Source organism: Mycobacterium gastri (assembly GCF_002102175.1).
Classification (GTDB): Bacteria; Actinomycetota; Actinomycetes; order Mycobacteriales; family Mycobacteriaceae; genus Mycobacterium; species Mycobacterium gastri.
The window spans coordinates 1-53864 of sequence record NZ_LQOX01000108.1 but is presented as its reverse complement, the minus strand read 5'-3'; the positions used below and the strand labels follow the sequence as shown (position 1 = coordinate 53864).

General features: G+C 66.5%; 54 protein-coding genes and 3 pseudogenes. 34 read left to right on the top strand and 23 right to left on the bottom strand.

The window, feature by feature from the left end; all coding sequences use genetic code 11:
- On the top strand, positions 1–648 hold a 648-nt coding region (locus AWC07_RS13240; protein ID WP_085105101.1), incomplete at its 5' end, for an RDD family protein.
- Positions 649–730: 82 nt separating this feature from the next.
- Positions 731–1897 (top strand): cystathionine gamma-synthase, encoded by a 1167-nt coding sequence (locus tag AWC07_RS13235; protein ID WP_036416281.1) that lies wholly within the window; start codon positions 731–733, stop codon positions 1895–1897.
- 34 nt (positions 1898–1931) lie between these two features.
- Here the strand turns inward: AWC07_RS13235 and greA are convergent, their stop codons facing one another.
- On the bottom strand, positions 1932–2426 hold the full coding sequence (gene greA, locus AWC07_RS13230) for a transcription elongation factor GreA (RefSeq protein WP_036416285.1): 495 nt from the start codon (positions 2424–2426) through the stop codon (positions 1932–1934).
- A gap of 227 nt (positions 2427–2653) precedes the next feature.
- Positions 2654–3088: a DUF4307 domain-containing protein gene (locus tag AWC07_RS13225; protein ID WP_036416280.1), complete on the bottom strand. Its 435-nt coding sequence runs from the start codon at positions 3086–3088 to the stop codon at positions 2654–2656.
- Positions 3089–3212: 124 nt separating this feature from the next.
- Here AWC07_RS13225 and mca point away from each other — a divergent pair, with 124 nt between their 5' ends.
- From mca to AWC07_RS13210, 3 genes are read left to right on the top strand one after another with little or no spacing between them, the layout of a single operon-like run.
- Positions 3213–4085 carry a mycothiol conjugate amidase Mca gene (gene mca, locus AWC07_RS13220; protein WP_036416279.1) on the top strand — a complete coding sequence of 291 codons (873 nt, stop codon included), beginning with the start codon at positions 3213–3215 and terminating at the stop codon, positions 4083–4085.
- Positions 4082–4381, top strand: a complete 300-nt coding sequence (locus AWC07_RS13215) for a hypothetical protein (protein ID WP_036416278.1) — start codon at positions 4082–4084, stop codon at positions 4379–4381. Before mca ends, AWC07_RS13215 begins: the two co-directional genes overlap by 4 nt.
- Positions 4368–6380 carry a thioredoxin domain-containing protein gene (locus AWC07_RS13210; RefSeq protein WP_085105099.1) on the top strand — a complete coding sequence of 671 codons (2013 nt, stop codon included), beginning with the start codon at positions 4368–4370 and terminating at the stop codon, positions 6378–6380. The genes AWC07_RS13215 and AWC07_RS13210 overlap by 14 nt, the downstream gene beginning before the upstream one ends.
- Before the next feature lie 394 nt (positions 6381–6774).
- Here AWC07_RS13210 and trhA read toward each other — a convergent pair whose 3' ends face one another.
- On the bottom strand, positions 6775–7515 hold the full coding sequence (gene trhA / locus AWC07_RS13205) for a PAQR family membrane homeostasis protein TrhA (protein WP_085105098.1): 741 nt from the start codon (positions 7513–7515) through the stop codon (positions 6775–6777).
- Between the two features lie 155 nt (positions 7516–7670).
- Here trhA and AWC07_RS13200 point away from each other — a divergent pair, with 155 nt between their 5' ends.
- From AWC07_RS13200 to AWC07_RS13185, 4 genes and pseudogenes are all read left to right on the top strand, one after another.
- Positions 7671–8459, top strand: coding sequence for a (2Z,6E)-farnesyl diphosphate synthase (locus AWC07_RS13200; protein WP_036410688.1), 789 nt, complete (start codon positions 7671–7673; stop codon positions 8457–8459).
- A 101-nt stretch (positions 8460–8560) separates the two neighbouring features.
- Positions 8561–9931, top strand: a complete 1371-nt coding sequence (locus AWC07_RS13195) for a hypothetical protein (protein WP_036410690.1) — start codon at positions 8561–8563, stop codon at positions 9929–9931.
- Positions 9932–10245: 314 nt separating this feature from the next.
- On the top strand, positions 10246–10659 hold the full coding sequence (locus AWC07_RS13190) for a hypothetical protein (RefSeq protein ID WP_036410692.1): 414 nt from the start codon (positions 10246–10248) through the stop codon (positions 10657–10659).
- Between the two features lie 117 nt (positions 10660–10776).
- Positions 10777–11353 (top strand): annotated as a pseudogene (locus AWC07_RS13185) (PE family protein); the annotation flags it as partial.
- A gap of 39 nt (positions 11354–11392) precedes the next feature.
- Here the strand turns inward: AWC07_RS13185 and coaA are convergent.
- Complete coding sequence (coaA, locus tag AWC07_RS13180; RefSeq protein ID WP_036410694.1) at positions 11393–12331, bottom strand: type I pantothenate kinase; 939 nt, start codon at positions 12329–12331, stop codon at positions 11393–11395.
- 686 nt (positions 12332–13017) lie between these two features.
- On the opposite strand from coaA, the gene glyA reads away from it, so the two are divergent.
- The 5 genes from glyA to AWC07_RS13155 all read left to right on the top strand — a co-directional run bounded on the left by glyA (position 13018) and on the right by AWC07_RS13155 (position 19273).
- On the top strand, positions 13018–14298 hold the full coding sequence (gene glyA / locus AWC07_RS13175; RefSeq protein ID WP_036410696.1) for a serine hydroxymethyltransferase: 1281 nt from the start codon (positions 13018–13020) through the stop codon (positions 14296–14298).
- Positions 14299–14398: 100 nt separating this feature from the next.
- Positions 14399–15226, top strand: coding sequence for an acyl-ACP desaturase (locus AWC07_RS13170; RefSeq protein WP_036410697.1), 828 nt, complete (start codon positions 14399–14401; stop codon positions 15224–15226).
- Between the two features lie 212 nt (positions 15227–15438).
- Positions 15439–16740 carry an RNA 5'-3' helicase PhoH2 gene (gene phoH2, locus AWC07_RS13165; RefSeq protein WP_036418909.1) on the top strand — a complete coding sequence of 434 codons (1302 nt, stop codon included), beginning with the start codon at positions 15439–15441 and terminating at the stop codon, positions 16738–16740.
- Between the two features lie 156 nt (positions 16741–16896).
- Positions 16897–17772, top strand: a complete 876-nt coding sequence (locus AWC07_RS13160) for a polysaccharide deacetylase family protein (RefSeq protein ID WP_036418906.1) — start codon at positions 16897–16899, stop codon at positions 17770–17772.
- A 49-nt stretch (positions 17773–17821) separates the two neighbouring features.
- A complete protein-coding gene (locus AWC07_RS13155) occupies positions 17822–19273 on the top strand; it encodes an adenylate/guanylate cyclase domain-containing protein (RefSeq protein WP_085105100.1) in 1452 nt (483 codons plus the stop codon).
- Positions 19274–19401: 128 nt separating this feature from the next.
- Here the strand turns inward: AWC07_RS13155 and AWC07_RS27595 are convergent, their stop codons facing one another.
- The 4 genes from AWC07_RS27595 to glpX all read right to left on the bottom strand — a co-directional run bounded on the left by AWC07_RS27595 (position 19402) and on the right by glpX (position 23130).
- Positions 19402–19548: a hypothetical protein gene (locus AWC07_RS27595; RefSeq protein ID WP_167380067.1), complete on the bottom strand. Its 147-nt coding sequence runs from the start codon at positions 19546–19548 to the stop codon at positions 19402–19404.
- Positions 19545–20519 (bottom strand): hypothetical protein, encoded by a 975-nt coding sequence (locus tag AWC07_RS13150; RefSeq protein ID WP_036410623.1) that lies wholly within the window; start codon positions 20517–20519, stop codon positions 19545–19547. The genes AWC07_RS27595 and AWC07_RS13150 overlap by 4 nt, the downstream gene beginning before the upstream one ends.
- A gap of 71 nt (positions 20520–20590) precedes the next feature.
- A complete protein-coding gene (locus AWC07_RS13145; protein WP_085105097.1) occupies positions 20591–22012 on the bottom strand; it encodes a class II fumarate hydratase in 1422 nt (473 codons plus the stop codon).
- Between the two features lie 29 nt (positions 22013–22041).
- Positions 22042–23130, bottom strand: coding sequence for a class II fructose-bisphosphatase (gene glpX, locus AWC07_RS13140; protein WP_139829680.1), 1089 nt, complete (start codon positions 23128–23130; stop codon positions 22042–22044).
- A gap of 55 nt (positions 23131–23185) precedes the next feature.
- Between glpX and AWC07_RS13135 the strand changes: the two genes are divergently transcribed.
- Both AWC07_RS13135 and AWC07_RS13130 read left to right on the top strand, forming a co-directional pair.
- On the top strand, positions 23186–23833 hold the full coding sequence (locus AWC07_RS13135; protein WP_036418963.1) for a DUF4245 domain-containing protein: 648 nt from the start codon (positions 23186–23188) through the stop codon (positions 23831–23833).
- Positions 23834–23845: 12 nt separating this feature from the next.
- Positions 23846–24646 carry a dienelactone hydrolase family protein gene (locus AWC07_RS13130; RefSeq protein WP_036418955.1) on the top strand — a complete coding sequence of 267 codons (801 nt, stop codon included), beginning with the start codon at positions 23846–23848 and terminating at the stop codon, positions 24644–24646.
- Here AWC07_RS13130 and AWC07_RS13125 read toward each other — a convergent pair.
- Both AWC07_RS13125 and AWC07_RS29345 read right to left on the bottom strand, forming a co-directional pair.
- A complete protein-coding gene (locus tag AWC07_RS13125; RefSeq protein ID WP_036418960.1) occupies positions 24624–25781 on the bottom strand; it encodes an AI-2E family transporter in 1158 nt (385 codons plus the stop codon). The two genes, AWC07_RS13130 and AWC07_RS13125, sit on opposite strands and share 23 nt — an antisense overlap.
- 131 nt (positions 25782–25912) lie before the next feature.
- On the bottom strand, positions 25913–26035 hold the full coding sequence (locus tag AWC07_RS29345) for a hypothetical protein (RefSeq protein WP_279628880.1): 123 nt from the start codon (positions 26033–26035) through the stop codon (positions 25913–25915).
- 168 nt (positions 26036–26203) lie between these two features.
- On the opposite strand from AWC07_RS29345, the gene AWC07_RS13120 reads away from it, so the two are divergent.
- From AWC07_RS13120 to AWC07_RS13110, 3 genes are read left to right on the top strand one after another with little or no spacing between them, the layout of a single operon-like run.
- Positions 26204–27745: a carboxylesterase/lipase family protein gene (locus AWC07_RS13120; RefSeq protein ID WP_036419935.1), complete on the top strand. Its 1542-nt coding sequence runs from the start codon at positions 26204–26206 to the stop codon at positions 27743–27745.
- Positions 27746–27772: 27 nt separating this feature from the next.
- Positions 27773–28879: a zinc-dependent alcohol dehydrogenase gene (locus tag AWC07_RS13115; RefSeq protein WP_425271245.1), complete on the top strand. Its 1107-nt coding sequence runs from the start codon at positions 27773–27775 to the stop codon at positions 28877–28879.
- The gene (locus tag AWC07_RS13110; RefSeq protein WP_036419937.1) at positions 28876–30336 is read left to right on the top strand and encodes a flavin-containing monooxygenase; all 1461 of its coding nucleotides are present in this window, start codon (positions 28876–28878) and stop codon (positions 30334–30336) included. Before AWC07_RS13115 ends, AWC07_RS13110 begins: the two co-directional genes overlap by 4 nt.
- Positions 30337–30620: 284 nt before the next feature.
- Here the strand turns inward: AWC07_RS13110 and AWC07_RS13105 are convergent, their stop codons facing one another.
- The 4 genes from AWC07_RS13105 to AWC07_RS13090 all read right to left on the bottom strand — a co-directional run bounded on the left by AWC07_RS13105 (position 30621) and on the right by AWC07_RS13090 (position 33922).
- Positions 30621–31742 carry a 3-beta-hydroxysteroid dehydrogenase gene (locus AWC07_RS13105; RefSeq protein WP_051508288.1) on the bottom strand — a complete coding sequence of 374 codons (1122 nt, stop codon included), beginning with the start codon at positions 31740–31742 and terminating at the stop codon, positions 30621–30623.
- 65 nt (positions 31743–31807) lie between these two features.
- Positions 31808–32065, bottom strand: a complete 258-nt coding sequence (locus tag AWC07_RS13100) for an exodeoxyribonuclease VII small subunit (RefSeq protein ID WP_036419938.1) — start codon at positions 32063–32065, stop codon at positions 31808–31810.
- A complete protein-coding gene (xseA, locus tag AWC07_RS13095) occupies positions 32055–33302 on the bottom strand; it encodes an exodeoxyribonuclease VII large subunit (RefSeq protein WP_036419940.1) in 1248 nt (415 codons plus the stop codon). The genes AWC07_RS13100 and xseA overlap by 11 nt, the downstream gene beginning before the upstream one ends.
- Positions 33299–33922 carry a lipid droplet-associated protein gene (locus tag AWC07_RS13090; RefSeq protein WP_036419942.1) on the bottom strand — a complete coding sequence of 208 codons (624 nt, stop codon included), beginning with the start codon at positions 33920–33922 and terminating at the stop codon, positions 33299–33301. The genes xseA and AWC07_RS13090 overlap by 4 nt, the downstream gene beginning before the upstream one ends.
- A 107-nt stretch (positions 33923–34029) precedes the next feature.
- Between AWC07_RS13090 and AWC07_RS13085 the strand changes: the two genes are divergently transcribed.
- A complete protein-coding gene (locus tag AWC07_RS13085; protein WP_036419944.1) occupies positions 34030–35037 on the top strand; it encodes a 4-hydroxy-3-methylbut-2-enyl diphosphate reductase in 1008 nt (335 codons plus the stop codon).
- 22 nt (positions 35038–35059) lie between these two features.
- Here the strand turns inward: AWC07_RS13085 and AWC07_RS13080 are convergent, their stop codons facing one another.
- Positions 35060–36247 (bottom strand): DUF6542 domain-containing protein, encoded by a 1188-nt coding sequence (locus AWC07_RS13080; protein ID WP_208622415.1) that lies wholly within the window; start codon positions 36245–36247, stop codon positions 35060–35062.
- A gap of 290 nt (positions 36248–36537) precedes the next feature.
- Between AWC07_RS13080 and ychF the strand changes: the two genes are divergently transcribed.
- The 3 genes from ychF to AWC07_RS13065 all read left to right on the top strand — a co-directional run bounded on the left by ychF (position 36538) and on the right by AWC07_RS13065 (position 38281).
- Positions 36538–37635, top strand: coding sequence for a redox-regulated ATPase YchF (gene ychF, locus AWC07_RS13075; RefSeq protein ID WP_085105096.1), 1098 nt, complete (start codon positions 36538–36540; stop codon positions 37633–37635).
- Between the two features lie 101 nt (positions 37636–37736).
- On the top strand, positions 37737–38021 hold the full coding sequence (locus AWC07_RS13070; RefSeq protein ID WP_036418251.1) for a type II toxin-antitoxin system Phd/YefM family antitoxin: 285 nt from the start codon (positions 37737–37739) through the stop codon (positions 38019–38021).
- Positions 38018–38281, top strand: coding sequence for a type II toxin-antitoxin system RelE family toxin (locus tag AWC07_RS13065; RefSeq protein ID WP_036418249.1), 264 nt, complete (start codon positions 38018–38020; stop codon positions 38279–38281). The genes AWC07_RS13070 and AWC07_RS13065 overlap by 4 nt, the downstream gene beginning before the upstream one ends.
- Before the next feature lie 101 nt (positions 38282–38382).
- On the opposite strand, the gene AWC07_RS27590 is transcribed toward AWC07_RS13065, so the two are convergent.
- A complete protein-coding gene (locus AWC07_RS27590; protein ID WP_167380066.1) occupies positions 38383–38733 on the bottom strand; it encodes a hypothetical protein in 351 nt (116 codons plus the stop codon).
- A 241-nt stretch (positions 38734–38974) separates the two neighbouring features.
- Here AWC07_RS27590 and gntH point away from each other — a divergent pair, with 241 nt between their 5' ends.
- The 4 genes and pseudogenes from gntH to AWC07_RS13040 all read left to right on the top strand — a co-directional run bounded on the left by gntH (position 38975) and on the right by AWC07_RS13040 (position 42404).
- On the top strand, positions 38975–40288 hold the full coding sequence (gene gntH / locus AWC07_RS13055; RefSeq protein WP_139829679.1) for a guanitoxin biosynthesis MBL fold metallo-hydrolase GntH: 1314 nt from the start codon (positions 38975–38977) through the stop codon (positions 40286–40288).
- 353 nt (positions 40289–40641) lie between these two features.
- Positions 40642–41178: pseudogene (locus tag AWC07_RS13050) on the top strand (hypothetical protein); the annotation flags it as partial.
- 308 nt (positions 41179–41486) lie between these two features.
- Positions 41487–42011, top strand: a complete 525-nt coding sequence (locus tag AWC07_RS13045) for an OsmC family protein (RefSeq protein ID WP_036417344.1) — start codon at positions 41487–41489, stop codon at positions 42009–42011.
- 69 nt (positions 42012–42080) lie between these two features.
- Positions 42081–42404, top strand: a complete 324-nt coding sequence (locus tag AWC07_RS13040) for a putative quinol monooxygenase (RefSeq protein ID WP_036418583.1) — start codon at positions 42081–42083, stop codon at positions 42402–42404.
- Here the strand turns inward: AWC07_RS13040 and AWC07_RS13035 are convergent.
- Positions 42401–43096 (bottom strand): guanylate cyclase, encoded by a 696-nt coding sequence (locus tag AWC07_RS13035; RefSeq protein ID WP_036418580.1) that lies wholly within the window; start codon positions 43094–43096, stop codon positions 42401–42403. The two genes, AWC07_RS13040 and AWC07_RS13035, sit on opposite strands and share 4 nt — an antisense overlap.
- Before the next feature lie 32 nt (positions 43097–43128).
- Here AWC07_RS13035 and AWC07_RS13030 point away from each other — a divergent pair, with 32 nt between their 5' ends.
- Positions 43129–43338, top strand: coding sequence for a hypothetical protein (locus AWC07_RS13030; RefSeq protein ID WP_084293739.1), 210 nt, complete (start codon positions 43129–43131; stop codon positions 43336–43338).
- Here AWC07_RS13030 and AWC07_RS13025 read toward each other — a convergent pair.
- On the bottom strand, positions 43290–44123 hold the full coding sequence (locus AWC07_RS13025) for an adenylate/guanylate cyclase domain-containing protein (RefSeq protein WP_244187579.1): 834 nt from the start codon (positions 44121–44123) through the stop codon (positions 43290–43292). The two genes, AWC07_RS13030 and AWC07_RS13025, sit on opposite strands and share 49 nt — an antisense overlap.
- Positions 44124–44259: 136 nt before the next feature.
- On the opposite strand from AWC07_RS13025, the gene AWC07_RS13020 reads away from it, so the two are divergent.
- A complete protein-coding gene (locus tag AWC07_RS13020; RefSeq protein WP_036418575.1) occupies positions 44260–45669 on the top strand; it encodes a glucose-6-phosphate dehydrogenase in 1410 nt (469 codons plus the stop codon).
- A gap of 15 nt (positions 45670–45684) precedes the next feature.
- Positions 45685–46707 (top strand): phosphogluconate dehydrogenase (NAD(+)-dependent, decarboxylating), encoded by a 1023-nt coding sequence (gene gnd / locus AWC07_RS13015; RefSeq protein ID WP_036418573.1) that lies wholly within the window; start codon positions 45685–45687, stop codon positions 46705–46707.
- On the opposite strand, the gene AWC07_RS13010 is transcribed toward gnd, so the two are convergent.
- Positions 46704–47576, bottom strand: a complete 873-nt coding sequence (locus tag AWC07_RS13010; protein ID WP_036418570.1) for an alpha/beta fold hydrolase — start codon at positions 47574–47576, stop codon at positions 46704–46706. The two genes, gnd and AWC07_RS13010, sit on opposite strands and share 4 nt — an antisense overlap.
- Positions 47577–47851: 275 nt before the next feature.
- Here AWC07_RS13010 and AWC07_RS27585 point away from each other — a divergent pair, with 275 nt between their 5' ends.
- Together AWC07_RS27585 and AWC07_RS13005 are read left to right on the top strand one after the other, a co-directional pair.
- Positions 47852–48028: a hypothetical protein gene (locus AWC07_RS27585; RefSeq protein ID WP_167380065.1), complete on the top strand. Its 177-nt coding sequence runs from the start codon at positions 47852–47854 to the stop codon at positions 48026–48028.
- Between the two features lie 85 nt (positions 48029–48113).
- A complete protein-coding gene (locus tag AWC07_RS13005; RefSeq protein WP_036409290.1) occupies positions 48114–48587 on the top strand; it encodes a VOC family protein in 474 nt (157 codons plus the stop codon).
- A gap of 2 nt (positions 48588–48589) precedes the next feature.
- Here AWC07_RS13005 and AWC07_RS13000 read toward each other — a convergent pair whose 3' ends face one another.
- Entirely contained in the window at positions 48590–49189 is a 600-nt protein-coding gene (locus AWC07_RS13000) for a TetR/AcrR family transcriptional regulator (RefSeq protein WP_036409279.1), read from the bottom strand.
- 346 nt (positions 49190–49535) lie between these two features.
- Between AWC07_RS13000 and AWC07_RS12995 the strand changes: the two genes are divergently transcribed.
- Together AWC07_RS12995 and AWC07_RS12990 are read left to right on the top strand one after the other, a co-directional pair.
- Positions 49536–50441, top strand: coding sequence for an alpha/beta fold hydrolase (locus AWC07_RS12995; RefSeq protein WP_036409282.1), 906 nt, complete (start codon positions 49536–49538; stop codon positions 50439–50441).
- 4 nt (positions 50442–50445) lie between these two features.
- Positions 50446–51690: a WS/DGAT domain-containing protein gene (locus AWC07_RS12990; RefSeq protein WP_036409285.1), complete on the top strand. Its 1245-nt coding sequence runs from the start codon at positions 50446–50448 to the stop codon at positions 51688–51690.
- Between the two features lie 3 nt (positions 51691–51693).
- Here AWC07_RS12990 and AWC07_RS12985 read toward each other — a convergent pair whose 3' ends face one another.
- The 3 genes and pseudogenes from AWC07_RS12985 to AWC07_RS28730 form a co-directional block, all read right to left on the bottom strand.
- A complete protein-coding gene (locus AWC07_RS12985) occupies positions 51694–52296 on the bottom strand; it encodes a hypothetical protein (protein ID WP_036409288.1) in 603 nt (200 codons plus the stop codon).
- Between the two features lie 72 nt (positions 52297–52368).
- Entirely contained in the window at positions 52369–53178 is an 810-nt protein-coding gene (locus AWC07_RS12980) for a hypothetical protein (RefSeq protein WP_051507779.1), read from the bottom strand.
- 455 nt (positions 53179–53633) lie between these two features.
- A pseudogene (locus tag AWC07_RS28730) lies at positions 53634–53864 on the bottom strand (hypothetical protein); the annotation flags it as partial.

The window sequence follows — 53864 nt, the reverse complement described above, 5'->3', positions numbered from 1 at the left end:
CCCCCCGGCTCCTCCGGTGGGTTCGAGCCACCGTCCCAGCCTTCGCAGCCGAGCGGCGGCCCCTACCCGCCCCCTCCGCCGCCACCTCCGCCCGAGGGCGGTTATCCGCCGCCACCGCCTCCGTCGGCCGCCGGCTACGCGCCGCCGCCGCCGGGGCCGGCGATCCGCTCCCAGCCCACGGAGTCCTATACCCCGTGGATCACTCGCGTACTGGCCTTCCTCATCGACACCGCTCCGATTGTCGTCGTCTACGGCATCGGTTGGGTGATCGCAATGGTCACTCAGCAGTCGTCGTGTGTCACCAGCGTCAATCAGTACGACGTGAGCCAGTACTGCTACGCGCAGGACTCGATCATCGGTGTGCTGGCGCAGGGGCTGGCGTCGCTGGCAATACTGGCCTACGGGGTGTGGAACTACGGCTACCGGCAAGGCACCACCGGATCGAGCATCGGCAAGTCGGTGCTGAAGTTCAAGGTGGTCAGCGAATCCACCGGTCAGCCGTTGGGCTTCGGGATGTCGTTGGTACGCCAACTCGCACACTTTGTCGACGCGATCATCTGTTACATCGGCTTCCTGTTCCCGTTGTGGGACGCCAAGCGACAGACGCTGGCCGACAAGATCATGACCACGGTCTGCCTGCCGGTCTGACCGGCCAGCGACTCGGCAAGGCGCTATCCCGGCCGGGACCCGGCGGCCCGGGGTGGCGCCTTGCCATTAGGCTTGACCATCGATGAATGACGACCGCCTGGGGCATCACCAGTTCAGCGGACTAGCCACCAAAGCCATCCACGCGGGCTACCGGCCCGACTCGGCAACCGGAGCCGTCAACGCTCCGATCTATGCCAGCAGTACGTTCGCCCAGGACGGTGTCGGCGGACTGCGGGGCGGCTACGAATACGCTCGCACCGGCAACCCGACGCGGGCCGCGCTGGAGGCGTCGCTGGCCGCCGTCGAGGACGGCGGGTACTGCAGGGCGTTCAGCTCCGGGATGGCCGCCGCCGACTGTGCGCTGCGGGCCATGCTGTCACCTGGGGACCACGTGGTCATCCCCGACGACGCCTACGGCGGCACTTTCCGGCTGATCGATAAGGTGTTCACCCGGTGGAACGTCGAGTACACACCGGTGGCGCTTTCCGATCTGGATGCGGTGCGCGGTGCGATCACGCCGCGCACCCGGCTGATCTGGGTGGAAACACCGACCAACCCGTTGCTGTCGATCGCCGACATCGGCGAGATCGCCCAGCTGGGTGCGGACAGCTCAGCAAAAGTGTTGGTGGACAATACGTTTGCATCGCCAGCGCTGCAGCAGCCATTGACGCTGGGCGCCGATGTGGTGTTGCACTCGACCACCAAGTACATCGGCGGGCACTCCGACGTCGTGGGCGGTGCCCTGGTCACCAACGACGCGGAGCTGGACCAGGCGTTCGGCTTCCTGCAGAACGGGGCAGGAGCCGTGCCGGGTCCGTTCGACGCCTACCTGACCATGCGCGGGCTGAAGACCTTGGTGCTGCGCATGCAGCGGCACAGCGAAAACGCTTGTGCCGTAGCCCAATTCCTCGCCGAGCATCCCTCGGTAAGCACCGTGCTGTATCCGGGACTCCCGGAGCACCCCGGGCATGACGTCGCCGCGCGGCAAATGCGCGGTTTCGGCGGCATGGTCTCGGTGCGCATGAAAGCGGGGCGGGAAGCCGCCCGGAATCTATGCGCCAACACCAAGGTCTTCATCCTGGCCGAATCGCTGGGCGGGGTGGAGTCGCTGATCGAACATCCCGCCGCCATGACCCATGCGTCGACGGCTGGCTCGCAGCTCGAGGTTCCCGAGGATCTGGTACGGCTTTCGGTCGGCATCGAGGACATCGCCGACCTGCTCGGCGATCTAGAGCAGGCACTCGGCTAGGACGCCGACGGCCTACCGGACGCTCGGGGCGCGATTACGAGTGATAGGGCTCCGCGCTGACCAGGGTGACCTCGACGGTGTCGCCGTTGGGCACCTTGTAGCTGCGGGTCTCACCAACCTTGGCGTCGATCAGCGCGCCGCCCAGCGGTGAATTCGGCGAGTAGACCTCGAGCTTGCCGTCGTTGACGCCCTCCTGGCGGGTGGCGATCAGGAACGTTTCGGTGTCGGACTCGTCGCCGTTGTAGTAGACCTTGACGACCGAACCGGGCAGCGCCACCCCGGACTGCGTGGGCGCTTCGCCGACCTTGGCATTGCTGAGCAGGTCCTGTAGCTGACGGATGCGAGCTTCCTGCTGGCCTTGCTCCTCGCGAGCGGCGTGGTACCCGCCATTCTCGCGCAGGTCGCCTTCCTCGCGGCGGTCGTTGATTTCGGCGGCGATAATCGGACGATTCGCGATCAACTGATCGAGCTCGGCCTTGAGTCGGTCATGTGACTCCTGGGTCAACCAGGTCACCTGAGTATCCGTCATCTCGTCGCGCTCCTTGTGTTCTCTTATGCGCATTCGCATAAGGTGCTGATCCCGCTGTCGGTGTGCGGGTTCCCGCCCCGGCTGCTGTCACACCGTTTTGCTTACGGCCGCTAATGCAGCAATACACGGTCCAAAGCAGGACCGTGCATTCACCAATGTTACCACTGCGCAAACACTCGATGACGCCATCTGCGCAGTTCGGATCACCATGAGCCGCTAGGTGCGGCTCAAGACGAGCGCAGGTAGGCGGGTACGTCTGTGCCGCAACCATATATGTCCGCCATCGCCGGCGGCTTGCTCGATTTCAGCGTCGTCGTCACCTGCACGGTGGTCTGATCCGATGGTGCCACCAGCACTTCGCGTCGTCCCGTCTCGCTGCCGTCGTAGGCGCGAACCCGCACAATGCAGTCCACCGGTCGCGACGGGTCTTTGCGGGTCACGCTGATCGTCACCGATGCCGTTTCGTTGTCGATCACCCGATAGGCGGCCAGCGAGCCGGTCACCTCGCTGGTGCCGATCCGTCGGTAGGCGATGAAGGCTACGGCCAATCCGGCCGTCACGGCCACCACCGTCAGGGCGATGGCCAGGCGGCGTCGCGACCGGCTGGACAGCCGCGCTCGCCCGTAGCGGGCTTCGGGACGGGAAACGGGTACTGGTTTCATACCTGGATGGTTGGCGGGAGGCGGGGGTGCGGCCGAGGAGGATGGGACGATCGAGAACTGGAATTATAGGGTCGCAACCGGGCGAGCAGCAGACCGGCCGGCCGGCACAGGAACAAGGGAGCACGTGAGCGAACTGCGGTTGATGGCGGTGCACGCCCACCCCGACGACGAGTCCAGTAAGGGTGCGGCCACCCTGGCCCGCTACGCCGACGAGGGACATCGGGTGTTGGTGGTGACCTTGACCGGGGGCGAGCGCGGCGAAATTCTCAATCCGGCGATGGACCTGCCCGACGTGCATGGCCACATCTCGGAGATCCGCCGCGATGAAATGGCCAAGGCGGCCGAGATTCTCGGTGTGGAGCACAGCTGGCTGGGCTTCGTCGACTCCGGACTTCCCAAGGGCGACCCCCCGCCGCCGCTGCCCGATGGTTGCTTTGCGCTGGTGCCGCTGGAGGAGTCCATCGAGGCGCTGGTGCGGGTGGTCCGTGAATTCCGACCGCACGTCATCACCACCTACGATGAGAACGGCGGGTACCCGCATCCCGATCACATCCGTTGCCATCAGGTGTCCATCGGCGCCTATGAGGCGGCCGGCGACTACCGTCGATTCCCGGACGCCGGTGAGCCGTGGATGGTGTCGAAGCTGTACTACATCCACGGCTTTCTACGGGAGCGGATGCGCATTTTGCAGGAGGAATTCATCAAACGCGGCCAAGAGGGTCCGTTCGCGAAGTGGCTCGAGCACTGGCATCCCGACCACGATCCCTTTGCCAACCGGGTGACGACGCGCGTCGAGTGCTCGAAGTATTTCGCTCAGCGTGACGACGCGCTGCGTGCGCACGCCACCCAGATCGACCCGAATGCCGAGTTCTTCGCCGCTCCGCTGTCCTGGCAGCAGGAGCTCTGGCCGACCGAGGAATTCGAATTGGCGCGCTCGCGCGTTCCCATCCGGCTGCCGGAGGCGGAGCTGTTCGCCGGGATCGAGCCGGACCAGTGAACCGCCTTTTGCTCAGCGTGATTGCAGACGATGCACCCCGCAACCACGGCCCCGATTTCGGTAAGGCCAGTCCGGTGGGGCTGCTGGTCATCGCGCTGCTGGTGATCGCCACGCTGTTCCTGGTGCGATCGATGAACCGGCAACTGAAAAAGGTTCCCGAATCGTTCGATCGCCAGCACCCCGAGCCCGACCAGGCCGCCGACGAGGGCACGGACCCGGTCACCCCCGACGAACCGTCCGGTACCGACGGCGAGGGATCCGCGCGACCACCGGGACCCGCCGATGAGCCCGGCTGATCCGTCCGGAACCAACGCCCTCGCGGCGGCCACCAGCCCCTACTTGCGTCAGCACGCCGACAACCCGGTGCACTGGCAGGAATGGACGCCGCAGGCACTGGCCGAGGCGGCCGCGCGCGACGTGCCGATCCTGCTGTCGGTGGGCTACGCCGCCTGCCACTGGTGTCACGTCATGGCCCACGAATCCTTCGCGGACGACGAGGTGGCCGCCGTCATGAACGCCGGATTCGTCTGCATCAAGGTCGATCGCGAGGAACGGCCGGACATCGACGCGGTCTATATGAACGCCACTGTCGCGCTGACCGGGCAGGGCGGCTGGCCGATGACGTGTTTCCTCACCCCAGACGGCCGGCCCTTCTTCTGCGGCACCTACTACCCGAAAGATGCTTTCCTGCAACTGCTTTCGGCTATATCCGAGACCTGGGAGCAGCGCCGCGACGAGGTCGAGCAGGCCTCGGACCATATCGTCGGCGAACTGCGCTCGATGGCGTCCGGCCTGCCCGGCGGCGGGCCGGACGTTGCGCCGCAGCTATGCGATCACGCCGTCACGGTGGTGCTGGGTGATCAGGACACGGCTCACGGCGGCTGGGGCAGGGCACCAAAATTCCCGCCGTCGGCGCTGCTGGAAGCGCTGCTGCGGCACTACGAGCGCACCGGTTCGGCTGCGGCGCTGCAGGCGGTGTCGCGCACCGGCACCGCGATGGCCCGGGGCGGCATCTACGACCAACTCGCCGGTGGCTTCGCCCGATACAGCGTCGACAACGCTTGGGTGGTACCGCATTTCGAGAAGATGCTGTACGACAACGCGCTGCTGCTGCGCGCCTACGCGCACTGGGCCCGGCGCACCGGGGATCCGCTGGCCCGCCGCATCACCGCCGAGACCGCGCGGTTCTTGCTCGACGAGCTGGCCGACGGCGACATGTTCACGTCATCGCTGGATGCCGACGCCGACGGCCGCGAGGGCTCCACCTACGTGTGGACCCCAGCGGAGCTGACCGAGGTGCTCGGCACCGACGACGGGCGTTGGGCGGCAGAGGTTTTCGATGTCACCCTTGCCGGCACCTTCGAGCATGGGGCCTCGGTGCTGCAGCTACTCAGGGACCCCGACGACCCGCAGCGTTTCGAGCTGATCAAGGGCGCGTTGTTAGCGGCCCGGCTCACCCGTGCCCAGCCCGGGCGCGACGACAAGGTCGTCACCTCCTGGAACGGGCTGGCCGTCACCGCGCTGGCCGAGGCCGCCGTGGCATTGCCGGAGCCGTCACTGGCGCAAGCCGCACAGCGCTGCGCGACCGCGCTGCTGGGCTTACACCTGGTCGACGGTCGGTTGCGGCGTGCCAGCCTGGGCGGGGTGGTCGGCGACAGCGCCGCCATCCTGGAGGACCACGCGATGCTGGCCACCGGTCTGCTGGCGCTGTACCAGCTGACGTCGGATGCGGCCTGGCTGGAGGCGACCACCGGCTTGCTCGATACCGCCTTGCAGCACTTCGCCGATCCGCAGCGTCCAGGCCGCTGGTTCGACACCGCCGACGATGCCGAGCAGCTGATGCTGCGGCCCGCCGACCCGCTGGACGGGGCGACACCGTCGGGGGCGTCGTCGATCGCCGAGGCCTTGCTGACCGCCGCGCACTTGGTCGAAGACGGCCGCGCCGAGCAGTATCTGCAGGCCGCCGCCGACACACTGCGCGAACATTCGATATTGCTGGCCCGTGCGCCACGGTCGGCGGGCCATTGGCTGTCGGTCGCCGAGTCGTCGGTACGCGGACCGCTGCAGATCGCGGTCGCTTGTGCCGATCCGCAGTCACCGCTGTTGGCCGCCGCTCGCCGATTGGCGCCCGGAGGGGCGATCGTCATCGGCGGCCGGGTGGGCTCGTCGCCGCTGCTGATTGACCGGGACCGGGTAGGCGGCGCCGACGCGGCCTACGTCTGCCGCGGACAGGTCTGCGACCTGCCGGTGACCGGTGCACGCGAGTTGGCGGCCGCTTTGGGAGTGCCCGGGTAGGGGCGGAGTTGAGTCAGTTGGCGACCTGCGGCCCTGCGGTTTTATTGCTTGCTGGTCGGCGAAATGTCGGTGAAATTGCGTTCGGTGAGTACAAATTTCGGATAAATTTGCGCCTCATAATCGGAAAATTGGTTGACTTTTAGGCGGTAGCCATGTCGTTTCTCCTGGCGGTACCGGATGTGTTGGTGGGGCCGCCAGCGAGATGCTTTGGCACTGCCAGCGGCGGGCAAGGTGGCGCCGCCGGCACAGCCGGCCCGGGGGTATTGGTGGCAAGGCCGGCAAGAACGGCTCACCATAAAAGGGCTGACAGCGGGCCGAGGTGCTTCGCCTCGGTTAGCAGTGCAACGCCGCTAGCCGGTATTCGGTTCAGCGTAGGAATGCCAGTAGGCGACCCTTAAAACACCACGAACCACATCGCGATGTAATGGCAGATCGCCGCGACCGCAGTGCAGGCATGGAAGAACTCGTGATAACCGAACGTCGACGGCCACGGGTCAGGCCACCGCAGCGCGTAGAGAATGCCGCCGATGCTGTACAACGCGCCGCCGACGAACAGCAGAACCAGCGCCGTCACCCCCGCGTTGTGCAGGATTGTCGCGGTGTACCAGACGGCCACCCAGCCCAGCAGGAGGTAGAGGGGCACGCCCACCCAGCGCGGCGCGGTCGGCCAGCACATCTTCAGCAGCACCCCGGCGATCGCACCACCCCACACGATCGACAACACCACCCGCCCCGCGTGGCCCGGCAGGGCCAACAGCGCAAACGGCGTGTAGCTGCCCGCGATGAACACGAAGATCATCGAATGATCGGCCCGCTTCATCCAGGCGCGGGCCGACGCGGATTCCCAGTTGACCCGGTGGTAGGTGGCGCTGACGGTGAACATCACCACGGTGGCCATGATGTAGGCCAACGTAGCCAGCCCGGCCTTGGTGGAACTGACCGCCCACGAGACCGCGACCAGCGACGCCCCGGCGAAAACGGCGGTACCGGCCGAGTAGACGTGGATCCAGCCCCGGAAGCGGGGTTTGGTCAGGGCCCGGGTAACGCCCTCGACGATGTGGTGGGCGGCATTGGACGGCGTGAGCCCGTGTGATTCGGGTGCTGCGGCGGTAGCCGTGCTGGCCTGGCTGCTCATGTCTCCCGTCTCCCCGTTGTGTTGTTGCCGGTAACCGTCACAATCACCCTAGTCGGGTTGGTTGTCGCAGACGGTTACGACGTGGGCGCGCATGCGGTGATTTTGGCCCGGATCAAGGCCGGAATCTGGTGTCTGTCACAGTAGTCTGGATTCTCGTGGAGATCATCCCGCCGCGGCTCAAAGAGCCTTTGTATCGGATTTACGAGCTTCGGCTGCGGCAGGGTCTGGCCGCCACTCGATCCGAATTGCCGAGACACATCGCGGTGCTGTGCGACGGTAACCGCCGGTGGGCGCGCAGCGCGGGTTACGAGGACGTCAGCTACGGCTACCGGATGGGTGCCGCCAAGATTGCCGAGATGCTGCGGTGGTGCCAGGACGCCGGCATCGAGATGACCACCGTCTACCTGCTTTCCACCGAGAACCTGCAGCGTGATCCCGACGAACTCGCCGGACTGATCGAGATCATCACCGACGTCGTCGAGGAGATCTGCGCCCCGGCCAACCGTTGGAGTGTGCGTACCGTCGGCGACCTGGGGCTGATCGGCGAGGAGCCGGCCCGCCGGGTGCGCGAAGCGGTGGAGTCGACGCCCGAGACGGCGTCGTTCCATGTCAACGTCGCGGTGGGCTACGGCGGGCGCCGGGAGATCGTCGACGCGGTTCGGGCGTTGTTGAGCAAAGAATTGGCCAACGGCGCAAGCGCGGAAGAGCTGGTCGACGCGGTGACCGAAGACGGCATTTCCGAAAACCTTTACACCTCGGGACAACCCGACCCGGATTTGGTGATTCGCACCTCGGGCGAGCAACGCCTGTCCGGTTTCCTGCTGTGGCAAAGCGCCTATTCGGAGATGTGGTTCACCGAAGCGCACTGGCCCGCGTTCCGCCGGGTCGATTTTCTGCGCGCGCTGCGCGATTACAGCCAGCGTCATCGGCGGTACGGCAAGTAAACCCGTGCCGATCGCAAGCGCGGCGAAGCCGGGCGCTGGGGGTACCTCCCGCTTGCGGGGGACGGGTCGGCACGAATCGGACCCCGTGCCAAACTGGATGCATGGCTGCGCTGTCGGCAGCGGTGTTCACGCTGAGCCTGTGGCTGGGGCTCTATCTGCTGGCCCGTGATCCGCGCAAGCCGGTGCTGGTGTTGGCGGCGATCGGACTGTGCGGTTTCGCGCTGGTGGTGGCCTTGGATGCGGCGCGCACGACCAGCGTCGTGCCCGCCGCGCTGCTGAGCCGACTGGAGATCTACCTCGTCGCCGTCCCCGGCGTCGCGTGGTTGGCGGTGCTGCTTGAACTGGCCCGGCCGTGCGACAGCTGGCGGGTCTGCACGCGGGAGCTCGTGCTCATCGGCGGTGTCGCGGCGCTCACCCTGTTCGGCGCGACGATGGCGGGCGGCGTCACCGGCCCGTTGCGGGCCGGCCACCTGATGATGTTGGCGGTGATATCCGCGTCCACCCTGGGGGCGATGGTCGTCGCGGTGTTGCGGCCCGCCCAGCCGACCCCCGTCATTGGCGTGGTGATCGTGGCAACCCTGTTCTTCGCGCTGGCCAATGCCATCCTGGTCATTCCGCTGGGCCTGGTGCCCAGCTGGCTGGCTCTGGCGTCGACGGGCTTCGACGTTTTGGCGCTCGGGGTGGCGGTTGCCCTGTGGGACGCCTTCGACGAGGGCCAGGCGTTGCGGGCAGACATGCTGCGCTCGTTTTTCGGCACGCTGGCGGTGGCGGTGCTGTTCGGCGGCCAGGCGCTGATCGGTTTGGCGATCACCCGCGCCGAGCCCACGGCGCAGACAACGCTGACGGTGCTGCTTTTCACCAGCCTGGCTATCGCGATCATCGTGCAGGTGCTCGCCGATCCGCTGGCGGGAATGCTGGACCGGCTGGCGTTTTCCCGGTCGCCCACGCTGCGCGCCGACCGGGCCGCGCTGCGGCATACCGGGGCGGGTTTGCCGCTGCGGTCCGTGAACCCCCTCGCCGACGTGGACGACGACACCTTCGTCCGGCTCACTCGCCGGGCGCTGGGCCACTACGGCGACCTGACCAAACTCGTTGCCAGCCCGCTGACCGCATTGCCGGTGATCGATGAGCGGTTGGCCGCACGCGGGGCACCCGATCATCCTTTGGAGCGGGCCAACGAACTCAAGGCGGTGCTAGCCGACGGTATTGCCCGGCTCAAGCCGCGCGACGCCGGCGATTTTGGAACCAGCGAACACTGGCGTTACTACAACTCGCTGTATTTCCCCTACGTCGTGGGCGTGCGCGCCTACGCGCAAAACGCCACCGCAGCCGGTTTGGATGCGACTGCCCGCCAAGCCTGGCAGTGGCTGGTCACCGAGGTGCCGCAGCGCTCACTGCACAACTGGCAGAACGCCGCGGCTCGGCTGATCGCCTCCGATCTGCGCGGGCGGGTCACCGTTTCCAGCGATTAGCCCGGGCGCTGACCGGCGTACCATCCTCGGCGGCCTGTGCTTCGAATACCCGGTTGGGCGGGGTCGAAAAGGGCTCGCGGAAGCGCGCGAACGCACCGCCGACGAGTACGGCCAACTCTTCGGGCTCGCGGGTTTTCGCATGACGCGGGTGGTGGCAACTGCCTCGCCATACGGCCTGGTCGAAGGCATCGCGGTGTGATCTTGGCCCGTCGATGGCAGTAGCTGGCAGTGCCATGCGTCGATCTGGCAGTGCTTCGGCGGCACCGTGGAACCTGTTCGACAAACCGCCTTCCACACAGCCAAGGAGTAATGGCATGACCGCTCTTTCCAGTTCGACAATCCGGCCCCTGTACGACTCGACGGACTCACTGCTGCGGTTCGCGATGCGCGCCGATGCCACGTTGACGGGACTGCTGGGTTTGGCCGTCGCCGTCGCCGCCGACCCGATTTCGAAGCTGACCGGCCTGACGTCCGGTCAGGAATACAGCATGGGCGCTTTCTTCGTGCTCTACGGCCTGGTGGTGTTCGGCCTTGCCGCGCTGCCGAACTTGCGACGGGCAGGCATCGGCGTCGTCGCGGGCAACATCATTTACACCGTCGCGGCGGTCGTGGCGACTGAACTGGTGCCGATGACCACCGTCGGGGTGGTCGCGACGCTGGCCAGCGGCGGATACACGGCGGTGTTCGCCGGTCTGCAGTATTTGGGGGTGCGCCGGCTGGCCACCTAGTGCGCATCAGCCATTCGACCGGCGCCTTCGGCAAAAAGCCGAAGACGCCGTTTCGGGCGGCGATACGCTCCAACTTCGGGTTATTGCTGGTAGCACAGGTGAGGAGATTGGAGAGCCATGCCTTTTGTGATCGCGAGCCCCGAAATGATGGCCGCGGCGGCCACCGATTTGGCGAATGTCGGTTCGACCGTCAGCGCGGCCAACGCTGCCGCGGCGGCCCCGACGGCCTGCCTGGTGGCGGCTGCCGCCGACGAGGTGTCCGCGGCCGCTGCCGCACTGTTTTCCGCCTACGCACAGGCCTATCAGAACCTCGGGACGCAAGTACCGGTCTTCATGCGCAGCTCGTGCAGGCCTTGACGGCAGGCGCGGGAGCGTACGCGAGAGCACCGAGGCCGCCAATGTCGAGCAGAACCTTGTCAATGCGATTAACGCCGCCACCCAGACGTTGCTGGGCCGCCCGCTGATCGGCAACGGCGCCAACAGTGGGCCCGGGCAGCCGGAGGCCCCGGCGGGCTGCTGTTGGGCAATGGCGGTAACGGCGGAAACGGCGGGGCCCGACCAGCCTGGAGGTGCCGGTGGGTCCGCTGGGTTGATCGGCGACGGCGGTAACGGCGGCAACGGCTCCAATGGTGGCATCGGTGGGGCGGGCGGCACGGGCGGGCTGCTGTTCGGCAAGCACGGAGTCCACGGCGCATCGCCGGTCTGATTCGGTATCGACTCGACGCGGGCCTTGCTACAGCTTGCGCAGCCGCAGCCGGTTGATGGAGTGGTCGGCGTCTTTGCGCAGCACCAGGGTGGCGCGCGGCCGGGTGGGCAGGATGTTCTCGACGAGGTTGGGCCGGTTGATCGACCGCCAGATCTCGCGGGCCGCGACCACGGCCTGCGGGTCGGACAATGCCGAATAGTGGTGAAAGTGTGACTCGGGGTTGGCGAACGCCGTGCTGCGCATGGCCAGGAAGCGCGACACGTACCACTGCTCGATGTCCTCGATGCGCGCGTCGACATAGAGGGAAAAGTCGAATAGGTCCGAGACCATCAGGGTGGGGCCGGTCTGCAAGACGTTGAGCCCCTCCAAGATCAGGATGTCTGGATGGCGGACCACGTGTTTGGCCCCGGGAATGATGTCGTAGTGCAGATGTGAATACACCGGCGCACACGCATATTCCGAACCCGACTTCACCGAGGTCACGAACCGCATCAGCGCCCGGCGGTTATAGCTCTCCGGAAAACCCTTGCGGTGCATGAGGCTTCGCCGCTCCAGCTCGGCGTTGGGGTAGAGAAAGCCGTCGGTGGTCACCAGGTCCACCCGCGGATGGTGGTCCCACCGGGCAAGCAGCGCCTGTAGCACACGTGCGGTGGTCGACTTGCCGACCGCCACGCTGCCGGCCACACCGATGATGAACGGCACCGGCCGGTCCGGGTTCTGTTGCGGCTCGCCGAGGAATTCGGCGGTGGCGGCGAACAACCGCTGACGGGCGGCGACCTGAAGGTGAATGAGCCGGGACAGAGGCAGATACACCTCTTCGACTTCCAACAGGTCGATCTGCTCACCCAGGCCGCGCAGGCCGACCAATTCCTCTTCGGTGAGGGCCAGGGGGGTCGACATACGGAGCGCGCGCCATTGCTTTCGGTCGAACTCGACATACGGGCTCGGCTCGCTAAGCCGTGGCATGGTGCCAGTCTTGCAGGGATCTGTGCGGGTCCGACGGCTGGGCCGGGTAAAGCGTGCGGCACGGCCACGGCGAAGTGCCGGGCTCACTCGGAAATTCATTGTGACCACGAATGCGGCTGGTCAACGATGTCTTCTTGCGCAGCCTTGGATGCCCGGCTCTGTTTTCGGCACACCTTGGCTCTTTTCGGCACGTCGATACCGCACCTTCGCTCAAACCGCTTGTGATGGCAGGCGTTCGGGGGATGTTTCACGTGCTCACCGAATCGGCGGTCATGCCGCCGCATCGAGTGTGCAGTGACGGCTTTGACTGTGTATGTGGGGCGGCCACATCCATGATCGGCCGCCCTGACGGCACAGTCGGCGCCGCCAGCGCACACTCGGCGCCGCCAGCCACCGACCCAACCGCACCAGCACGCGATTTGCATCTCCCCACACCGGGGCGCAGCCTCACGACCGCTATCAGCGACGACCGGACTCGTCGGACAGGGTCGCCGACGGGTGGGCAGGTCGCTACCGGGTTACCCGCCTGACAGGTGAGACCTCCGGTAGCCGCGGGCGACCACGGGATCGGGTGAGCCGAACACGATCAGCCGCGAAGCGGCGCCCTCGATAGACTGGCGCCCGTGACTGCCGCACCTGATGCCCGTACTTCTGCCCACGTAAGGGCCCCTGAGACCAGCTCGGTCATGTCCGCCCCGCTGGCCGAGGTCGACCCGGATATCGCAGAGCTGCTGGGCAAGGAGCTCGGCCGGCAACGGGACACCTTGGAGATGATCGCCTCGGAGAATTTCGTACCGCGATCGGTGTTGCAGGCCCAGGGCAGCGTGCTGACCAACAAGTATGCGGAGGGGCTGCCGGGCCGGCGGTACTACGGCGGTTGTGAGCACGTCGACGTGGTGGAAAACATCGCCCGGGACCGGGCCAAGGCGCTGTTCGGCGCCGACTTCGCCAACGTACAGCCGCATTCGGGCGCCCAGGCCAACGCCGCGGTCCTGCATGCGCTGATGACCCCGGGGGAGCGGCTGCTGGGTCTGGACCTCGCCAACGGCGGCCACCTGACCCATGGCATGCGGTTGAACTTCTCCGGCAAGTTGTACGAGAACGGGTTCTACGGTGTGGATCCCACGACGCACCTGATCGACATGGACGTGGTGCGCGCCAAGGCGCTGGAATTCCGCCCCAAGGTGATCATCGCCGGCTGGTCGGCCTATCCCCGGATTCTCGACTTCGCGGCGTTTCGCGCCATCGCCGACGAGGTCGACGCGAAGTTGTGGGTGGACATGGCGCATTTCGCCGGTTTGGTCGCCGCCGGATTGCATCCGTCGCCGGTGCCGCACGGCGACGTGGTTTCCACCACGGTGCACAAGACGCTCGGCGGCGGCCGGTCCGGCATGATCCTGGGCAAGCAGCAGTACGCCAAAGCCATCAACTCAGCGGTGTTCCCCGGCCAGCAGGGCGGACCGTTGATGCATGTGATCGCGGGCAAGGCGGTCGCCCTCAAGATCGCTGCCACCCCCGAGTTCGCCGACCGCCAGCGGCGCACCCTGTCCGGCGCCCGGATCCTCGCCGAACGACTGCTCGGTGACGACGTCGCCAAGGCCGGCGTCTCGGTCGTCAGCGGCGGAACCGACGTCCACCTGGTGCTGGTCGACCTGCGCAACTCTCCACTGGACGGCCAGGCCGCCGAGGATCTGTTGCACGAGGTGGGAATTACGGTCAACCGCAACGCCGTGCCCAACGACCCCCGCCCGCCCATGGTGACCTCGGGCCTGCGGATCGGAACACCCGCGCTGGCTACCCGCGGCTTCGGCGACGCCGAATTCAGCGAAGTCGCCGACGTGATCGCTACCGCCCTGGTCGACGGCAGCGCCGCCGATGTCCCGGCGCTGCGGGCCCGGGTGACCCGTCTGGCCAGGGAGTTTCCGCTCTATGAGGGCCTCGAGGACTGGAGTCTGGCAGGTCGCTAGCCTGCGGCGAATCACGTTGTCAGCGTGATGAAGCGGGTAAGCCACGACACGCGCAGCCCCGGATTTCACGAAACCTGTGTCGTCGGGTTACAGTTACCGCATGGCACAGAAACCTGTCGCTAATGCGCTGACCCTGGAACTCGAGCCTGTGGTGGAAGAAAACATGGCTCGACATCTTGACACCGAGGACATCTGGTTCGCCCACGACTACGTTCCGTTCGACCGGGGCGAGAACTTCGCCTTCCTCGGCGGACGCGATTGGGATCCGTCCCAGGCGACCCTGCCTCGGGTCGTCACCGACGCTTGCGAGATCCTGCTGATCCTCAAGGACAACCTGGCCGGCCATCACCGCGAGCTGGTCGAGCACTTCATCCTCGAGGAGTGGTGGGGCCGCTGGCTTGGCAGGTGGACCGCGGAAGAGCATCTGCACGCCATCGCGCTGCGGGAATACCTCGTGGTGACCCGCGAGGTGGATCCGGTCGCCAATGAAGAGGTGCGGGTCCAGCACGTCATGAAGGGCTACCGCGCCGACACGTACACCCAGGTCGAGACCCTGGTCTACATGGCGTTCTACGAGCGCTCCCTGGCCGTGTTCTGCAAAAATCTGGCCGCACAGATCGAAGAGCCGATTCTGGCCGGGTTGATCGACCGGATCGCCCGGGACGAGGCGCGCCACGAGCTGTTCTTCGCCAACCTGGTCACACACTGCCTCGACTTCACCCGGGACGAGACGATCGCCGCGATCGCGGCCCGCGCCGCCGACCTCGAGGTCGTCGGTGGCGACATTGATGCTTACCAGGACAAGGTGCAGAAGGTGGCCGACGCCGGGATCTTCGGCCCGCAGCAGCGGCGGCAGCTGATTTCCGATCGCATCACCGCCTGGGGTCTGGCCGACGAGCCCGCGCTCAAGCAGTTCGTCACCGGCTAGCCCCGACCTCCACGGAGTGCGTCGGCGCGCCTGTCCTGCGGGACTGTCGTCACCGGAGTAGCGTCGCAGGCGATGGTCAGCGACATGCTCTGCTGCCAGGGCGGCACCTTCCGTCACTACAACGGCAGGACCGGCCCCGGTCCTGGTGCCGCGGCCCGCGCCGACACGCTCGTGTGGGTTCGCGCGAGCGTCATTCGCTCGAGGAGCATTTCGTGACCGATATCCAGACGTATGTGCTCGACACCTCTGTGCTGCTGTCCGACCCCTGGGCGTGCAGTCGGTTCGCCGAACACGAGGTGGTGGTTCCGCTGGTGGTGATCAGCGAACTGGAGGCCAAGCGTCACCACCACGAGTTGGGCTGGTTCGCTCGCCAGGCGCTGCGGTTGTTCGACGATCTCCGGCTAGAGCACGGACGGCTGGATCAGCCCATTCCGGTTGGTACCCAAGGCGGTACGCTGCACGTCGAACTCAACCACAGCGACCCGGCGGTGCTGCCCGCCGGCTTTCGGACCGACAGCAATGACTCCCGGATCTTGAGCTGTGCCGCCAATCTCGCCGCCGAGGGCAGGCGAGTCACGTTGGTCAGCAAGGACATCCCCCTGCGGGTCAAGGCCGCCGCGGTGGGCCTGCCCGCCGACGAGTACCACGCGCAGGACGTCGTCGCCTCCGGATGGTCGGGGATGCGTGAGATCGAAACGGCTGCCGAGGAGATCGCCACCCTGTTCGCCGACGGCGAAATCGACCTGGCCGAAGCCCGGGACCTGCCCTGCCACACCGGGATTCGGCTGCTGGGCGGGAGTTCGCATGCGCTGGGCCGGGTGAACCCGGCCAAACGCGTCCAACTGGTTCGCGGTGACCGCGAAGTGTTCGGGCTCCGCGGCCGGTCCGCCGAGCAGCGGGTAGCGCTCGACCTGTTGCTCGACGAGTCGGTGGGCATTGTCTCGCTGGGCGGCAAAGCCGGCACCGGAAAGTCGGCGCTGGCATTGTGTGCGGGCCTGGAGGCCGTGCTGGAGCGCCGGACCCACCGCAAAGTGGTCGTCTTCCGCCCGCTGTATGCCGTCGGCGGCCAGGAGCTGGGCTACCTGCCCGGCAGCGAGAGCGACAAGATGGGCCCCTGGGCCCAGGCCGTCTTCGACACGCTCGAGGGGCTGGCCAGCCCCGCGGTGCTGGACGAGGTCCTGTCCCGGGGCATGCTCGAGGTGCTGCCGCTGACCCACATTCGGGGCCGCTCACTTCACGACTCGTTCGTCATCGTCGACGAAGCCCAATCGCTGGAACGCAACGTGCTGCTGACCGTGCTGTCCCGGCTGGGCACCGGGTCGCGGGTGGTGCTGACCCACGACATCGCCCAGCGCGACAACCTGCGGGTCGGCCGCCACGACGGGATCGTCGCGGTGATCGAGAAGCTCAAGGGTCATCCGCTGTTCGCCCACATCACGCTGCTGCGCAGTGAACGGTCCCCGATCGCCGCGCTGGTCACCGAAATGCTGGAAGAAATCACCGGGCCGCGCTGAAGGGTCTCCTGTCCGGGTAGTGAGTGTGCGTCCTGGGCTTCGGTTGTGTGTCCAGGGCGGGAAATCGTCGGCGATTTCGCCCTGGACACACGCTCAACGCCCTGAGCGCACACTCGACGCCGCCAGTGCACACTCGACTCCCGGTAAACTTCTCAAGTGCCCAAACGACCCGACAACCAGGCCTGGCGCTACTGGCGCACGGTGACAGGTGTCGTGGCGGCCATCGCGGTGCTGGTGATCGGCGGGCTGACCGGCCACGTCACCCGCGCCGACAACCCCAATTGTTCGGTGGCCAAGTGTGTGGCGCTGACCTTCGACGACGGGCCGGGACCCTACACCGACCGGCTGCTGCAAATCCTGAAAGACAACGACGCCAAGGCGACGTTCTTCCTGATCGGCAACAAGGTGGCGGCCAACCCGGCGGCCGCCAAGCGCATCGCCGACGCCGGCATGGAGATAGGCAGCCACACCTGGGAACACCCGAACATGACGACGATCCCTCCCGAGGACATCGCCGGTCAGTTTCTCAGGGCCAACGACGCCATCACCGCCGCCACCGGCCGCACACCCACGCTGTACCGTCCGGCCGGCGGCCTGTCCAACGCCGCGGTGCGGCAAACCGCCGCCAAGTTCGGCCAAGCCGAAATCCTTTGGGACGTCATTCCTTTCGACTGGGCCAACGACTCCAACACGGCGGCAACGCGATACATGCTGATGACCCACATCAAGCCGGGCTCGGTGGTGTTGTTCCACGACACCTACTCCAGCACCGTTGACCTGGTGTATCAGTTCATCCCGGTGCTCAAGGCCAACGGCTACCGGCTGGTGACGGTCAGCGAGCTGCTCGGGCCGCGCGCCCCCGGCAGCAGCTACGGCAGCCGGGAGAACGGGCCTCCCGTCAACGAACTCCACGACATCCCTTCCGGGGAAATCCCATCGTTGCCCAACACCCCCTCGCCCAAGCCGATGCCCAACTTCCCGATCACCGACATTCCCGGCCAAAACTCGGGCGGGCCGAACAACGGTGCGTAGGGCTCCCGCTTCCACAGCTGACGCGCAGCCCCCAAGCGCCCGCAGGTTGTTGGCTCACTATGCGCTCGGCCTCGCCGTCGCCTACCTCCTGGCCGTTGTCGACGCATCGGCCATCTTGATTCCGCTGAGAGGCCACACCTACGTCGACTTCGCCGAGAAAAACATGGCGTTGGTCTCGGTGTTGGTCGTGTTGGGAACCGTCGGCGTCGCGGTGGGTGGTGTTCTCCTCCTGGCTCCCACGCTGCGGTGGTTCGTCCCCGGCGACGAGCCCACCCCACAACAGCGAGAGGCCGCGATCAAGCTCGGCGGCCGCCAGTCGGCCATCTTGGTTGGCGCCTGGTCGGCGTCTGGCTCGGTGCTGATGCTGATGAATCACGCCGACGGCGCCAAGATTTTGCTGCCCATTCTGCTCGGAGTGCTGTTAGGTGGGCCCGCCGCCGCGGGCACGGGTCTATTGCTGGCGCAGCGCACCCTGCGGCCGATCATAGGAGTGGCCACCCGCGGTGCTCAGCCGCGCCTGGCGGTCCCCGGTGTGTTGGCGCGACTGGTCCTGTTGTGGTTTTTGTGCAGCGCGATCCCGATCGGGGTGATCGCCGCCTTTGTCGGGCTGCGGTCCTATGGCTGGCTGATTCAGGAGTCGGCATCGCTGGATGTGCCCATCTTGGTGGTATCGCTGGCAGCGCTGCTGCTCGGGCTGCCGACGATGATCCTGACGTCGCGATCCATCTCCGATCCGCTCGACGAGATCGTCGCCGCGATGGCGCAGGTCGAACACGGCAACATCGCAACCTACGTCGGCGCCTACGAACGCTCCCAAATAGGGCGGCTGCAAACCGGATTCAACCGGATGGTCGCCGGGCTGGAGGAGCGGGAGCGGCTGCGTGACCTGTTCGGCCGGTACGTGGGAACTGATGTCGCCCGCCGGGCCATCGAAGAGGGCTCGTCGTTGTCGGGCGACGTCGTGGAGGCCGCAGTCCTCTACATCGACCTGGTGGGTTCGACGCAGCTGGCGGAAAATCGTCCGCCGCAAGAGGTGGCCCACGTGCTCAACGACTTCTTCCGGATAGTCGTGGACGCCGTGGACGAATATCAGGGTCTGGTCAACAAATTCGAGGGAGACGCGGCGCTGGCGATCTTCGGAGCGCCGCTGCGCACGAGCGAACCGGCATCGGCGGCGCTGGCGACGGCGCGTGTGCTGGCGACCCGATTACATGAGCTGCCCGTGGTGGACTTCGGGATCGGCGTGTCGGCAGGACGGGTGTTTGCCGGCAACATCGGCGCCGAAAACCGGCACGAGTACACGGTTATCGGCGACGCCGTCAATGAAGCCGCGCGGCTGGCCGACCTCGCCAAAACGTCGGACCGGCGGATCCTGTGCTCGGCGGCGGCCGTCGAGCGCGCGGCCGAGGACGAGCGTGAGCACTGGGCAGAATGCTATTCCACGGTGCTGCGTGGCCGCACCGAAGCCACGCACATCTCGGCACCGGCAGGCGAGGCGTAGTGGTCACGCCCGTAACTTCGTCGGGGGTGGGATCGCGGTCCTCGCGCCGAGATCGACGTTAGCGCCTCACCCTCTCCGGGATTTCCGCGCTGGCGTAGATCTCAACGCTTGGCGGGTGAACGCTGGCTTCATGACAGACCGACCGCCGAGTGCGACCACTTTGCTACGAGTTCGGGGGACGAGTCGCCGTCGACGACGCCGGTGTGGGCGAACTCGTCGATATCGCGGTCCGGCCGGCGGGGGCGCCCAGGGCGGACGCAGGCCCGATACGTCACGATTTGGAAACCTTCAGCGCGGCGATGACCTTGCTGATCGTTGCCGCCGAGCCCGCGTCGCCGATGGGTGTTGCGCCCATGAATATGGTGACCGGTTTGGTGTCAAGCGCGATGATGGTGACGGTGTCACCCTTCACGTGGCGCGAGGTGTCGGCGATCGTGACGTCGGCGTCCACCCGGGCGGCCTTGACTCCGTCGACCGTGATCGATGACGTCTTCGTCGGCCCCAGGGTGGGCTGGGACTGCGAATAGCCCGGGCCGCTGGCCACACATTGCATCAGCTTCGAGGCTTGCTTGCTGACGTCCATGCTGGAAACGAAGTTGGTTATCGCGACTTCGGCCTGCATCATCCACTGGCTGGCGCCGGGCACCTCTTGGCCGACGCCCACCGCCTCGATCAGGTTCGGGCTCTGGTCGTCGGAGAACGGCGCCCAGCCGGATGCCACGCTGGCCGGGAACGACAGTTTGCCGGCGCTGATGGTGCCGTTTTCGGGTTTGTCGCCGCCGGACACGTTGGGCGTGCAGTCGGTCGCGGTCTGCTGAGAACCGCCGGGTTGGGAGGTCGTGGCGCCCGTTGTCGCCGAGGGGATCGAGGGGGCGGCGGTGCTGGAGCTGTCGCGGTGGTTGAGCACCACGACCAGCACGATTACCAGCGCGATCACGCCTACCAGCGCGACGCCGGCGAGGATCAGCCACGGCACCTTCGAGCCGGGCGGCTTCGGCGGTGGTCCGGGCGGGTATCCGGGCGGGTACTGCCCGGGCGGCCAGCCGGGCGGATATTGCTGGCCGGGTTGCGGATATTGCTGGGGCGGGTGGGGGGCCGCGCCGTAGGGATCCGTCCCTTGAGGGTTGGGGTACGGGCCACCCGGCGGGTACGGGTACGAGCCGCCCTGTGGCTGGCCACCCCAATAGGGCTGCTGCCCATACTGATTCGGATCTTGACCGTAAGGGCCGCCCGGGGGAGCCGTCATCTGCTAAACCATCCTCGCTTCTGTGGACTACCTCAGCTGAGGTAGTCGCGTGACGCCGGCATCGGCCCGGTCTAGTCGTCGGCCGCTTCGACCTTGGCCATCGCCAACACGTCGAGGCGCCGGTCGAGCTCCTCGATCGAAAGCCTGTCGCCTACCAGGCCGCGATCGATGACGGTCTGGCGGATCGTCTTTCGCTCCTTGAGCGCCTGCTTGGCGACGGCAGCCGCCTCCTCGTAACCGATGGCCGAGTTCAGCGGTGTCACGATCGACGGTGACGACTCGGCCAGTTCACGCAGGTGTTCGACGTTGGCGGTCAGCCCGGTGATGCAGCGCTGCGCGAACAGCTGTGACACGTTGGTCAGCAGCTTGAACGACTCGAGGATGTTGCGGGCCATCATCGGGATGTAGACGTTGAGCTCGAAGGCGCCGTTGGCCCCGCCCCAGGCCACCGCGGCGTCGTTGCCGATCACCTGCGCGGCAACCTGCGTAACTGCCTCCGGGATAACCGGATTCACCTTGCCAGGCATGATGGAGCTGCCGGGCTGCAGATCCGGCAGCCGGATTTCGGCCAGCCCGGTCAGCGGGCCGGATCCCATCCAGCGAATGTCGTTGGCGATCTTGGTCAGCGACACCGCGATGGTGCGCAGCGCGCCGGACGCCTCGACCAACCCGTCCCGCGCCGCCTGGGCTTCGAAAGAGTTTGCCGCCGTTCGCAATTCGGACAGGCCGGTCTCGGCCACCAGTACTGCGACCACCTTGACGCCGAAGCCCTCGGGCGCGTTGAGGCCGGTGCCGACGGCGGTGCCGCCGATCGCCAGTTCGCCCAGCCGCGGCAGGGTGGCGCGCACTCTTTCGATGCCGGCCTCGATCTGGCGGGCATACCCGCTGAACTCCTGGCCGAGGGTGATCGGGACGGCATCCATCAGGTGGGTCCGGCCGGACTTCACCACCGTCTGCCACTCCAGAGCCTTGGCCGCCAGCGCATCGTGCAACACCTGCAGGGCCGGGATGAGATGAGAGACCGCGGCCTCGGTCGCCGCGATATGGGTTGCGGTCGGGAAGGTGTCGTTGGACGACTGCGACATGTTGACGTCGTCGTTGGGGTGCACCGTGACCCCGTTGGCGGCGGCGATGCTCGCGATCACCTCGTTGGTGTTCATGTTGGAGCTGGTGCCCGAACCGGTCTGGAAGACGTCGATGGGGAACTGGTCGTCGTGGCGGCCGTCGGCGATCTCGGCTGCCGCGGCGATGATGGCGTCGGCCTTTTCCGGCGCCAGCAACCCGAGGTCCTTGTTCACTTGCGCGCACGCGCCTTTCAGCAGCCCCAGGGCGCGGATCTGGGCACGCTCCAGGCCCCGCCCCGAGATCGGAAAGTTTTCCACCGCACGCTGGGTTTGCGCGCGCCACAACGCCTTCGCCGGCACCCGGACCTCGCCCATGGTGTCGTGTTCGATGCGGTAGTCGGTGTCGTTATCAGAGGCACTGTCGGCCATTGATCGGATCCTTGGTTGTGGGGAACGGTTTACGGCAGAGGGTAGGCGGCGTTGGTGTCGCCGGTGAAGTCGATCGCCGAGTACTCGTTGAGCTTCGAAAGCCGGTGGTAGGCCTCGATCATCCGCACGGTGCCCGACTTCGACCGCATCACGATCGACTGGGTGGTGCAGCCGCCGGGGTAATAGCGCACACCCTTGAGCAGGTCGCCGTCGGTGACCCCGGTGGCGCAGAAGAAGACGTTCTCGCCGGCGACCAGGTCTCTGGTGGTCAGCACCTGGTCGAGGTCGTAGCCGGCGTCGAGCGCCTTACGCCGCTCGGCCTCGTCCTTAGGCGCCAGCTGGGCCTGGATGGCCCCGCCCATGCACCGGATCGCCGCGGCGGCGATGATGCCCTCCGGGGTGCCGCCGATGCCGGCCAGCATGTCGGTGCCCGAGGCGGGCCGGCAGGCCGAGATGGCGCCGGCGACGTCGCCGTCGGTGATCAGCCGGATCCGCGCCCCGGTGGCCCGCACGTCGTGGATCAGCTGCGCGTGCCGGGGGCGGTCCAGGATGCACACCGTCATGTCCCGTACCGACAACTCCTTGACCTTGGCCACGGCCCGGATGTTTTCCGAAATCGGAGCCGTGATGTCCAGCACGTGCGCGGCATCGGGGCCGACGGCGATCTTGTTCATGTAGAACACCGCCGACGGGTCGAACATCGCACCGCGATCGGCCACCGCCAGCACCGAGATGGCGTTGGGCATGCCTTTGCTCATCAGCGTGGTGCCATCGATCGGGTCCACGGCGAAGTCGCATTCCGGGCCGTCGCCGTTGCCGACTTCTTCGCCGTTGTACAGCATCGGCGCGTGATCTTTTTCGCCCTCGCCGATCACCACGACCCCGCGCATCGAGACCGAGTTCACCAGCTCGCGGATCGCGTCGACCGCCGCGCCGTCGCCGCCCTCCTTGTCGCCGCGGCCCACCCAGCGCCCGGCCGCCATGGCGCCGGCCTCGGTGACCCGCACCAACTCCAGGGCCAGGTTGCGGTCCGGGGCTTCCCCGCGCGGCGGCCGGGCGGCCGAAGGGTCGGTTTTCGCAATGGTCGTCGGCGACGAACCGGATCCCGGTGCAGTCATGGTTGCTGATTGTCCCAGAAGCGAATCACACGGCACGAGCTGGGATACTGGCCAGGTGACTGTTGAGCCGCAGCCGGCGCCGAAGCCGGCCAAACCACGGTTGCTGCAGGACGGTCGCGACATGTTCTGGTCGCTGGTGCCGCTGGTGATCGGCTGCATCCTGCTGGCCGGCATGGTCGGGATGTGTTCGTTGCAACCGGGGGGGACGAACCGGGGAAGGATCCCGTCCTACGACGCGGCGACGGCGTTGCGGGCAGACGCTGCGACGCTGGGGTTCCCGATCAGGCAGCCGGTATTGCCGCCGGGATGGCAACCCAACTCCGGTGGCCGTGGCGGCATCGAGAACGGCCGGACCGATACGTCGGCCGGTCAGCGGTTGAACGCGGCCACCTCGACCGTGGGATACATCAGCCCGACGGGGATGTACTTGAGCGTGACCCAGAGCAACGCCGACGAGGACAAGCTGGTCGGTTCCATCCATCCGGGCATGTACCCCACCGGAACGGTCGACGTGGGCGGAATCAGCTGGGTCGTGTATCAAGGTGCCGACAAGAACGGCGCCCTCGAGCCGGTGTGGACCACCAGGCTGGCCAGCCCGGCCGGTCCCACCCAGGTCGCGATCACCGGCGCCGGCAGCGCCGAGGAGTTCCGTACGCTGGCGACGGCGACGCAATCACAGCCGCCCCTGCCGGCGAGCCGATAGAAGGGACGTAGCTTGAGCGGACCCGAAGCGGACCTGTCCGGGTGGTCGGCGTCGCCGTTCACCGGCGGCGGCTACACGCACCAGGTCTATCGCAAGGGGTCTGGCCCCGGAGTGGTGCTGATCCCGGAGATCCCGGGCATTCATCCCGGGGTGCTGGGCCTGGGTAATCACTTGGTGGACAACGGGTTCACCGTGGCCATACCGTCGCTGTTCGGTGAGCCGGGCAAGGCGGTGTCGGCCGGCTACGTGGCGGCCACGATCAGCCGGGCCTGTGTGGCCCGGGAATTCGCAGCGATGGCCACCAACAAGCAGCGTCCGGTGTCGCAGTTTCTGCGCGCGCTGGCACGCGATCTCAACGCGTCGACCCCCGGCAAGGGCGTCGGGGTGATCGGCCAGTGTTTCACCGGCGGCTTCGCGCTAGCCGCCGCCGTCGACGACAGCGTGTTCGCCCCGGTGCTCAGCCAGCCCTCGGTCCCACTGCCGCTGACGCCGGCGCAGCGTCGCGACCCCGGCCTGAGCGAATCCGAACTTCGAGTCGTCGCCGACCGCTGCGCCAACGACGGCTTGTGCGCCCTGGGGTTGCGTTTCAGCGAGGACAAGATGGCGCCGCGGGAACGGTTCGCCACGCTCAAGCAGCGACTCGGCGACGCGTTCGAGGTGATCGAGATCGACTCCAGCCCGGGCAACGCGGACGACTTCAGCCGGATGGCGCATTCGGTGCTCACCGACGAGGTCCGCGAGGTGGACGGCCAGGCGGCCTACGAAGCCCGCAAGCGCGTGGTCGAGTTCCTCACTGAGCGGCTGAGTCGGTAGCCGCGCCGGCCGGGGTGTTCCCGGTTCGGCGCGGGAGCCACTTGCGACGGGTGGGTGGGTCATGGTGTTGCTTGAGTTCGACGCCCTTGTACACCGCCAGGTAGACGTCGATGGTGGTGACGATGAGGATCATCACCACCGGACCGATGATGATGCCCCACGGGCCGAACATCCCGATGCCGGCAAACACCGAGAGCAACATGAGCGCGGAGTTCAGCCGGGCGTCGCGCGGGACCAGGATCGGTCGCAAGAAGTTGTCGATGTTGGTGACCACCAGCAGGTGCCAGAGCACCACGAACACGCCGCCGGCGATGTTGCCGTAGAAGATCATCCCGATGCCGAACGGGATCGTCACGATCCCGCCGCCCAGCGGAATGATCGACAGCGCGGTCAGCACGATCGCGAAGATGAAGAACCCGTGGTGGAATCCGGCGAGATAGATCGATGCGGCGCCGGCCACGCCCTGGCACAGGGCGATGACGAACTGGCCGTTGACGGTGCCGCGCACCATCGAGCCCATCTTGCGCAGGTACAGATCGGTGACTTCCTCGCCCAGCGGGTTGAGCTGGCCGATCAGCGTCCGCAACTTGTCCCGGTTCAGCAGCAGTGCCACGAAGACATACAAAAAGATGATGGCCGACGTGACGGCGCCGGCGAGGCTTCCGGCCGCGCCCTGCAAGACATGCAGCAGCCAGGTGCCCACGGTGCGAGCCGCCGAAATCATCGCGTTTCGCAGCATCTCCGGAGTCACGGTCACATGCAGAAACGGCACCCGGGCCAGCAAGTCGTTGATCAGGCGCAACACTTTGTCACCGAGCTCGCTGGGATCGGTGGTCTTGAACCACTCGGCGACGTTGTCGACCATCCGGGCGACCTGGACCACGGCCAGCACCACCAACAGCGCGACCGGAATGAAAACGCTGGCCAATGCCGTCAACACCGTGCAGGTGGCCGACAACCCGGTGCTCAGCCGCTTGCTGAACCAATTGAACAGGGGCGTGAACAGATACGCGCCGACCGCCGCAACCACGATGAGCACGAAATAGTCACGCAGGAAGTAGGCGCCGAACAGCAGGGCGACCAGCGTGAGGACCGCCAGCGCGCGCTTCTGGGTGAGCGTGAATTCGGTGTTCATCTTCGGACCGGGGCAGCCCTCCGCGTCGGTGTTGAGCGTCACCCTAACCGGAGGCTGTGCCTTTGGTATGCAGAACCGCGGTCCTCGGCGCAGTGACTGCGGTCCCCGGTCGTCGTTTGATCCGGGCTGGGTCACCACGGGATCGCGGCTGCGTCAAAGCTTTTCAGGATGTCGGTGGCTGGGCGGGCCAGCTGCGGGTAGTGAGTGATCCGGCCCGCGTCGTTGGACGCGTGGACCGACAGCGAGTTGACCATGCTGGTGAAATCGCCTACGGCACTTCGCTCTTCGAGTTCGAGGAAGACCAGATCCGCGTCCCCACGACGGCTACCCGCTGCATACGGCCTGGCTCGGCGGTCCTCGCGAGGGCCTGCGCCCGACGGTGGTTAACCTGACGTCAGGCATGGGATGGGAGTTTCAGGAGTATGGCGATCGACGACTGCGTGGTCGAAACCAGCTACGGCCCGGTCCGGGGCACCGGCAACGGCGACACCAAGACCTGGAAGGGCGTTCGGTATGCCGCGCCGCCGCTGCGCGACCTGCGTTTTCGGGCGCCGGAGCCGCCGCAGCGATGGACCCAGGTGGCCGACGCCGTCAGCTTCGGACCGGCCTGCCCGCAACCGGTCATTCCGAACATGCCACTCGATTTGGGGGCACCCCAGCGCGAGGACTGCCTGTGGCTGAACATCTGGGCCCCGGCCGGCACCGAGCCCGGCGACGGCAAGCCCGTGATGGTATGGCTGCACGGCGGCGCCTACACGCTCGGGTCGGGCAGCCAACCGCTCTATGACGGCCAGCGGCTGGCCGCCGGCGGCGACGTGGTCGTGGTGACCGTCAACTACCGGCTCGGCGCGCTGGGCTTTCTCGACCTGTCAACGTTCAGCACGTCACGACGATTCGACTCCAACGTCGGGCTGCGGGACGTGCTGGCCGCGCTGTGCTGGGTACGCGACAACATCGGGGGCTTCGGCGGGGCTCCGGGAAACGTCACGCTGTTCGGTGAATCGGCGGGAGCCGGACTCGTCACGACCCTGCTGGCCGTCCCGGCAGCGGCGGGGCTGTTCGGCCGGGCGATCGCCCAAAGTTCGCCGGCCACCTCGGTATACGCCCGCGACAGGGCCCGGCGGGTGGCCGTGCGCGTTCTGGACAAGCTGGGGATCGGCGCGTCGGAGGTCGAGCGGCTGGTTGACGTGCCCACCGCGGCGATGATCGCGGCGTCGAAAGAAGTGTTCGACGAAGTGCCGGTGCGTAACCCCGGTACGGCGGCGTTCGTGCCCATCGTGGATGGCGACCTGTTGGACGACTACCCGGTGAAAGTGGCGCAGGAGGGCCGCTCACAGCCGGTTCCGTTGATCATCGGCACCAACAAGCACGAGGCGGCGCTGTTCCGGTTGATGCGCTCACCGCTGATGCCGATCACCCCGCACGCGATCACGTCGATGTTCACCCAGATCGCCGCCGAACAGCCCGACCTGCAGTTGCCCACCGAGGAGCAGATCGGGCTGGCCTATTCGCGCGTGCGGCGCAAGGCCCGGCCGCTGAGCATCGCCACCGATGTCGGTTTCCGGATGCCCTCGGTGTGGCTGGCCGACGGACACCGCAGGGCGGCACCGGTGTATCTGTACCGCTTCGACTATTCGACGCCGTTGCTGAAGCTGCTGCTGGTCAACGCCGCCCACGCCACCGAATTGCCTTATGTCTGGGGCAATCTCGGAGGACCGCACGACCCGACGCTGCGACTGGGCGGCGTCAGGACCGCCAAGGCGGTCTCGAGCAGATTGCGGACCCGGTGGGTCAACTTCGCCCGGCACGGCAACCCCACCGGCCCCGCGGGCGAGCCGGACTGGCCACCGTACGACGACGCCGATCGGGCTTGCCTGATCATCAACAAAACCGACACCGTCGCGCGCGATCTCGACGGCCACATCCGAGCTGCCTGGGGCGGCCAGGTCGTGGGCTTCCGCTAGCCGCGGCTGGACCCAGAGGTGGGTGCGATGAACTCGGACGCCACGATGTCGCGGGCGTTGGTCCTGGAGGCGCCGCGCCGTCTCGTCGTCCGGGAGCTTGCGGTGCCGAAGGTTGGCGCTGACGACGCGCTGGTGCGGGTGGAAGCCTGCGGACTGTGCGGTACCGACCACGAGCAGTACACCGGAGCGCTGAGCGGTGGCTTCGCGTTCGTTCCCGGTCACGAAACCGTCGGGATCATAGAGGCCATCGGGCCGCAGGCGGCCCGGCGCTGGGGGGTGGCGACCGGCGACCGGGTGGCGGTCGAGGTGTTCCAGTCCTGCCGACAGTGCGCGAACTGCCTCGCCGGTGAGTACCGGCGCTGCGAACACCACGGTCTGGCCGACATGTACGGCTTCATCCCGGTCGACCGGGCACCCGGACTGTGGGGCGGCTACGCCGAATACCAATACCTGGCGCCCGACTCGATGGTGTTGCCGGTGCCCGCCGGGCTGGATCCCGCGGTGGCCACCCTATTCAATCCGCTGGGAGCCGGAATTCGCTGGGGCGCAACGGTTCCGGGCACCGGCGCCGGCGACGTGGTCGCGATACTCGGACCGGGTGTCCGCGGGCTGTGCGCCGCCGTGGCTGCCAAGGAAGCCGGCGCTGGTTTCGTCATGCTGACCGGGCTGGGCCCCCGGGACGCCGACCGGCTGGCGCTGGCCGGCGAGTTCGGTGTTGACCTCGCCGTCGACGTCGCGACGGACGACCCGGTCGCGGCGCTGAACAGGAAGACCGGCGGGCTGGCCGACGTCGTCGTCGACGTCACCGCCAAGGCGCCGGCGGCGTTCGCGCAGGCGATCGCGCTCGCGCGGCCGGCCGGGACGGTCGTGGTCGCCGGCACCAGAGGTTTGGGCGCCGGCGCGCCCGGATTCTCGCCGGACCTGGTGGTGTTCAAGGAGCTGCGCATCCTCGGCGCGCTCGGCGTGGACGCCACCGCCTACCGGACGGCGCTGGCGCTGCTGACATCGGGTCGCTACCCGTTCGAGAGTCTGCCCCGACGCTGCGTGGGCTTTCAGGATGCCGAGGAGCTGCTCGCCACCATGGCCGGCGAGCGCGACGGTGTCCCGCCCGTGCACGGAGTGCTCACGCCATGACCGCGCATCGGGCTGGCGTGCGCTTCGTCATCATCGGCGCCGGAATGGCCGGCGTGCTGGCCGCACTCAAGCTGCGCGAGGCCGGCTTTGCCGACGTCATGGTGTATGAGAAGGCCGATCGGCTGGGCGGAACCTGGCGGGAGAACACCTACCCGGGCATTGCCTGCGATGTGCCCGCCCATCTGTACACCTACAGCTTCGCGCCTAACCCCGAGTGGAGCCACGCGTTCGCGCCCGGGCCGGAGATCCTCGCGTACTTCGACAACGTCGCGCGCCGCTACGGCGTCGACGAACTGATCCGCTACGGGCGTGAGGTTCGCCGCCTCGAGCACGACGGAAGTCGCTGGCGCATCGAGCTGTCCACCGGTGACTGCGACGACGCTGACGTCGTCATCGCCGCCACCGGCGTATTGCATCACCCGCGTTACCCAGACATCAACGGGCTCAACGAATTTGCGGGCAGCATGTTCCACAGCGCCCGCTGGGACCACAGCGTGCCGCTGGAAGGTGCCCGGGTCGGGGTGATCGGCACCGGCTCGTCGGCGGTGCAGATCACCGGTGCCATCACCGACGTCGTGCGCGAGCTGCACCTGTTCCAGCGGACCCCGCAGTGGATCCTGCCGGTGGACAATCCGCCCGTCGACGAGGCCGACCGGGCGCGCTATCGATCCGACCCGGCGGTGCTGACCCAGCTGCGCGCGCAGCTGAACCGGGACTTCATCCAAAGCTTCGCCAACGCCGTCGTCGACGCCGACTCGCAGGCGCTGCAGATGCTGCAAAAGGTGGCCCATGCCAACCTCGAGGACAGCGTCGCCGACCCCGCACTGCGGGAAAAGCTGCGGCCCGACTACCGCGCCGGGTGCAAGCGGCTGATCATCTCCGGCAACATTTACCAGGCCATCCAGCGGCCCAACGCCCATCTGGTCACCGCGGGCATCGACCGCGTCGAAGCCGACGGGATACGCACCGTCGACGGAAGGCTGCATCGCCTCGACATGCTGGTGTTGGCCACCGGTTTTCGGGTGGATCGTTTCCTGCGCCCCATGGAGGTGGTCGGCCGTGGCGGTGTGCGTCTCGACGAGGTGTGGGGGCGGCGGCCATTCGCCTACCTGTCGGTGTCGGTGCCCGATTTTCCCAACCTGTTCATGCTCAATGGACCTAACGGGCCGGTCGGCAACTTCTCGCTGATCGACGTGGCGGAGGCCCAGACGGCTTATCTGCTGCAGCTTTTCGAGCTACTGGCCGACGGTCGGTGCCGCCAGATCAGCGCCCGTCGCGAGGCGACGGCGCGCTTCGAGGCCGACCGCATCGAAGCGGCGAAAAAGACGGTGTGGGTGACCGGCTGCCGCAGCTGGTATCTCGACGACCGCGGCGTTCCGGTGGCATGGCCGTGGACTTTCACCCGGTTCCGCGAAGTGATGAAGCGTCCGGCCCTCGACGACTACGAGCTGCGCTAGGGCGGTGCTGATCTAGTTGCCGCACTCAGCGGAGTCCCCGCGGGGGCAAGGTACATTACCAAACCTCTTGGCGCCCAGCACTTTCCCGCGCTAGGTATGCTGACGGGCACATTGGCGCCGCCACCGGCTATGCCCGCGCCGGCAGGGAAACGCGGACTGGCTGTTTCGGCACGGGTTAGCCGTCGAGTTGGCATCATCCGGGCCGCGCGGATCGGCTGGGAGCGCGGCATCAACGAAGCCCGGATGGCGGCTGATCCTCCACGGTTCTAGCTGGGGCGCACGCGCTATTCCGGCGGTGCTGCGTCGACGACCGACACCAGATGGGGCTTGGCCGCCGCCTTGACCTGCTCGAAAAGATCCTTGTAGTAGGGCAGACATTCGGCTGTGGCCTGCTCGGTGGTAAACAGCGGATGGTAGCCCAGATCGCGCTGCGCCTTGGCGATCGAAAAGTAGTTGTCGAGGTAAAGCCGCTCCACCGCAAGGGGTTCCAGTGGCGGCTTCGGCAGCCCGACCCGGAAGTGCAGCCACTGCCACGCTGACATCAGGTCGCGCACCAGGCGGCCGGATACCCTTATCCGCGGCCAACTTTCGCCACACGCCGTGACGACCGGCCGGGCGAACTCGAACATGTTGATCGGCTCCGCGTCGTTGATGAAGTACGCCTGCCCGGGCGCGGTGCCGCCGGGCACCAAGTGCTGCGCGGCCAGAATGAAACCGTGAATCAGGTTGTCCACGTAGGAGTTGTCCAGCTGGGCTGATTTGCGGCCGACCAACACCTTGACATGGCCCTTGACCACGCTTTCGAACAGCTTGCGGAACATCGTCTGGTCGCCGCGGCCCCAGATCCCGCTGGGGCGGATGGCGCAGCTGAGCATGCCGTCAATACCGTTCTGCGACAATACGAATCGCTCGGCGGCCACCTTCGTCTCGGTGTAGATGTCGTTGAACCGGCTGGTGTAGGGCATCGTCTCGTCACCGCCGGCGATGTTCTGGCCGCCCATCACCACGCTGTTGGACGAGGTGTAGACGAACCGCTGCACCCCCGCCCGCTGCCCTGCGTACACAAGGTTCTCGGTGCCGCCGACGTTGACCGCGAAGCTGCGCTTGCGGTATTCGTCGGTCACCGAGGCGCCGCCCATCAGATCGATGATCGCCGCGGTGTGGAAAATCGTGTCGATGCCGTCGACTGCCGTGGCGCAGGTGGCCGCGTCGGTGATATCACCCTGCAGCACCTCGAGGTTCGGGTGCGGGGGCAGCGGCGAGAGCGCGCGGTCGAAGGAACGCACCTGGTATCCCCGCTCCAGCAGCGTAGTAACCAGGTTGGCCCCGACGAAGCCTGAGCCGCCGGTGACCAGGACGCGGCCGAGTTCAGTTGTCAACGATGCATCACCCATGCGGCGAAGCATAACTAAAACGTGTTCCAGTTCGGAATAAGAATTGCCCGGTGAAACCGCCGGAGAATCGGCCTGCGTTAGTTCTCGGAAGCGCCGCCGGCCGCTAGCGCATCGGTCACCCGTTGCCGGGCACCAGCTAAGTGCTCCTCACATCTTTTCGCGAGTTGTTCGCCTCTTTCCCAGAGCTTCAGCGACGTATCGAGGTCCAGGCCGCCCTGCTCCAGCAGCCGCACGACCTCGATCAGTTCGTCCCGGCAAGCTTCATAGCCGAGCTGACTAATGGGTGTAATAGAGCCGTTCCCGTCCTGGTTTTCGTCGTTTTCGTCAGCAGCCATCGGTAGGTCCTTCACTTAGCGCCGCAATGGCGCCGTCGGCAACCCGCACCCGCAGCCTGGTGCCCGCCGGCGCGTCGTGGACCGACCGCAGCACCCCTGTCGGTGGTCCGGAGTCCGAAAGCCTCTGCACCACGGCATAGCCGCGGGCGAGCGTGGCCGACGGCCCCAGCGTAGTCAGTCGCGCCGACAGGTGACCGACCCGTTCGGTCTCGGCGGCGACCAACCGGTTGATGTCGCGGCGAAGCGCCGACCGGGCGCGCTGGATTTCTTCGCCGCGCACCGTGAGCGCCTTCAGCGGGTCGGCCAGCACCGGGCGGTTACGCAGGTGGGCCAGTGCCCGCTCCTCGCGGGATACCCAGTTGCGCAGCGCTTGGGCGCTGCGCCGGCGCAGGTCGACGATCAATCGCTGCTCGGCCGCGGTATCCGGAACGACTTTCTTGGCCGCGTCGGTGGGGGTGGCGGCCCGCAGATCGGCGACCAGATCGCACAGCGGATTGTCGGGTTCGTGACCGACCGCGCTGATCACCGGCGTGCGGCAGGCCGAGATCGCGCGGCACAGCGTCTCGTCGGAGAACGGCAGCAGGTCCTCGACGCTGCCGCCGCCGCGGGCCAGCACGATCACGTCGACCTCGAGGTGGCGATCCAGCTCCCGCAGCGCCTCGACGATCTGCACCACGGCATTGGGCCCCTGCACCGCGGTGTTGCGCACCGCGAACCGCACCGCGGGCCAACGCGCGGCGGCCACCGTCGTCACGTCCCGCTCAGCCGCGCTCGCCCGCCCGGTGATCAGACCAATCACGTTGGGCAAGAACGGGATTGGACGCTTGAGCCGCGAATCGAAGAGGCCCTCAGCGTCCAGCAGCCGGCGTAGCCGTTCGATGCGCGCCAGCAGCTCGCCGATGCCGACGGCCCGAATCTCACTGAGCCGCAACGAGAACGTGCCGCGCCCGGTGTAGAACGACGGCTTGCCGCAAACCACCACCTGGGTGCCCTCGGTCAATTTCACCGGCGCGGCCAGCACCAGATCACGGGGGCAGGTGACGTTCAGCGACATGTCGGCTGCCGGGTCACGCAGCACCATGAACACCGTCTTGGAGTTGGGCCGCATCGTGATCTGGGCCAGCTGCCCCTCAACCCAGACCGTGCCCAGCCGATCGATCCAGCTCGCGACCCGGATGGCTACCGCGCGCACCGGGAACGGATTCTCGGCCGAGTTTGCGTGGGAAGCCCGGGTCACTTGGCGGTCGCGCGGGTGATCCTGTTGGCCAGCAGCGTCTGGAACGGGGCGCGCGCCTTGGTGGCCTGCTCGTAGGCCAGTAGGGCTTCGAGATCGTTGACATCCAGCGATTGCAGCCGGGCCCGCAGCTGGGCCAGGGTCAGCGATGGGTAGTCGAGTTCACTCGCGATCGCGGGTGCCGGGACCGCCGAATTCGATGACGTGTTCGGTTGCCTGGCCGGGATCGGCTTAGTCGGGGAATCGGCGGCCCTGGACTCATCCGGGTCCGATACCGAGTACAGCGCGAACCGTCCCGCGGACCGGCGGTCGGCGCCGGTGGCATCGGGACCCGGCAGCGCCGTCAACGACCCCTCCCAGCCCTCCACGGCGTCGGGCAGGTCCTCGTCGAAGGTTGCCCATTCCGGCTGCTCGTCCTTGGGCGGGAACAGCGTCTCCAACGTGCTGTCGCCCTTGATGACCAGCTCGGCGAGGTTCTGTTGGAAGCGCATAACCAGGTGTGCGGCCTGACTGATCAGCGTCATCGGGTACATGAGAATGGTTCGCGGCAGTTTGATCGTCTCCTCGACGGCGACTGTCGCCGCGCCGACCAGTAGCCGAACCCCATACGGTGCAGAAGCCATGGGTCCAAGACTGCCTCAAGCGGCGGCTAACTCCAAGCGGGGCCGCGATCAGGCGGGGTTGTGTCATGGCTGTGTCGCGGCCGGCGGGCGGAAAGTACCCTGGACACATGGTGCCGACTGTCGATATGGGGATTCCCGGTGCGTCGAGGTCGGCGAGCTCGGTAACCCACGCTCCAACCCGCAAGCGGGTGCTGCTGGCCGAGCCGAGGGGTTACTGCGCAGGTGTGGACCGGGCCGTCGAGACGGTCGAACGCGCACTGGAAAAGCACGGCGCGCCCGTCTACGTGCGGCATGAGATCGTGCACAACCGCCATGTGGTTGACACGCTGGCCGCAGCCGGTGCGGTGTTCGTCGAGGAGACCGACCAGGTTCCCGAGGGAGCCATTGTGGTGTTCTCCGCGCACGGGGTGGCGCCCACCGTCTACGCGGCCGCGGCCGAACGCAACCTGCAGACCATCGATGCCACCTGTCCGCTGGTCACCAAGGTGCACAACGAGGCCAGACGCTTTGCCCGGGACGATTACGACATCCTGCTGATCGGTCACGAGGGCCATGAAGAGGTTGTCGGCACCGCCGGGGAAGCACCCGACCACGTGCAGCTGGTCGACGGGGTACAAGCCGTCGACCAGGTAACGGTCCGCGACGAGAACAAGGTGGTGTGGCTGTCGCAGACCACGCTGTCCGTGGACGAAACCATGGAGATCGTCGAGAAGCTGCGTCAGCGGTTCCCCAAACTGCAGGATCCGCCCAGCGACGACATCTGCTACGCCACCCAGAACCGGCAGGTCGCGGTCAAGGCGATGGCGCCCGAGTGCCAACTGGTGATCGTCGTCGGCTCCCGCAATTCGTCGAACTCGGTGCGGCTGGTCGAGGTGGCGCTGGGCGCCGGGGCTAAGACCGCCCACCTGGTCGATTGGGCTGACGACATCGACCCGGCATGGCTGGAGGGCGTCACCACGGTCGGTGTCACGTCCGGCGCGTCGGTTCCCGAGGTGCTGGTGCGCGGCGTGCTGGAACGGCTGGCCGAGTTGGGCTACGACATGGTGCAGCCGGTGACCACGGCCAACGAGACGCTGGTGTTTGCCCTGCCGCGGGAGATCCGGTCGGCGCGGTAAACCCGCCCGGCTCAGAACCGGTTCAGCCGTCGTATTCCCAGGAGCCGGACTGGGGCCTGCGCGGTGTGCGGGAACGATTCCGGCGCTCAGGTGGCGGCTCGTCGCGCGGCATGTCACGCGGCTCGTCATAGGGGGCCGAGCCGCGGTAACGGACCTGCGAGATCGGGTGGTGTGTTGGGTTGGCGCCGGTTGGCCCGCCCGGGGCGGAGCGCCGGCGCGGCGGCTCGTAAGGCTCGTATCGGGTCCCCCGCCGCTCGTACCGGTTGGCCGGCTCGGCCGGCTCGGGCGGCTCGTAGGTGCCGTAGGGATCGAAGCGGCTGCTGCGTGGGGCGGGCCGTTCGTAAGGATTGCGGCGGGTGTGCGGATCTCGGCGCGTCTCCCGCGGCGGCTGGGCGCGCAGGTCGGGGTCGTCCTGTGGCCGGGGCCGGCGGCGTGATCGAGGCGGCGGGTCGGCGGCGTCATGATCGCGTGCCGGCGCCGGACGCCGGCGGCGCGGATGTTCGGCGGCCGGATCCGGCTGATCATCCGCCGCGGATCGGGCATGCCGGGATCGGGTCCGATCAGTGCGCCGGGCGGTAGTCCGACTGCTCCGGGTGGTCCGGCCGCTGCGGGAGGTGCGTCCGATCGCGGGGGCCGGCTGTGAATCGGGGTCGGGAGCTTCCTCGGTGTCGGCGCCGGGGGACAGCCATCCGCTGAGTTTGGCCGCGAGCGCGCTGATCGCAGACTTTCGACGGGTGGTTGTGCTCGTGGGGTCGTTGGCTTTCGCGGTTGTGGTGGTGCGCTGGGTCATGCCCAGGTACCACCGGATCAGACCGATCAGCAGTACGCCACCGGCGGTGCCGAGCATCAGCGGGAAGCGCTCGATCAGCGGATAACCGCAATTGATCAGCAGATCTTTGAATTTGTCGATCTTGCCGCCGTGGAACAGCCAGTAGGCGCCGGGCACCGTGAAGAAGAGGATCAGCGGCGGCTGGATGACCGCGGTGAACAAGCCCGACTGGCGCACGGCCAGCACCGCCGCCACGCAACCGGCGATATAGAACCCGGCGAAGACGTGCGTCAACTCCTTGTGACCGGCGTCGAACGCGTACCCCACGGCGGTGGCTGTGACGGCTATCAGCACGGCCGCCCACCAGGGCACCCCGGGGATGTTGGGGACGATGGAGCGGCGACTTGGCTCCACCGCTGAACTCGCCCGCTGTGCTGACACATGTAGACCGTACCGGCTGTGAGCCCGTAGGCTCGTCAACACCTCGCCGGCGGCCGGCGGCGTGCCATCCGCGGCCTGTGGCGCCGTGTGCGGGGCAGTAGTCACATCTGCCCCAGGAGCCTCTTTGGGTCCACAGTTTGCCCCCTCATCGTGAGGCGTCGCTGGTCACGACTACCCGGGCGCAACGAACACTTCGGCCCGCGCGATGCTGCTGTGACCGACGTCATAAGCGGTTACCCACTGACGGCCAGGAGGGCGCTGGGGCGCAGCCGTCCTAGACTTGGGTCCCTGTGAGCCTGAGCCTGGGAATCGTGGGTCTGCCCAACGTCGGAAAGTCGACCCTTTTCAACGCGCTGACCCGTAACAACGTGGTCGCGGCCAACTATCCGTTCGCGACCATCGAGCCCAACGAGGGTGTCGTTTCGCTGCCGGATCCGCGACTGGACAAGCTGGCGGAGCTTTTCGGATCCGAGCGCATCGTCCCCGCACCGGTGACGTTCGTCGATATCGCCGGCCTGGTCAAAGGGGCCTCGGAGGGGGCCGGCCTGGGCAACAAGTTCCTCGCGCACATTCGCGAATGCGACGCCATCTGCCAGGTGGTGCGGGTGTTCGCCGATGACGACGTGACCCACGTGGCCGGCAGGGTCGATCCGCAATCCGATATCGAGGTCGTCGAAACCGAGCTGATCCTGGCCGACCTGCAAACTCTCGAGCGTGCCCTGCCGAGGCTGGGGAAGGAAGCTCGCACCACCAAGGAGCGCACGCCGGTGTATGACGCAGCACTGGCCGCCCAGCAGGTGCTCGACGGCGGCAAAACACTGTCCGGCGCCGCTGTGGATGCCTCGGTGCTGCGCGAGCTGAACCTGCTGACCACCAAACCGTTCCTCTACGTGTTCAATGCCGACGAGCCGGTACTGACCGATCCGACGCGGGTCGCCGAGCTGCGGGCGCTGGTGGCGCCGGCGGATGCCGTCTTCTTGGACGCCGCCATCGAATCGGAGCTGGCCGAACTCGACGACGAGTCAGCCGCCGAACTGCTGGAGTCGATCGGGCAGACCGAGCGCGGCCTCGACGCATTGGCCCGCGCGGGTTTTCACACCCTCAAGCTGCAGACGTTCCTGACCGCCGGCCCCAAGGAAGCGCGGGCGTGGGTGATCCATCAGGGCGACACCGCGCCCAAGGCGGCGGGGGTGATCCACTCCGACTTCGAAAAGGGCTTCATCAAGGCCGAGATCGTGTCCTATGACGACCTGGTTGCAGCCGGGTCCATGGCGGCGGCCAAGGCGGCCGGCAAGGTCCGGATGGAAGGCAAGGATTACGTGATGGCCGACGGAGACGTGGTCGAGTTCCGGTTTCAAGCGGCGTCCGGTCAGCAGAAGAAGGCATAGTTGGCTGCGTCATCCCCGTTCAGGGCTTGAAGTACGTCAGTGCCGGTGGGAACAGCTCGCAACTCAGATTTAATGTCTGAAATCGCGCTAGAATTCTGTACATGATAACGCTTCCGTTGGCCGAGGTCCGCGCCAACCTCTCTAAGTTGGTTGACGAAGCGGTTCGCACCCACGAGCGGATCGAGATCACTCGGAAAGGCCGCCGAGCGGCCGTGATTCTCAGCGCCGACGACTATGACTCGATCATGGAAACCTTGGCGATCCTCAGCGATCAGGAGTTGATGCGTGAGGTCCGGGCAGCTGAGGCCGAGGCTGAGAGCGGCGAGGTCTACTCACTCGACGAGGTTGCCGAGGAGATGCGCGCCGCCGGCCGGCTGCCACGATGACCTATCAGGTCGAATTAACCAGAGCGGCGAAGAATGCGTTGACCGATCTCCTACCGGAGGCGGTGGCTATCGCTTGCTGGGAGTTCATCCGAGGGCCGCTCGCCGAGAACCCTCACCGAGTCGGAAAGCCACTTCGTGATCAGTTGGAAGGCCGGTACTCGGCCCGCCGAGGAGAGTTTCGGGTGATCTATCAGATTTTCGACGAGCGTGTCGTCGTCCGCGTCATTCATATCGCGCATCGGCGAGACGTTTACCGGTAGGGCGACGTGGTCGCTGACCAAGCGATAACGAGCATCCGCCGGCTCATCAACGGCGCCAACGTCAAAGTCCACCGACCCTAGACCGGGCCCCTGCGCGTGGACTATGTGTTGAGGGTGCGACAAGCGAGAGCCTCGGATGGCTGAATCGATGCACGGCGCAACAGGATCAACGCCAAGAGGCGGCCGGGCAGGGCGAGCAGGCGGCGGTCGAACGGGAGCGGGCTCAGCTGGCACGACGGGAATGGCTCGCTTCCGAGCGGGATCGGATAGCCGCGGAACGGGACCGGGTCGCCAACGATCGCGAGCTGTCGGCTGACGAACGAGAAAGACGCGCAGACGAACGCGAGGGCACCGCCGCCGACCGTGAACGCGAGCGCTTGCAGCGTGCCGCCGACCGAGAGCAGCGGCTGCGAGCCCACGCTGCTCGGTAACAGGCTGAGATCACGCGTCAAATGGACGAGTCGGAGCGACGTCGCGCTCAAAGCGACCCGGACGGCTGACCTCGAGGCCCGGCTCACCGAGCCACGTGCAGTGCCATGAACCTGCGGAGAAACCTTAACCGGCCAAGTTCGCCGAAGATTCAATATGGCTAAGCGAAAAAGCCCTAGACCAATACGTGTTGGCCATACAGTGTGTTACCCCGCGATGGTCGGCGACCGCCCGCGATGCAGGGACCGGATGGAGGAAAGTCCGATGGCCGAAGCTGACGCGGCACCGAGCGCCCGCAATCCCTATGGCGATGCTCCCGGCGCGGGGATTTCCCTGGCGCCGTATTTCCGGCCCACGCCGAGCGTGAAAAACAACAACACCTTCTTCCCGCAAACCGAAGAGCTCGGTGCCGATGAGATGCGCATCAGCTTCGTCGGATCGTGCCCGTTCCCGCCCACCCTCGAGCAGGCCGCCACGGCCATCATGGTTGAGCTGGGCAACGGTGACCGGCTCTTTTTCGACTTCGGCCCCGGTTGCCTGCGCAACATCATCGCCCTGCAGGTCCCGGTCCCGCTGGTGAACGACATCTTCCTGACCCACCTGCACGTCGACCACTACGGTGAACTGCCCTATCTCTACGGGTTCGCCCCCTGGCTGGGCCGCTGGACCCCGTTGCGCGTCTACGGGCCCTCCGGCGTGCACTCAGAAGAGGGCACTGCGGCGATGATCGCGGGCATGAAGGCCATGACACACTGGCACACCAAGGCGTTCTCGGGCATCCCCGTCGGCGAGGGCTACGAGGTCGAGGTGACCGAATTCGACTGGCAAGACGACGGCGGTGTCATCTACGAGCGCAACGGCGCCACAGTGCGGCACTGGCGGCGCATCCACAACATGTGCGGCTCATCGGCGTATCGACTGGACTGGAACGGCCTGTCGTTCGTCTGGACCGGCGACGGGCGCCCCGACGAACTCACCGTCGAAATGTCGCAGGGTGTAGACGTTTTCGTCACCGAACTGCAGCTCGACACCCAACCGATCAGCTCCATCAAACAGGGCGCACCTGAGCCGATCATCAACATGACCATCGACGGCGTGCACACCAATCAATTCGCCGCCGGCTACATGATCAAACAAGTCAACCCCCGCATCGGCATGATCACCCACACCTTCTACGACCGCGCCACCCTCAGCGAAGCCCTCGCCGGCATCCGCACGCATTGGGATGGGCTGTTCGCCTACGGCGCACCCGACGGCGTCATCGTCAACGTCACCAAAGACGCCATCTGGGTGCGCGACGCCGCGTTGCCCGAATCGACCTCAACGCGGCGCCCGTCCACCACCGCAGAACTCACGGCGATGTTCGGTGGTCAGATCCCCAAGACCCTCAAGATCCCCAAAGCCAATTGGGCCCTGGATGAACTGGTCGACGAAGACACCTGGGCCAACGAGATCCCCGTCAGCGCATTCACCCCACCGGGCATTCAGCGTGAGCTGGTCCGCAAGTTTCCGCCGGAACTCGAGGGCATGGAAGTACCACTGTCGGCCATGTTCAACGTCCCCGACGAAGACCACTAACCCAGGGTCCCGGAAAGGTTGTCGCGCGGCTCTGTGACCTCGGGATTTATCGCCGTGTGACCGGCGTGGTTGCTGTGATGGGTGTGTCGTACGGGTTTGGATGCAGGTTGCAAAGCCAATCATCTCCGGGACCCTGACCGGGGGGCGTCGCCAAAGGGTAAACGCGCGGTTGCAGCGGCCTTCATTCGCATTCGCTGCGATGCACTGTTTCTGCTGGTCAGGCCCTGACTGAGGGCAACCTTGTGATTAAGTAGCAATTTGCTGGGTGCGCACCGTTCACTTCTGTTTCAATTCGTAGATAAATGCGTGACATATCTGGTGTATATGCAGGTCAGACGATTATCTGGTTAATCGTGATAACCACCACAATATTTGGTTTCCTATGCATATTGTCGGTAGTGTCCCTCCCCATGATTGCTTTAGCGACGTTGTTGACGCTTATCAACCAGGTCTCGGGAACCCCGTATATTCCGGGTGGCGATTCGCCGGCCGGCACCGACTGTTCAGGGTTGGCTTCGTGGGTGTCGAATGCGGCGACGGACCGGCCGGTTTTCGGCGACCGCTTCAACACCGGCAACGAGGAAGCCGCTTTAGCGGCCCGGGGCTTTCAACGGGGCACCGCTGCCAATGCCTTGGTCATCGGGTGGAATGGCGGCCACACAGCCGTCACATTGCCCGACGGCACCCCGGTGGCCAGCGGTGAAGGTGGCGGGGTGCGGATCGGTGGCGGCGGCGCCTACCAGGCGCAATTCACGCATCACATGTACCTGCCGCTGGATGCCGACGCAGTCGCGGAGGATGCGCCCGCCCCGGATGCGCCCGCTGTTCTGGTCGATGCCGTGGACCCGGGCGACGCGCCTGCCCCGGCGCCCGACGATCCGGGTCCGATAGGCGATCCGGAAATGGTGAATACATAACCAATCGGTGGATATGTGACGCGGGCAACAGCAATTCTGCGACCGGGGTCACATATCTCGAACGTAAGAGATAACCGCAGCCACGCCCCGCCGCAATTGTGTGCCCAATCACAACGCGGAACGGGCGTGGCTGCGCCATTTTGTCCGACATTAATTGTCGACGATTGTTCGAAGCCGAATTCGATCTCACGGTTGGGATGGGGATTCCGTCACGCTGAGCTGGAGGCTCGATTCGCTGCTCGATGCTCCGTACCATTGCCGCGACGGAAGGAGTTTTGCCAGTGACATCTCAGACCGCCAAGTCCAGTACCGCTCTGGGCCAGGTCATCGCCGCCACCCAGGAGGCGGTCACCGCCGACCGGGCAAACGGGCGCGTGGTATTCCAGGCCTCGGCCACCGCGCACGACGCGGTGGCCAGCACGGTAAGCCTCGGCCGGTATCAGGTCGAAGTCGACGAGCCGCCACCACTGGGCGGCGAGAGCAAGGCCCCGAACCCCGTCGAGTACTACCTGGCCTCGCTGCTCTCCTGCCAAATCGTCACCTGGCGCTTCTGGGCGGAAAAGCTCGGGATCGCGGTCGACGACATCACCGCTTATGCCGAAGGTGATCTCGACGTGCGGGGCTTCTTCGGATTCGACGACAACGTCCGATCCGGCTTCCAGGAGGTCCGCGTGGTGATCAACGTCACCGGGCCCGAGACGCCGGAACGCTACCGCGAGTTGCAGCAGGCGGTCGACCAGCACTGCCCGGTACTGGATCTGACCCGCAACGCCACTCCGGTGGCCACCCGAGTGCAGCTCAATTGACCGAGGTCTGCTGGGTATCCTGACCCTGCCTGCCAGATATCAGGCCGGCGGCAGAAGTGGGGAGCGGCAATGATCTTCATCGTCGTCAAGTTCGAAACCAAACCCGAGTGGAGCGAGCGCTGGCCGGATCTGGTCGCGCCGTTCACCGCGGCCACCCGCGCCGAAGCGGGCAACCTGTGGTTCGAGTGGTCGCGCAGCCTGGACAATCCCGCCGAATACGTTCTGGTCGAAGCCTTCCGCGACGGCGACGCCGGTGCAGCCCACGTCAACAGCGATCACTTCAAGCAGGCCATGCAGCAGCTGCCGCAGGCGTTGGCGTCCACGCCCAAGATCATCAGCCAGACGATCGACGCCACCGGGTGGTCGGTCATGGGGGAGATGTCGGTCGGTTAGCCGACGATCACGGCGATTTCGTCGCCGAGCCGATACCCCGGTGCCAGCGGCAGCGTGTCGCCACTCCAGAACCTGCCCGGGTCGAACCAGTTCGCGTCCTTGTCCGTGGCGAGCAACCCCATCTCCTCGTAGGTGATCGCCACCGTCTCCGCGCAGTACGCCGTCTCCAGGCCCAGCGCTCGCCGGGTTGCCTTGCGGCGCCGGGTTTGCTCGCGAACCTTGCTGTCCACCACGGGTATTCCCCGGATCCAGTCGTTGACAGTAGGCAGCCGGCCACGTAGCCAACGGCCGGTCAGCCGAGCGGTGGTCGGAAACGCGGTGCCGTCCATCCGCGCGATGACCCGCAGTAGTTGGTTCTCCTGTTCCCGGTTGGCATACGGGGTCAGCTGACGTAGCCAGCACCGCTGCTGGTAGCGCCCCGTCCATTGCTCCACGACCTGGCGCGCGTCGTTGAGCTGCACCCCCCGATGGTGGGTGCCGGTCCACACGTCGACCAGCTTGTCGCCCAGTTCGGCATGCCAGATCAGCGGCGGCAAGTCGTCGATGGCCACCGTCATACCGACGTGGTTCACCGGGCTGTTGGTCAACGTCTGGATGGCGCGGTCCGGCCCGGACCGTCCCCGAAACAACCACAGATCGCCGGTCCGGGTTTCGTTTAGCGCTTGGTCCAACGTGAGCGTGCTGGTTTCCACCCCAGCACCATAGGCAGACATAGGCTGTCGTCATGCGCAGCGTATGGAAATGGCTAGGCCTGGCCGGTGTCGCCGGCGTCGTCGCCGGAGGGGCGCTGGTGGTACGCGACGAACGCAAGCGGCGCGCCTACACCGCCGACGAGGTCCGGTCCCGGCTGCACCATAGGCTGGCCGAATCCGGCGCAGACGGCCTTCAGTCCCCGTCGGACCCGGGCGGGGACGCCACCGCGAACAACCGGTAGCTGCCGGAGAAGCCCTTCAATTCGACGTCGCGGCCCTCGTCGAAACCGATGTCGTCGCAATCGCCGACGGCGTCGCGCACCGGTTGGCTCACCAGGATCTCGCCGCCGGCGGCCTGCCCGGCAACCCGGGCCGCCATGGCGACGTTGCGGCCGAACAGGTCGTCGCCGCGGCGTACCGAGCGACCCATGTGGATGCCGATTCTGACTCTGATTACGTTGCGGCGCTTACGCTTTGCTTCCCTGTGCAGCGCATCCTGGACGTCAATGGCGCACCGTAGGGCCTGTTCGGCGCGGGCGAAGGCGACCATGAATCCATCGCCTTGGCTCTTCACGACATGGCCGGAGCGGCGTTCGACGAGCTCGTGAATCATCTTGTCATGTGCGGCAATGAGTTTGACCCAGGCTCGATCGCCGATCCGCTCGTTGAGCGCGGTGGACTCCTCGATGTCGGAGAACAGGATCACCACCCGACCGTCCGGGGTGACTCGCGCCAGGTCCGGGCGCTCAACTTCGGCCCAGTCGGCCAGGTCTTCGACCGAGCTGCGCATGGCCGCGCCGAAGCCCTCCTTGCGCACCAGGTTTGCGGTCTGCCATACCGTCTTGACGGCCTCGCGGCCACCCGACAACAGCCAATTGCGGGCATCGGACCGCCGGCGCAGCTCCTCGGCCTCCTGACGACTGCGGTTCAGCAACCGCCACAGCACGACCAGCCCGCCGGCTTCCGTCACGGCGATCCCGGCCAGCACATAGACCGCGATGTGCAGCGCAGCACCGGTGCCCAACACCCGGTCCATTCTTCCCGGGCCCGGTTGAGTCGATCTTGTCGGGCCAGGGGGCAATGTCTAGGGTTGAGGTCGGCCACCACGGGGAAGTAGCTGTCAAGCCGTTGGGTGACTTTCGCAGACGTCCTGGAGGTGTGGATTGGCCGACAGCGGGCATAGCGCATCAGAGGTGTTGGTGATCTTCGGAATTACCGGTGATCTGGCCCGCAAGATGACTTTCCGCGCGCTGTACCGGTTGGAGCGTCGGGGGTTGCTGGACTGTCCGATCGTGGGTGTGGCCAGTGACGACATCCCGGTGGAGAAGCTGGTCGAGCGGGCCCGGGAGGCCATTGGTCAGTCGGGGGAGAAGTTCGACGACAAGGTGTTCGGCCGGTTGGCCAGCCGGTTGTCCTATCTGTCGGGTGACGTGACCGACGGCGCCTTGTACGCATCGCTGGCTAACCAGATCGGCTCCGGACGGCGCCCCCTGTACTACCTGGAGATGCCGCCCGCGTTGTTCGCCCCGATTGTCGAGAATTTGGCGGCGGCCGACCTGGTGCGGGGGGCACGCGTCGCGGTGGAGAAGCCGTTCGGCCACGACCTGGCTTCGGCGCGCGAACTCAACTCCAGGCTGCGGGCGGTGCTCGACGAGGAGCAGATCCTGCGCGTCGACCACTTCCTGGGCAAGCAGCCCGTCGTCGAGCTGCAATACCTGCGCTTCGCCAATCGTGGCCTGGCCGAATTGTGGGATTCCAAGAGCATTTCCGAGATCCACGTCACCATGGCGGAGAACTTCGGCGTCGAAGACCGCGGCTCCTTCTACGACGCGGTGGGGGCCCTGCGTGACGTCGTGCAGAACCATCTGCTGCAGGTGCTGGCCCTGGTGACGATGGAGCCACCGGTCGGCGCCAGCGCCGACGATCTCAACGACAAGAAGGCCGAAGTGTTCCGCGCGATGCCGGCGCTGGAGCCGGCGCGGTACGTGCGCGGCCAGTACCGGGGCTACGGCGATGTTGCCGGGGTGGCGCAGAATTCGCAGACCGAGACCTACGTGGCGCTGCGGACCGAGATCGACAACTGGCGCTGGGCTGGCGTACCGATTTTCCTGAGGGCCGGAAAAGCGTTGCCGGAGAAGGTAACCGAGGTCCGGATGTTTCTGCACCACGTTCCCGGGCTGGCGTTTCTGCCCAACCGCCGGCCGCTCGAGCCCAACCAGATCGTGCTGCGCATCGATCCCGACCCCGGGATGCGGCTACAGATTTCGGCCCACACCCACAATGCGTGGCAAGACATCCACCTGGATTCCTCGTTCGCCGAGGACCTCGGTGAGCCGATCCGGCCCTATGAGCGACTCCTGCATGCCGGATTGCAAGGTGATCGCCAGCTTTTCGCCCGCGAAGACAGCATCGAGGAGACCTGGCGGATCGTGCAGCCGGTGCTCGACAACCCGGGCGAAGTCCATCAGTACGACCGTGGTTCCTGGGGACCCGATGCCGCGCAGACGCTGCTGCGTGGTCACCGCAGTTGGCAACAGCCGTGGCTGCCGCGCGGCGCCAAAACAGGACAGTAAGGGAGACGAAATCACATGCAGCTAGGGATGATCGGTCTGGGCCGGATGGGCGCCAACATCGTCCGCCGAGTGGTCAAAGGCGGGCACGAATGCGTGGTGTACGACCACAACCCCGATGCGGTCAAGGCGATGGCGGGGGAGGGCAACACCACCGGGGTGTCGTCACTGCGTGAGCTGCGTGACAAACTCTGCGCGCCGCGAGTCGTGTGGGTGATGGTCCCCGCGGGCACCATCACCACCGGCGTCATCGAGGAGCTGGCCGAGACCCTCGACTCCGGAGACATCGTGATCGACGGCGGCAACACCTACTACCGCGACGACATCAAGCACGCAAAGACGCTGTCCGACAAGGGAATTCACTTGCTCGACACCGGCACCAGCGGGGGCGTATGGGGCCTGGAACGTGGCTACTGTCTGATGATCGGCGGGGATGCCGGTGCATTTGCGCACGCCGAGCCGATCTTTGCCACCGTCGCGCCGGGGGTGGACGCGGCGCCGCGCACGCCCGGCCGCGACGGCGAGGTCGCGCAGTCGGAGAACGGCTACTTGCACTGCGGGCCGTCCGGGGCCGGACACTTCGTCAAGATGGTGCACAACGGCATCGAGTACGGCATGATGGCGTCGCTGGCCGAGGGGCTGAACATCTTGCGTAATGCCGACATCGGCACCCGCGAGCAGCAAGGTGACGCCGAGACTGCGCCGCTGTCCAACCCGGAGTACTACCAGTACAACATCGACATCCCCGAGGTCGCCGAATTGTGGCGCCGCGGCAGTGTCATCGGCTCGTGGCTGCTGGATCTGACCGCGATCGCGCTGCACGAATCGCCTGAGCTGCAGGAGTTTTCCGGTCGAGTCTCCGACTCCGGCGAGGGCCGGTGGACGTCGATCGCGGCGATCGACGAGGGCGTTCCGGCGCCGGTGCTCACCACCGCGCTGCAATCCCGGTTCGCCTCGCGTGACCTCGACGACTTCGCCAACAAGGCGCTGTCGGCCATGCGCAAGCAATTCGGCGGCCACGCCGAGAAACCGGCCAACTAACCGGCGGCAACCGTCCGCCTGACGAAGTCCACCACCACATCGCTGAAGGCGTCGTTGTCGTCGCCGGCGGCGGTGTGTCCGGCGTTGGACAGCTCGACGAACTCCGCGCGCGGCACTTTGGCCAGAAAGTCCTGGACGCCTTCCGGGCTGACCACGTCGGAGAGTTTGCCGCGGATCAACAGGATCGGGATCGTCAGGTTCACCGCCGCCTGCTCGAAGTTTTCGGTGCGCAGCTCCGGGTCGTCAAGAGGTGCGGTCATCATCGCCGGATCCCAGTGCCAGTACCACCGTCCGTCGCGCAGCCGCAGATTCTTCTTCAGCCCCTCGGGACTGCGCGGCTTGGTGCGGTGCGGCAGATAGGCCGCCACGGCGTCGGCGGCTTCCTCGAGCGAAGTGAAACCGTCGAGGTTGGTGCGCATGAAATCCCGGATGCGGGCGCTGCCGTCCTTTTCGTACCGGGGTACCACGTCGACCAGCACCAGTCCGGTCACCCGGTCGGGGCCGGCGGCATCGGCGACCAGGATGCCGGTCAGTCCGCCCATGCTGGCCCCGATCACCACCACGTGACGACCGATCGCATCCAGGACCTGCAACACGTCCTCGGTGAGGGTCTCGACGGCGTAGTCCGCGGCCGGTGCTCGATCGCTGTCTCCGTGTCCACGGGTGTCGAGCGCGACGACGTGAAAACCCTCGTTCGCCAGGATCTGGCCGGTCTTCTTCCAGGAGAACCGGTTTTGGCCGCCGCCGTGCAACATCAGGATGCTCGGCCGGTCAGCCGCCTCGGCGCCGCGGTTCCATTCGTCGGCGACCAGCGTGATTCCCCCGACGCCGGAAAACTCGACGGCGCGGGGGCTGCTCACGGTGCTCACGCATTCCGACGTTACCTACCTGGTTTTAAGGTTCGTTTAAGCACCTTCATCCAGGGTGGCGACGTGGGCCATGGGTCAGGTTCGCCGCGGCGGCCGCAGGCGCCCGGCCCCACAGCAACTTCACGGCTGACACGCACATCCACCCGCCCTTATATGTCATCCTAGATTGACATAATTTGCATGGCCTTGTCGGCCAGGGCGACATGGCTCGCACCAAAGGAGTTCTCATTCTTACGCTTTCACCCCGGTGCCCGGCATCCCGACCGGCCGGCTGCGTGTCATTGTTGCGGCCGCGAATATGGCTGGGCCCGATCATCGTCGCCGTGGCGCTGATGTGCGGGTTGGGCCTGTTCTACAGCCGGGTAGGTGCGCACGAACTCGTGGCCGTCTCGGTCCTGAGCTACTGCCCACAGCACCAGCAGCAGGTACCCGCGCCGTGGGTGTGGGTTTGAACAACGTGCGGTGAGTTTTCGTCATCGCCGGGGTCTATCAGAAGGACTACACCCCGACGACGCCCCGACGATAATGGAGACGGCCATGCCATCGATCACGCCCGCACTCTGGTTCGACCACAATCTGGAAGAGGCGGCCCAGTTCTACACCTCGGTGTTTGCGAACTCGCACGTCGAACGTTTCAATCGCTACACCGAGGCCGGCCCGGGTGAACCGGGCGCGGTGGTGTCGGGCACCTTCGTGCTCGACGGGGTGCGGTTCGTCGGCATCAACGGCGGCCCGGAATTCCGCTTCACCGAGGCGGTGTCCTTCATGGTCGAATGCAAGGACCAGGAAGAGGTCGACTACTACTGGGACCGGCTAACCCGAGGCGGCGAGGAATCCCGGTGCGGCTGGTGCAAGGACCGCTTCGGGCTGAGCTGGCAGATCGTGCCGACCCGGCTGCACCAGCTGCTCACCGACCCCGATCCTGCCGTAGCGACCGCGGCGACCACCGCAATGCTCGGCATGCGCAAGATCGTCATCGCCGAATTGGAAAGGGCCGCAGCGCAAGTGTGAACTCACTCGGTGAGACGGCCGATCCATTCGATCGCCTTATCGATGATCGGCGCGACGTCGTCGGGGTTCTCGCAGTCGGCGATCATCAACGACGACTCGGCCATCGTCGCCATCAGAACGCGGCTCAGCAGTTGTCTGTGCAGCGACGTGTCCGGCGGCAACACGGCCAGCCAGCGGCGGAAGGCGGCCGACATCCGGTCGCGGCGGACGGTCTCGAACCCGGCGGGCGTGTCGCCGGACGACAACACCCTGGCCCGGCATCGGTTGTCCCACATCGCCTCCAAGTAGGCCCGCACGTGAAGTTGCAGTGCGTGTCGCGGGCGGCCGCCGTCCGGGCCGGATCGGGAGGCGTGCTGCATCGCCGCCTCGATACGGCGTTCCACGTCGTCGGCCACCTGCTCGAAGATCGCCAGAAACAATTCGCTCTTGCCGCCGAAGTGGTGGTAGATGCTGCCGATGCTGGCACCTGACTTGGCCACCACATCGGCCATCGTCGCCGCGGTGAAGCCCCTGGCCGCGAAAACCTCGGTTGCCGCATCCAGGATCCGCTGTTGGGTGGCGCCCGTTCTGGCCCATCGGCGGACGGTGTCGGCGTTGCTCACTGAACCCGCCCGCATGTCAGCCGACGACCTCCGGCAACACCCGCGGCGAGTGGGACTAAGGCGAACATCATCGTTGCTTGGTCCTCCTGTTGACGGCGCTGTATTTAGGGTGCCGTGACGGCGGCGTGGTGTCTGTCGGCCGAGCGGCTACACCGGGGATGAATGCGGTGTCCCCCGATCGAAGGTCTTTTTGTCCCCCATGCGTCCCGGTTACGTTGGATCATGCGCGGGCTGCAGGTGGCGACAGGAGTCAACATGAGGGACCAAGCTGCCGCGCCGGGCGCCACGCCCGGCATGATTGGCAACGCCGCGCCCGACCACGCCAACGCCGACCAGGAAGCCTGTCATGTCTGAACCCCACTGGATCGACGTCCCGCGAGCCGGCGGTGATCTCAAGGCCCTGACCTGGGGTCCGGCCGACGCCCCGATCGCCTTGTGCCTGCACGGCTTTCCCGACACCCCGTACGGCTGGCGCAAGGTCGCTCCCCGGCTGGCGAAGTCGGGATGGCGGGTCGTCGCACCCTTCATGCGGGGGTATGCGCCGTCGGCGATTCCGGCCGACGGCTGTTATCACGTCGGTGCGCTGATGCACGACGCGTTGCGGGTGCGCGCGGTCGCCGGCGGGACCGACGACGACGTGGTGATCGGTCACGACTGGGGCGCGATCGCCGCCACCGGTCTGGCCGCGATGCCCGACAGCCCGTTCGCCCGGGCGGTCATCATGTCGGTGCCGCCCGCGGCGGCATTCCGGCCGCTGGGCCGGGTGCCCGACCGCGGGCGGCTGGCCCGCGAACTACCGCATCAGCTGTTGCGCAGCTGGTACATCGTCTATTTCCAGTTGCCCTGGCTGCCCGAGCGGTCCGCTGCGTGGCTGCCGCCGCTGTTGTGGCGCCGGTGGTCGCCGGGTTATCACGCCGAGGAGGACCTGCGCCACGTTGACGCGGCGATCGGGACACCGGAGAGCTGGCGAGCGGCGCTGGGACCCTACCGGGCGACCATCCGCAACACCCCGCCGCCGGCAGCCTACGCCGAGTTGAACCGATGGTGGACCGAGCCGCCGCGGTTGCCGAGCCTGTATCTGCATGGTCGCGACGATGGTTGTGCCACACCGGCTTTCACGCATTGGACAGAGAAGGTGCTGCCCGCCGGCAGCGACGTGGCGATCGTCGACCACGCCGGGCATTTCCTGCAGCTGGAACAGCCGGAGAAGGTGGCCGAGCTGATCCTGACGTTCGTCGGCACACCCGGCTGAGGCTGTGGCGGCACACCGGATGGCGGCCGTCGACGCGCAGTTCTACTGGATGTCGGCCAAGGTTCCCAATGACCAGTTCCTGTTGTACGCCTTCGACGGTGAAGCAGTGGCTGTCGAGCGGGCCGTTGCGCAGCTCCTGGACCGGGCCCGCGCTTGTTCGGACCTGCGGATGCGGGTCCACGACGGGTCTGCCCTGACCTATCCGCAGTGGGTTGCCGCGAGGGTCGAGCCCGAGCAGGTGATCCGCCACCAGCTGACCGACGACAGCTGGCATGGCTGTCTGGCGGCCGTCGCCGGGCTGGCCGACGAGCAGCTCGATGTTCGCCGGATGCCTTGGCGGGTCCACGTATTCACCCCGGTGGTCGGGATTCCGGGGGTCAGCGGCGCGGGCACCGTTGCGGTCGTGCAAGTCGCGCATGCGCTCGGCGACGGTGCGCGCGCCTCCACGATGGCGGCCTGGCTGTTCGGGCGGGCGGCCCCGGTGGCGTCGGTCGCCGCGCCGCGGCGGGGTGTGCTGCCCTGGCGCGCCGCCGCGGCGGCCTGCGCGCACCGCCGGCTGGTTCGCGACACCAGGTCTGGGCGGCTGGCGCCGGGCGCCGGTTCGCGGCCGCTACTGCCCACCAATGCCCGGCCCCAGGGTGCGCGAGTGGTGCGCACCCTGGTGCGGCAGCGCTCGCAATTACCCGGTCCCACAGTGACTGTCGCGGTGCTGGCCGCCGTGTCCGCGGCGCTGTTCCGGCTGCTCGGTGGGCCGGCCGAATCGCTGGCAGCGGAAGTGCCGATGGCTAAACCGGGTGCACCGCGAGCATATAACCACTTCGGCAACGTCGCTGTGGGCCTGTATCCGGCGCTCGGCCGCGCCGAGCGGGTTGGGCGGATAGCCGCCGATCTGACCAATGCCCGCCGCCGCATGCAGCATCCCGCCGTACGGGCGGCCGACCTGGCCTTCGCTACCGTCCCGGCGGCGTTATTGCGATGGGGGGTAAGCCAATTCGATGCCGATGCGCGCCCGGCGCGAGTGGCCGGCAACACCGTGGTGTCCAGTGTGCACCGCGGAGCCGCCGATCTGCATTTCGGTGCCGCGCCGGTGGTGCTGACGGCCGGCTATCCGGCACTGTCACCGGCGATGGGGCTGACGCACGGGGTGCACGGTATCGGCGACACGATTGCGATCAGTGTCCATGCGGCCGCGTCGGCGATACCCGACATCGACGCCTATGTGGAATTGCTTGACGGCGCCTTGCGATGAATGTTATTGGGCATCACCAGATCTGGCCGCTTCTTCGCGGGTCAGGCCGACGGCCAGGATCAGCTCCTCATGCAGTTCGAACCAGACGGTGTGGTAGGAGTCGATGAGCGGCCTGGTAAGCCAGGCGATATCGCCGGACTTGACTTTGTCAAGTGCGGCATTCAGTTTCGCCGAGTAGTGGCCCAGCCGCGGCAGCTGTGCCGCTGCCGCCGCGATGATGGGTTGCACGCGCCGGTGCACATCGTCGAGGCGGGCCAATACCGCGGCGTCATAGCCGGCGTCGTCGTGGCCGTTGGGCTGGCCGCCCTTGAGTTGCCAGTCCGTAACCACAACTTTGAAATCGGTGTTGACGCTACGAAACTCGTTGTAGGCGGCGGCCATTGCCGCCGGGTCGAAGCGGGTGCGCTCCTCGGCGAGCAACGCATTGAGCCGGACCCGGCCTTCGGGGCTGAGCCGTAAGGTGGCGCCGCCGACCAACAGGCCGGTCGCGGTCAGCCGCGCGACCGTTTCGGTGACGTCGTGGTGGTCTTCGCCCAAAGTTGTAGCCAGGTCGGCTGGACTCACCCGGCCCTTCAGACGGACGGCTTGTAACACTTTGACGTGCATTCCGGGTGCTGTGGGGTTGACTTGGCTTGGGGTTTCGTTGTCCATGTCACAGGGTCTCGTCGTTGTCGGGGGTTAGCCCAGCTCCGCGGGTCTGTTTCCGGACTGCGCTGATTCGCTTAGCCTCGCATCGTTTTCGCAGGCCGGCAAGAATGCGAATAACACCTGTCCGCTGAAATACAAAATCCAGTTGGCGGCATACAGGTCGAATATCGGAACATCGCGATTCTGCCCTGGTGCCAGCCACGTGCTGAACAGGTACAAGTCTGATAGCGGGAGAAGCAGCCCGCCGATCAGTACGGGAAACGCTGGCAGGCTGAGCCGGTTCGCCCAGAAATACCAAATACTGAAGCTGATCATCAGGGTGTAGATGACGAGGTTGAATAGAAAGCTCCCAAGCTCGAGGAACTGATGACCGGTAACTGGTTCCCGCACGTAGGAGATCCAGCCCACAGTGTTGGCCACCGCAACGATCATGACGACGAACCAGCGCATGCGGTAACCGATTCCGCCACGTTGCGCGAGTCTGGACTGAGAAAAGCGGTAGAGGACGTAAACGTACAAGATGTACCCGGCGCCGAACAGAATGATCGCGACGGACAGCTTTCGGGTGATGGGTTGGATGCCGGATATGGCGCTATTGACCACGTCTCCCACGGCGCACATTGCCATCCCCGCGATCAGTATGCGCGTATACCTTGCCACTTGCGGGGAAAGCTGCTGCTGACAAGCCAGGCGTACGGTGATGACAAAGAGCATCAGAGCTATATGCCAAATGTGATAGATCGTCGTGGGTGGGCGGGAAATATTGCCCATCCAGAGCACCTCTGTTGTGACGCTGAGGGCGAGCAGGCTCAACAGTATCGTGGCGTAGGGGAATTTCATGGGCGCCTATTCTTGAGGCTCGTTCGGGTGTGCGCGATGGCCCACGGCCATCGTCGAGTCTGAGCGGTGCCGAGAATCCTCACAGTGGCCCGACTGTATAGCACAGACCTGGTCGGAAATTGAGTGGGGAAATGACCAGCGCGGTGGGTATGTGCAGCCGACTGGTTTTACCGCGGCTGGCACCGGGCACGCCTGCCCACGCCCCAAGGTCGGTGACGCGGGCCCAAACTTCGGGGGTGCAGTGCGTCGACGCGGCTCGAATCGGTGCGCGCAATGACTGCGAGTGTTGGTGGGGGGTTGTGGAGGTCTTGGGGGGTCCCGGGTGGGTGGCGGTTGGTTGTCGCCGCTGGTGTCCACGTGGTGGGCTAGCAGGGAAGTGTGCACTGATTTCTTGATGCCCCAAGGTGTTTGGGTTTCGATACGGTGCCGGTGGTGACCGGTCCGGGTAACCAACGCTAGTTGGTTGGTAGTGGTTGGGGTTGGAAGGGTTCGTACCACCACCAGTGGGCGCGCTCGCCGGTGGGCCCGGGACACGGCGCGACCGCGGGCGGGAGTTTAGTTGGTGGGCGCGCCAGCGATCCCGGACGCAATAATCGGCCGGCGTCGTCGGCCTGAGTTAGGACATTACCGGTCGGTAACTTGGGGTGTGTCGGTGTGACCTGCGTGTTCGTCTGCTGGTTTGGCGT

Excerpts from the sequence above, each read along its gene's own strand:
- AWC07_RS13100 (WP_036419938.1), bottom strand. The coding sequence starts at position 32,065 with ATGGCTGCTGACGAAAACGACGAAAACCAGGACGGGAACGGCTCTATT.
- AWC07_RS13115 (WP_425271245.1), top strand. The coding sequence starts at position 27,773 with ATGAACTCGGACGCCACGATGTCGCGGGCGTTGGTCCTGGAGGCGCCG.
- AWC07_RS13110 (WP_036419937.1), top strand. The coding sequence starts at position 28,876 with ATGACCGCGCATCGGGCTGGCGTGCGCTTCGTCATCATCGGCGCCGGA.
- AWC07_RS13105 (WP_051508288.1), bottom strand. The coding sequence starts at position 31,742 with ATGCTTCGCCGCATGGGTGATGCATCGTTGACAACTGAACTCGGCCGC.
- glpX (WP_139829680.1), bottom strand. The coding sequence starts at position 23,130 with ATGACTGCACCGGGATCCGGTTCGTCGCCGACGACCATTGCGAAAACC.
- AWC07_RS13235 (WP_036416281.1), top strand. The coding sequence starts at position 731 with ATGAATGACGACCGCCTGGGGCATCACCAGTTCAGCGGACTAGCCACC.
- AWC07_RS13125 (WP_036418960.1), bottom strand. The coding sequence starts at position 25,781 with ATGAACACCGAATTCACGCTCACCCAGAAGCGCGCGCTGGCGGTCCTC.
- AWC07_RS13150 (WP_036410623.1), bottom strand. The coding sequence starts at position 20,519 with ATGACGGCTCCCCCGGGCGGCCCTTACGGTCAAGATCCGAATCAGTAT.
- glyA (WP_036410696.1), top strand. The coding sequence starts at position 13,018 with ATGTCCGCCCCGCTGGCCGAGGTCGACCCGGATATCGCAGAGCTGCTG.
- AWC07_RS13030 (WP_084293739.1), top strand. The coding sequence starts at position 43,129 with ATGCGCAGCGTATGGAAATGGCTAGGCCTGGCCGGTGTCGCCGGCGTC.
- AWC07_RS29345 (WP_279628880.1), bottom strand. The coding sequence starts at position 26,035 with ATGGTCAACTCGCTGTCGGTCCACGCGTCCAACGACGCGGGCCGGATC.
- AWC07_RS12985 (WP_036409288.1), bottom strand. The coding sequence starts at position 52,296 with ATGCACGTCAAAGTGTTACAAGCCGTCCGTCTGAAGGGCCGGGTGAGT.
- AWC07_RS13065 (WP_036418249.1), top strand. The coding sequence starts at position 38,018 with ATGACCTATCAGGTCGAATTAACCAGAGCGGCGAAGAATGCGTTGACC.
- AWC07_RS13190 (WP_036410692.1), top strand. The coding sequence starts at position 10,246 with ATGACCGCTCTTTCCAGTTCGACAATCCGGCCCCTGTACGACTCGACG.
- AWC07_RS13120 (WP_036419935.1), top strand. The coding sequence starts at position 26,204 with ATGGCGATCGACGACTGCGTGGTCGAAACCAGCTACGGCCCGGTCCGG.
- gnd (WP_036418573.1), top strand. The coding sequence starts at position 45,685 with ATGCAGCTAGGGATGATCGGTCTGGGCCGGATGGGCGCCAACATCGTC.
- AWC07_RS13145 (WP_085105097.1), bottom strand. The coding sequence starts at position 22,012 with ATGGCCGACAGTGCCTCTGATAACGACACCGACTACCGCATCGAACAC.
- AWC07_RS13005 (WP_036409290.1), top strand. The coding sequence starts at position 48,114 with ATGCCATCGATCACGCCCGCACTCTGGTTCGACCACAATCTGGAAGAG.
- AWC07_RS13195 (WP_036410690.1), top strand. The coding sequence starts at position 8,561 with ATGGCTGCGCTGTCGGCAGCGGTGTTCACGCTGAGCCTGTGGCTGGGG.
- AWC07_RS13170 (WP_036410697.1), top strand. The coding sequence starts at position 14,399 with ATGGCACAGAAACCTGTCGCTAATGCGCTGACCCTGGAACTCGAGCCT.
- AWC07_RS13225 (WP_036416280.1), bottom strand. The coding sequence starts at position 3,088 with ATGAAACCAGTACCCGTTTCCCGTCCCGAAGCCCGCTACGGGCGAGCG.
- AWC07_RS13085 (WP_036419944.1), top strand. The coding sequence starts at position 34,030 with ATGGTGCCGACTGTCGATATGGGGATTCCCGGTGCGTCGAGGTCGGCG.
- AWC07_RS12995 (WP_036409282.1), top strand. The coding sequence starts at position 49,536 with ATGTCTGAACCCCACTGGATCGACGTCCCGCGAGCCGGCGGTGATCTC.
- greA (WP_036416285.1), bottom strand. The coding sequence starts at position 2,426 with ATGACGGATACTCAGGTGACCTGGTTGACCCAGGAGTCACATGACCGA.
- trhA (WP_085105098.1), bottom strand. The coding sequence starts at position 7,515 with ATGAGCAGCCAGGCCAGCACGGCTACCGCCGCAGCACCCGAATCACAC.
- AWC07_RS12980 (WP_051507779.1), bottom strand. The coding sequence starts at position 53,178 with ATGAAATTCCCCTACGCCACGATACTGTTGAGCCTGCTCGCCCTCAGC.
- AWC07_RS13210 (WP_085105099.1), top strand. The coding sequence starts at position 4,368 with ATGAGCCCGGCTGATCCGTCCGGAACCAACGCCCTCGCGGCGGCCACC.
- coaA (WP_036410694.1), bottom strand. The coding sequence starts at position 12,331 with ATGCCACGGCTTAGCGAGCCGAGCCCGTATGTCGAGTTCGACCGAAAG.
- AWC07_RS13070 (WP_036418251.1), top strand. The coding sequence starts at position 37,737 with ATGATAACGCTTCCGTTGGCCGAGGTCCGCGCCAACCTCTCTAAGTTG.
- AWC07_RS13090 (WP_036419942.1), bottom strand. The coding sequence starts at position 33,922 with ATGGCTTCTGCACCGTATGGGGTTCGGCTACTGGTCGGCGCGGCGACA.
- gntH (WP_139829679.1), top strand. The coding sequence starts at position 38,975 with ATGGCCGAAGCTGACGCGGCACCGAGCGCCCGCAATCCCTATGGCGAT.
- AWC07_RS13040 (WP_036418583.1), top strand. The coding sequence starts at position 42,081 with ATGATCTTCATCGTCGTCAAGTTCGAAACCAAACCCGAGTGGAGCGAG.